General features: G+C 73.3%; 48 protein-coding genes. 20 read left to right on the top strand and 28 right to left on the bottom strand.

Going from position 1 to position 55,960, the window contains the following annotated elements:
- Positions 1-40 precede the first annotated feature (40 nt).
- From lptG to ABD067_RS10920, 4 genes are all read right to left on the bottom strand, one after another.
- Positions 41-1,174: an LPS export ABC transporter permease LptG gene (gene lptG / locus ABD067_RS10935; RefSeq protein ID WP_343895321.1), complete on the bottom strand. Its 1,134-nt coding sequence runs from the start codon at positions 1,172-1,174 to the stop codon at positions 41-43.
- The gene (gene lptF / locus ABD067_RS10930) at positions 1,171-2,325 is read right to left on the bottom strand and encodes an LPS export ABC transporter permease LptF (protein ID WP_343895320.1); all 1,155 of its coding nucleotides are present in this window, start codon (positions 2,323-2,325) and stop codon (positions 1,171-1,173) included. Before lptF ends, lptG begins: the two co-directional genes overlap by 4 nt.
- 95 nt (positions 2,326-2,420) lie before the next feature.
- Complete coding sequence (locus tag ABD067_RS10925) at positions 2,421-2,894, bottom strand: Uma2 family endonuclease (RefSeq protein ID WP_343895319.1); 474 nt, start codon at positions 2,892-2,894, stop codon at positions 2,421-2,423.
- A gap of 91 nt (positions 2,895-2,985) precedes the next feature.
- Positions 2,986-4,419, bottom strand: coding sequence for an FAD-binding oxidoreductase (locus ABD067_RS10920; RefSeq protein WP_343895318.1), 1,434 nt, complete (start codon positions 4,417-4,419; stop codon positions 2,986-2,988).
- Positions 4,420-4,532: 113 nt separating this feature from the next.
- Between ABD067_RS10920 and ABD067_RS10915 the strand changes: the two genes are divergently transcribed.
- From ABD067_RS10915 to ABD067_RS10905, 3 genes are all read left to right on the top strand, one after another.
- The gene (locus ABD067_RS10915; protein ID WP_343895317.1) at positions 4,533-5,603 is read left to right on the top strand and encodes an aldose epimerase family protein; all 1,071 of its coding nucleotides are present in this window, start codon (positions 4,533-4,535) and stop codon (positions 5,601-5,603) included.
- 39 nt (positions 5,604-5,642) lie between these two features.
- The gene (locus ABD067_RS10910; protein ID WP_343895316.1) at positions 5,643-7,232 is read left to right on the top strand and encodes a Na+/H+ antiporter; all 1,590 of its coding nucleotides are present in this window, start codon (positions 5,643-5,645) and stop codon (positions 7,230-7,232) included.
- A gap of 1,894 nt (positions 7,233-9,126) precedes the next feature.
- On the top strand, positions 9,127-10,461 hold the full coding sequence (locus ABD067_RS10905; protein WP_343895315.1) for an OmpA family protein: 1,335 nt from the start codon (positions 9,127-9,129) through the stop codon (positions 10,459-10,461).
- Positions 10,462-10,468: 7 nt separating this feature from the next.
- On the opposite strand, the gene ABD067_RS10900 is transcribed toward ABD067_RS10905, so the two are convergent.
- Positions 10,469-12,226, bottom strand: coding sequence for a hypothetical protein (locus ABD067_RS10900; RefSeq protein ID WP_343895314.1), 1,758 nt, complete (start codon positions 12,224-12,226; stop codon positions 10,469-10,471).
- A gap of 689 nt (positions 12,227-12,915) precedes the next feature.
- On the opposite strand from ABD067_RS10900, the gene ABD067_RS10895 reads away from it, so the two are divergent.
- The 4 genes from ABD067_RS10895 to ssuD are packed head-to-tail and all read left to right on the top strand — an operon-like array spanning position 12,916 to position 16,592.
- Positions 12,916-13,662 carry an ABC transporter permease subunit gene (locus ABD067_RS10895; protein ID WP_343895313.1) on the top strand — a complete coding sequence of 249 codons (747 nt, stop codon included), beginning with the start codon at positions 12,916-12,918 and terminating at the stop codon, positions 13,660-13,662.
- Position 13,663: 1 nt separating this feature from the next.
- A complete protein-coding gene (locus ABD067_RS10890) occupies positions 13,664-14,461 on the top strand; it encodes an ATP-binding cassette domain-containing protein (RefSeq protein WP_343895312.1) in 798 nt (265 codons plus the stop codon).
- Positions 14,458-15,411 carry a sulfonate ABC transporter substrate-binding protein gene (locus tag ABD067_RS10885; RefSeq protein WP_343895311.1) on the top strand — a complete coding sequence of 318 codons (954 nt, stop codon included), beginning with the start codon at positions 14,458-14,460 and terminating at the stop codon, positions 15,409-15,411. Before ABD067_RS10890 ends, ABD067_RS10885 begins: the two co-directional genes overlap by 4 nt.
- The gene (ssuD, locus tag ABD067_RS10880; RefSeq protein WP_343895310.1) at positions 15,408-16,592 is read left to right on the top strand and encodes an FMNH2-dependent alkanesulfonate monooxygenase; all 1,185 of its coding nucleotides are present in this window, start codon (positions 15,408-15,410) and stop codon (positions 16,590-16,592) included. The genes ABD067_RS10885 and ssuD overlap by 4 nt, the downstream gene beginning before the upstream one ends.
- A gap of 17 nt (positions 16,593-16,609) precedes the next feature.
- Here ssuD and ABD067_RS10875 read toward each other — a convergent pair whose 3' ends face one another.
- Genes ABD067_RS10875 through ABD067_RS10850 form a run of 6 tightly spaced genes read right to left on the bottom strand, consistent with a single transcriptional unit; the run spans position 16,610 to position 22,193 of the window.
- Positions 16,610-17,182: an NUDIX hydrolase gene (locus ABD067_RS10875; RefSeq protein ID WP_343895309.1), complete on the bottom strand. Its 573-nt coding sequence runs from the start codon at positions 17,180-17,182 to the stop codon at positions 16,610-16,612.
- Between the two features lie 31 nt (positions 17,183-17,213).
- Positions 17,214-18,251 carry a UDP-glucuronic acid decarboxylase family protein gene (locus ABD067_RS10870; RefSeq protein WP_343895308.1) on the bottom strand — a complete coding sequence of 346 codons (1,038 nt, stop codon included), beginning with the start codon at positions 18,249-18,251 and terminating at the stop codon, positions 17,214-17,216.
- Complete coding sequence (locus tag ABD067_RS10865) at positions 18,248-19,399, bottom strand: CgeB family protein (protein WP_343895307.1); 1,152 nt, start codon at positions 19,397-19,399, stop codon at positions 18,248-18,250. The genes ABD067_RS10870 and ABD067_RS10865 overlap by 4 nt, the downstream gene beginning before the upstream one ends.
- A complete protein-coding gene (locus ABD067_RS10860) occupies positions 19,396-20,505 on the bottom strand; it encodes a CgeB family protein (RefSeq protein WP_343895306.1) in 1,110 nt (369 codons plus the stop codon). Before ABD067_RS10860 ends, ABD067_RS10865 begins: the two co-directional genes overlap by 4 nt.
- On the bottom strand, positions 20,502-21,101 hold the full coding sequence (locus ABD067_RS10855; protein ID WP_343895305.1) for a histidine phosphatase family protein: 600 nt from the start codon (positions 21,099-21,101) through the stop codon (positions 20,502-20,504). Before ABD067_RS10855 ends, ABD067_RS10860 begins: the two co-directional genes overlap by 4 nt.
- A gap of 9 nt (positions 21,102-21,110) precedes the next feature.
- Positions 21,111-22,193, bottom strand: coding sequence for an inositol-3-phosphate synthase (locus ABD067_RS10850; RefSeq protein ID WP_343895304.1), 1,083 nt, complete (start codon positions 22,191-22,193; stop codon positions 21,111-21,113).
- A 342-nt stretch (positions 22,194-22,535) separates the two neighbouring features.
- On the opposite strand from ABD067_RS10850, the gene ABD067_RS10845 reads away from it, so the two are divergent.
- Genes ABD067_RS10845 through ABD067_RS10815 form a run of 7 tightly spaced genes read left to right on the top strand, consistent with a single transcriptional unit; the run spans position 22,536 to position 29,942 of the window.
- A complete protein-coding gene (locus ABD067_RS10845; RefSeq protein ID WP_343895303.1) occupies positions 22,536-23,651 on the top strand; it encodes an NAD-dependent epimerase/dehydratase family protein in 1,116 nt (371 codons plus the stop codon).
- Positions 23,648-24,730, top strand: a complete 1,083-nt coding sequence (locus ABD067_RS10840; protein WP_343895302.1) for an SDR family NAD(P)-dependent oxidoreductase — start codon at positions 23,648-23,650, stop codon at positions 24,728-24,730. Before ABD067_RS10845 ends, ABD067_RS10840 begins: the two co-directional genes overlap by 4 nt.
- Entirely contained in the window at positions 24,727-26,019 is a 1,293-nt protein-coding gene (locus tag ABD067_RS10835; RefSeq protein ID WP_343895301.1) for a TIGR04295 family B12-binding domain-containing radical SAM protein, read from the top strand. The genes ABD067_RS10840 and ABD067_RS10835 overlap by 4 nt, the downstream gene beginning before the upstream one ends.
- The gene (locus ABD067_RS10830; protein ID WP_343895300.1) at positions 26,007-27,143 is read left to right on the top strand and encodes a glycosyltransferase; all 1,137 of its coding nucleotides are present in this window, start codon (positions 26,007-26,009) and stop codon (positions 27,141-27,143) included. The genes ABD067_RS10835 and ABD067_RS10830 overlap by 13 nt, the downstream gene beginning before the upstream one ends.
- On the top strand, positions 27,140-28,252 hold the full coding sequence (locus tag ABD067_RS10825) for a CgeB family protein (protein WP_343895299.1): 1,113 nt from the start codon (positions 27,140-27,142) through the stop codon (positions 28,250-28,252). The genes ABD067_RS10830 and ABD067_RS10825 overlap by 4 nt, the downstream gene beginning before the upstream one ends.
- On the top strand, positions 28,249-29,025 hold the full coding sequence (locus tag ABD067_RS10820) for a TIGR04290 family methyltransferase (RefSeq protein ID WP_343895298.1): 777 nt from the start codon (positions 28,249-28,251) through the stop codon (positions 29,023-29,025). The genes ABD067_RS10825 and ABD067_RS10820 overlap by 4 nt, the downstream gene beginning before the upstream one ends.
- Positions 29,022-29,942: a glycoside hydrolase 5 family protein gene (locus ABD067_RS10815; protein WP_343895297.1), complete on the top strand. Its 921-nt coding sequence runs from the start codon at positions 29,022-29,024 to the stop codon at positions 29,940-29,942. Before ABD067_RS10820 ends, ABD067_RS10815 begins: the two co-directional genes overlap by 4 nt.
- A 16-nt stretch (positions 29,943-29,958) precedes the next feature.
- Here ABD067_RS10815 and glgX read toward each other — a convergent pair whose 3' ends face one another.
- The 3 genes from glgX to ABD067_RS10800 form a co-directional block, all read right to left on the bottom strand.
- Complete coding sequence (gene glgX / locus ABD067_RS10810) at positions 29,959-32,280, bottom strand: glycogen debranching protein GlgX (protein WP_343895296.1); 2,322 nt, start codon at positions 32,278-32,280, stop codon at positions 29,959-29,961.
- Positions 32,281-32,392: 112 nt separating this feature from the next.
- A complete protein-coding gene (locus tag ABD067_RS10805) occupies positions 32,393-33,310 on the bottom strand; it encodes an NAD(P)H-hydrate dehydratase (RefSeq protein ID WP_343895295.1) in 918 nt (305 codons plus the stop codon).
- Entirely contained in the window at positions 33,307-34,071 is a 765-nt protein-coding gene (locus ABD067_RS10800; protein ID WP_343895294.1) for a histidine phosphatase family protein, read from the bottom strand. The genes ABD067_RS10805 and ABD067_RS10800 overlap by 4 nt, the downstream gene beginning before the upstream one ends.
- 161 nt (positions 34,072-34,232) lie before the next feature.
- On the opposite strand from ABD067_RS10800, the gene ABD067_RS10795 reads away from it, so the two are divergent.
- Complete coding sequence (locus ABD067_RS10795) at positions 34,233-35,984, top strand: DUF6311 domain-containing protein (RefSeq protein WP_343895293.1); 1,752 nt, start codon at positions 34,233-34,235, stop codon at positions 35,982-35,984.
- 24 nt (positions 35,985-36,008) lie between these two features.
- On the opposite strand, the gene ABD067_RS10790 is transcribed toward ABD067_RS10795, so the two are convergent.
- Positions 36,009-36,467, bottom strand: coding sequence for a cache domain-containing protein (locus tag ABD067_RS10790; protein ID WP_343895292.1), 459 nt, complete (start codon positions 36,465-36,467; stop codon positions 36,009-36,011).
- 112 nt (positions 36,468-36,579) lie between these two features.
- On the bottom strand, positions 36,580-37,572 hold the full coding sequence (locus ABD067_RS10785; protein ID WP_343895291.1) for an NAD(P)/FAD-dependent oxidoreductase: 993 nt from the start codon (positions 37,570-37,572) through the stop codon (positions 36,580-36,582).
- A 107-nt stretch (positions 37,573-37,679) separates the two neighbouring features.
- On the opposite strand from ABD067_RS10785, the gene ABD067_RS10780 reads away from it, so the two are divergent.
- From ABD067_RS10780 to ABD067_RS10770, 3 genes are read left to right on the top strand one after another with little or no spacing between them, the layout of a single operon-like run.
- The gene (locus ABD067_RS10780) at positions 37,680-39,116 is read left to right on the top strand and encodes a protein adenylyltransferase SelO (RefSeq protein WP_343895290.1); all 1,437 of its coding nucleotides are present in this window, start codon (positions 37,680-37,682) and stop codon (positions 39,114-39,116) included.
- 35 nt (positions 39,117-39,151) lie between these two features.
- Entirely contained in the window at positions 39,152-39,895 is a 744-nt protein-coding gene (locus ABD067_RS10775) for a metallophosphoesterase family protein (RefSeq protein WP_343895289.1), read from the top strand.
- Positions 39,896-39,902: 7 nt separating this feature from the next.
- Positions 39,903-41,321 carry a serine/threonine protein kinase gene (locus ABD067_RS10770; protein WP_343895288.1) on the top strand — a complete coding sequence of 473 codons (1,419 nt, stop codon included), beginning with the start codon at positions 39,903-39,905 and terminating at the stop codon, positions 41,319-41,321.
- A 13-nt stretch (positions 41,322-41,334) separates the two neighbouring features.
- On the opposite strand, the gene ABD067_RS10765 is transcribed toward ABD067_RS10770, so the two are convergent.
- The 6 genes from ABD067_RS10765 to ABD067_RS10740 form a co-directional block, all read right to left on the bottom strand.
- Complete coding sequence (locus tag ABD067_RS10765; RefSeq protein WP_343895287.1) at positions 41,335-42,690, bottom strand: NAD(P)/FAD-dependent oxidoreductase; 1,356 nt, start codon at positions 42,688-42,690, stop codon at positions 41,335-41,337.
- A 23-nt stretch (positions 42,691-42,713) separates the two neighbouring features.
- Positions 42,714-43,094 carry an SPW repeat domain-containing protein gene (locus tag ABD067_RS10760; protein WP_343895286.1) on the bottom strand — a complete coding sequence of 127 codons (381 nt, stop codon included), beginning with the start codon at positions 43,092-43,094 and terminating at the stop codon, positions 42,714-42,716.
- Between the two features lie 167 nt (positions 43,095-43,261).
- Positions 43,262-43,408: a hypothetical protein gene (locus tag ABD067_RS10755; RefSeq protein ID WP_343895285.1), complete on the bottom strand. Its 147-nt coding sequence runs from the start codon at positions 43,406-43,408 to the stop codon at positions 43,262-43,264.
- Positions 43,409-43,576: 168 nt separating this feature from the next.
- Positions 43,577-44,743, bottom strand: a complete 1,167-nt coding sequence (locus ABD067_RS10750) for an acyl-CoA dehydrogenase family protein (protein WP_343895284.1) — start codon at positions 44,741-44,743, stop codon at positions 43,577-43,579.
- 11 nt (positions 44,744-44,754) lie between these two features.
- Positions 44,755-45,561 (bottom strand): crotonase/enoyl-CoA hydratase family protein, encoded by an 807-nt coding sequence (locus ABD067_RS10745; protein ID WP_343895283.1) that lies wholly within the window; start codon positions 45,559-45,561, stop codon positions 44,755-44,757.
- A 16-nt stretch (positions 45,562-45,577) separates the two neighbouring features.
- Positions 45,578-46,597, bottom strand: a complete 1,020-nt coding sequence (locus ABD067_RS10740) for an NADPH:quinone reductase (RefSeq protein WP_343895282.1) — start codon at positions 46,595-46,597, stop codon at positions 45,578-45,580.
- A gap of 347 nt (positions 46,598-46,944) precedes the next feature.
- Between ABD067_RS10740 and ABD067_RS10735 the strand changes: the two genes are divergently transcribed.
- Complete coding sequence (locus tag ABD067_RS10735; protein WP_343895281.1) at positions 46,945-47,760, top strand: TerC family protein; 816 nt, start codon at positions 46,945-46,947, stop codon at positions 47,758-47,760.
- A 162-nt stretch (positions 47,761-47,922) separates the two neighbouring features.
- Here ABD067_RS10735 and ABD067_RS10730 read toward each other — a convergent pair whose 3' ends face one another.
- From ABD067_RS10730 to ABD067_RS10705, 6 genes are all read right to left on the bottom strand, one after another.
- Positions 47,923-48,909 (bottom strand): Bug family tripartite tricarboxylate transporter substrate binding protein, encoded by a 987-nt coding sequence (locus tag ABD067_RS10730; RefSeq protein WP_343895280.1) that lies wholly within the window; start codon positions 48,907-48,909, stop codon positions 47,923-47,925.
- An 80-nt stretch (positions 48,910-48,989) separates the two neighbouring features.
- On the bottom strand, positions 48,990-50,081 hold the full coding sequence (locus ABD067_RS10725; RefSeq protein WP_343895279.1) for an ABC transporter ATP-binding protein: 1,092 nt from the start codon (positions 50,079-50,081) through the stop codon (positions 48,990-48,992).
- 9 nt (positions 50,082-50,090) lie between these two features.
- Entirely contained in the window at positions 50,091-51,044 is a 954-nt protein-coding gene (gene ugpE, locus ABD067_RS10720) for a sn-glycerol-3-phosphate ABC transporter permease UgpE (protein ID WP_343895278.1), read from the bottom strand.
- On the bottom strand, positions 51,044-51,925 hold the full coding sequence (ugpA, locus tag ABD067_RS10715; protein WP_343895277.1) for a sn-glycerol-3-phosphate ABC transporter permease UgpA: 882 nt from the start codon (positions 51,923-51,925) through the stop codon (positions 51,044-51,046). Before ugpA ends, ugpE begins: the two co-directional genes overlap by 1 nt.
- 22 nt (positions 51,926-51,947) lie before the next feature.
- Positions 51,948-53,303 (bottom strand): sn-glycerol-3-phosphate ABC transporter substrate-binding protein UgpB, encoded by a 1,356-nt coding sequence (ugpB, locus tag ABD067_RS10710; RefSeq protein ID WP_343895276.1) that lies wholly within the window; start codon positions 53,301-53,303, stop codon positions 51,948-51,950.
- 110 nt (positions 53,304-53,413) lie between these two features.
- A complete protein-coding gene (locus ABD067_RS10705; protein WP_343895275.1) occupies positions 53,414-54,589 on the bottom strand; it encodes a diaminopropionate ammonia-lyase in 1,176 nt (391 codons plus the stop codon).
- 80 nt (positions 54,590-54,669) lie between these two features.
- On the opposite strand from ABD067_RS10705, the gene denD reads away from it, so the two are divergent.
- Positions 54,670-55,659 carry a D-erythronate dehydrogenase gene (gene denD, locus ABD067_RS10700; protein WP_343895274.1) on the top strand — a complete coding sequence of 330 codons (990 nt, stop codon included), beginning with the start codon at positions 54,670-54,672 and terminating at the stop codon, positions 55,657-55,659.
- Positions 55,660-55,960 lie beyond the last annotated feature (301 nt).

Raw genomic sequence — 55,960 nt, 5'->3', positions numbered from 1 at the left:
CCGGCGGCCCGCCGCCAGGAGCGCGAAAGCCCGTCCTTCCTCATCCGTCCTCCAGGTGCAGCAGCAGGGCGAGCGCGAGCAGCAGCCCGGCGACCGTCGGCGCCCAGGCGGCGAGCGCGACCGGCAAGGTGCCGGCCTCGCCGAACTCGCCGGTGATCCGGTCGAGCACGAACAAGGCGAAGCCGGCCGCGACGCCCGCGGACAGCATCCGCGCCACCCCTCCGCGGCGCGAGGACCGCATGGAAAAGCCGGCCGACAGCAGCGCCATGGCGGAGGCGAGCACGGGCAGCGACAGCAGGCTCTGGAAGTGCAGCCGGTGGCGCACCGCCGAGAAGCCGGCCGCTTCCAGCACCTCGACGAAACCGGGCAGCGCCCAGAAGCTCAGCGTGTCGGGCGAGGCGAAGCTGTTCTCGATGCGGTCGGGCGTCAGCTCGGTCGGAAAAATCACGGCTTGCCGCGGGCCGGCGCTGCGGTCGGCGTTGAAGGAGACCGCGTCCTCCAGCACCCACTGCCCCGGCAGCAGCCGCGCGCGGGGGGCTTCGACGCGGGCGAGCGGCCGATCGTTGGCCGACAGCCGCCAAAGGCTCACGTCCGTCATGGCGAAGCCGGCCGCCGGCGTCGCCGCCGCCCCTCGCCTTCCGGACACCGGGCGGCCGGACAGGATGGCTTGCCCGCCCGGCTCCAGGCCGCGGTCCGCTTGCCGCAGCCACAGGCGGCCGCCCGCCAGCGCGGTGAGGCCCGACGTGTTGCGCAGGTAGGCGTGGTCCAGCCGCTCCGCCCGCGCCAGCATGGTGGAGGACAACGGCGATATCCCGAACGTGCCCAGCAGCCCGACGGCGAGCGCCACCGCCACCGGGCCGGACAGGAAGCCCCAGGCGGACACGCCGGCGGCGCGCGCCACCACCAGCTCCGACGAGCGGGACAGGCGCCAGAAGGCCAGCAGCCCGCCCAGCAGGATCGCGAAAGGCAGGATTTGCATGGCCACGAAGGGCAGGCGCAACCCGGCGATCTGGGCCACGAGCGCGAAACCGGCGTCGGGGCGGGTCGCGGCGCGCCGCAGCAGCTCGATGAAGTCGAACAGCGCGACCAGCAGGGTCAGCCCCGCCAGCATGGCGAGGCAGGCGCCCGCGAACCTCCGGGCGACGTAGAGGGTCAAGGTGGCCGCGACGGTCACGGCGCGGCGGCCCGCCGGGAGGCGTGCGGCAGCCCCGGCATCCCGCTCAGCACCCAGGCGGCGACCAAGCCGGGCAGGACGGCGTTCAACCAGACCAGCGGGATCAAGGCGTTCTGCCGCGCCGCGAGATTGCCCACCATCAGCCCCGCCGCCAGCAGCCCGACCACCACGGCGATGCCCGCGGCCAAGCGGAGCCCGCCGCCGTGGCGGCGGAACTGCCCGGTCAGCGCCGTGGCCATGGCGACCAGCGCAAAGCCGAGCGCGTTGAGCGGGCTCGCCAAGCGGTTGTGCGCCTCGGCCCGGAAGCGCCGGAGGTCCCGCTCCGGGATGCGCTCTTCCGGGTCGGGGTTCAACAATTCGTCGAGGCTGCGCTCCTGGGCGTTGCGGTAACGGTTCTCCTCGCCGCGGGAGGCGCGGGCGAGGTCCAGGGTGTTTTCGCTGAAGCTCAGCACAGACAGCCGGGTCGCGGGCGCCGTGCCCGGCGGCGAGCCCGCAGGCGGCGGGACGCGCTCGACCTGCTGCCGCTGCCCGTTCTCCAGCGTGACGCGCGGCCCGGTGGGTGTGGGCGTGATCCGCCCCGTCTCGGCGAGGATCGTGACCGGCGCGCCCCTTTCGCGGGCGTCGTGGACCAGGATGCCGCGGAGCGAGCCGTCGCGGTCGCGCAGCCGCGCGTAAACGGTGAGGTCGTCGCCCACCGAGCTGAACACGCCTTCCTGCACCAGGATGGCGGCGAGCTGGTTGCGGATCTCGAACTGCCAGGCGCGAAAGGCCGCCTGGGTTTCCGGAACCACGAAGAGGTTCAGCGCGTAGCACGCCGCCGTGGAGAGCAGGGCCAGCGCGATCGCCGGCCGCGCCAGCCGCCACTGCGAAAGGCCCGCGGCGCGCATCACCACCAGCTCCCGGTCCGACGCCAGCCGCACGTACACGAAGAGCGCGACGAGGAAGGTGGTGATCGGCAGGATGATGGCGAAGAAGCCCGGCAGCAGCAGCCCTGTCAGCTCGATGAACACCAGGAAGGACAGCCCGCGGTCGAGCACCAGCTCGATGAAGCGAAGCGATTGCGTCAGCCACACGAGCACCGCCAAGCCGACGGTGACGGAGAGCAGCGCGAACGCCAACTGGCGGAAGATGTAGCGGTCGAGCCGGGTCATGGAGCGCGGACCCTACCCGCTGGGGCGGGGCCGCGGAAGCGCGGGCGCGGCCGGGGCTGCGTTCGGTTCGAGGGTGTTGCCCGGCCGGCGGCGGCTTACCCTTCGGCGTCCAGGAAAAGTTCGGCCACATCGAGCGCGATCCCCGGCGGATCGAGCCGCACGGCGCCGTCGCGGGCGATGCGTGTTGCGATGGAGCCGTCGTCCGCCCGCCCGTGGTGGATCACGGTCCGGGTCTTCGTGTCCGCGAGGAGGTAGTGGCGGACCGAAGGCATCCGGAAGTAGTCCGCGAGTTTCGCGCCCGCGTCGTGCGCGCGCGTCGAGGACGCCAGCGCGTCCGGCTCGTACACCGTGTCGGCCGAAACTTGGCCCGCCACCCCGTCCGGGACGGCTTCGCAAGGCAGGCCCTCGCGCTTGATCGCGTCGGCGAGGGAGCGGTGGGCTTGCGCCTTCGCGCGCGCATGCGCGAGGCGCTCGGGCGCCATGCCGACGATCTCGCCGCCGACCAGTTCGCACCGCACGCCGCCGTCGAGGCTTTCGATGGCCCAGGCCATGAACTCGTCGGCTGTCATGCGCGTGGGCCGGGGTTGGCCGAGCGCATTCTTGGTTTAGTTCCTCGATCGCCACGGAAGCACCGCCGCCCGGCCAGGACACGCCGCCGCGTCACGGCGGGAACAGCTTGCCGGGGTTCATGAGGCCCGCCGGGTCGATCGCCGCCTTGATCCGGTGCATCAGGTCCAGCTCCGGGCCGCCGCGCCATTCTTCCAGGATACCGGCCTTGAGGCGGCCGATGCCGTGCTCGGCCGAGGGGCTGCCGCCCAGGTCGCGCACCACGGCGTTCACCGCGTCCATGATCTCGTGGCTCCGGGCCAGGAACGCGGCCGGGTCCGTGTCCTCCGGCTGGAGCAGGTTCATGTGGATGTTGCCGTCCCCGAGATGCCCGAACGGCACGGGCACGCTGCCCGGGACCAACGCCCGCAGCGCTTCGGAGCAGCGGCGCATCAGCTCCGGCGTCTTGCTCACCGGCACCGAAACGTCGTTCTTCACCGAAGCGCCGGCCAAGCGCTGCGCTTCCGGGTGCTCCTCGCGGATGCGCCACAAGGCCGCCCGCTGCGCCTCGCTGCCGCCGATCGCGGCGTCCAGCACCTCTTCCGCCTCCAACGCCTCCTCCAGCACCGCCTCCATCATGCCGCGCAGCCCGGCATCGGGCCGGGAAGAAGCGAGGTCCACCAGCGCGTAGTGGCCCGCGCGCGTCTCCACCGGCAGCGCCGCGCCCGCGACATGGCGGGCCACGAGGTCCACGCCGGCGCCCGACATGTACTCGAAGGCGCGCACCGCGGTTTCGTCGCGGTCTCGGAAACGCCGGAACAGGGACAGCGCCGCCTCCTCGCTCGCCACGGCGCAAAAGGCCACCTCCGACTCCCGCGCGCGCGGGAACAGGCGCAGCACGGCGGCGGTGATGAAGCCGAGCGTGCCCTCCGCGCCCACGAAGAGGTGGCGGAGCGCGTAGCCGGTGTTGTCCTTGCGCAGCCGCCGCAGACCGTTCCACACCCGCCCGTCCGGCAGGACCACCTCCAAGCCCAGCACCAGTTCCCGCGCGTTGCCGTATCGCACGGTGGTGTTGCCGCCGGCGTTGGTGGAGAGCACGCCGCCCACCGTCGCCGAGCCCTCGCCGCCGAAGGAAAGCGGGAACAGGCAGCCCGCCGCCGCCGCCGCGTCCTGCGCCGCCTTCACCACCACGCCGGCCTCGACTGTCATGGTCATGTCCACCGGGTCCACGTCGCGCATGCGGTTGAGGCGCGCGAGCGACACCGGGACCTGCAAGCCGCTCTCGTCCGGCACGGCGCCGCCCACCATGGAGGTGTTGCCGCCTTGTGGCACCAGCGCGGCCCCGGCTCCGGCGCAGAGCCGCACCGCCTCCGAGAGTTCCGTCGCGTTCGCCGGGCGCAAAAGGAAGGGAGCGCGGCCCCGGTACAGGCCGCGCCAGTCGGTGAGGTGCGGCGCCAAGTCCTCCGGCGCGGACAGCAGGCCGGAAGGACCGAGCAGCGCCTGGAGGCGGTCGAGCAGGCCGGTCGGCCGGGGCTGGTCGTCGGGCATGGGCGCAGAATCGAACGGAAACGGCGAGCGGTCAAACGCCGCGGGGCACGCGGAAGCATCCGGAACCGCGGCCGGGGCGTTCCTCCCGCGGACGGACGGGACGGGGGGCGAGCATGGCGGGCACCATCGCGCGGATCGGTTCGGCCCGTTTGCCGGACGGCGCGGAGGCCGAGGAGTTCGTCCTGGACGACGGCCGCGGCATGGCGGCCCGTATCGGCAGCTACGGCGCCCGGCTCCTTTCTTTGCGCGTCCCCGATCGCCACGGGGCGCCGGTGGAGGTGGCGCTCGGCCACGACCGCTTGGAGGACTGGGCCAGCGACGGCGCGTTCATGGGAGCCACGATCGGCCGTTGCGCGAACCGGATCGCCGGCGGCCGGTTCGAGCTGGACGGGCAGACCCACCAAGTGCCGACCAACAAGCCGCCGAACGCCCTCCACGGCGGACCGGGAGGCTTCGACAAGGCGGTCTGGCGCATGGAGCCGCCGGAGGGCGGGGCGGCGCTCGCCTTCGCGCACGTCAGCCCCGATGGCGACCAGGGCTTCCCCGGCGCCCTCCGCGCGCGCGTCCGGTACGCCCTCACCGGCGACGGCGTCCTTTCGCTCCGCTACGAGGCGGAAGCCGACCGGCCCACCGTCGTGAACCTGACCAACCACACGTACTTCAACCTCGCCGGCGCGGGCAGCGACGTGCTCGACCACGTCGTGACGATCGCGGCCGATCGCTTCACGCCCGTCGACGCCGCGCTAATCCCGACCGGCGAGTTGCGGCCCGTGGCGGGCACGCCATTCGACTTCCGCGCCCCGGCGCGCATCGGCGCCCGCGTGGACGAGCCGGGGGACGAACAGCTCCGCTTCGCCGGCGGCTACGACCACAACTTCGTCCTGCGGCCGCCGCCGCCCGGCGGCCAAGCGCTGCGGCTCGCGGCGCGGGTGGAGGAGCCCGCGCGCGGCCTTTCCATGGAGGTCTGGACCACCGAACCCGCCCTCCAGTTCTACACCGGCAACTCCCTTGACGGTTCGCGCCCGGGCCGCGGCGGCGTGGTGCTTGGACGCCGCAGCGGCCTGTGCCTCGAAACGCAACACTTCCCGGACTCGCCGAACCGGCCGGAATTCCCATCGGTCGTGCTGCGCCCAGGGGAAACTTTCCGATCCTCGACGCTCTACCGCTTCGCTGCCGGCCCCTGACGGCGGGGTCCGCGGAAGGCGAAGCCCAGACACGGCACCATGGAAATCTTCGAAGTCCTGCTCGGCTTGCTGGCCGTCTCCGTCGCGCTCGCCCTGGTAGCCCGCCGGCTGCACGTCCCGCTCGCCGTCGTGCTCGTGCTGGGCGGCATGGCGCTGGCCCTGGTGCCGGGCCTGCCCACGGTTGAGTTCGACCCGCAACTGGTGCTGGCCCTGTTCCTGCCGCCGCTCCTGCAAGCGAGCGCCTACCGCACGGACTGGCCGGCCTTCCGCTTCAACCTGCGCCCCATCCTGCTGCTCGCTCTCGGCGCCGTGCTGTTCACCGCGGCCGTCGTGGCCGCGACCGCCAAGCTGCTGGTGCCCGACCTGCCCTGGGCCGCCGCCGTCGCGCTCGGCGCCATTGTGGCCCCGCCGGACGCGGTGGCGGCGACCTCCGTGCTGAAGGACTTCCGCATCCCCAAGCGCATCGTCACCGTGCTGGAAGGCGAGAGCCTCCTCAACGACGCGTCCTCGCTCGTGCTCTACCGCTTCGCCGTAGCCGCCACGATGGCGGGCACGGTTTCGTTCGGCGAGGCGACGCTTTCCTTCGTGCTGGCCGCGGCCGGCGGGGCGGTCGTGGGCTGGCTCGTCGGGCGGGCCGCGATGTGGATCTTCACCCACCTGGATGACACGCTCCTCGACATCCTCGTCACCTTCCTCGCCGGCTTCGCCGCCTACATCGCGGCCGAACACCTCCACGTCTCCGGCGTGCTCGCCGCCGTGGCCTGCGGCCTCGTGCTAGGCCGGCAGCAGCACGCCGCCTTCACGGCGCAGACGCGCCTCGAGTCCGGGGCGGTCTGGGGCTTCGTCGAATTCGTGCTCACCGCCCTGGTGTTCATCCTCATCGGCCTGGAGTTGCGCGACCTGCTCGCCCGCCTCGAGGACGAAGCCTACGGCCATTGGCAACTCGCCGGCCTCGGCGCCGCCGTTTCGGCGGCGTTGATAGCGAGCCGGTTCGTTTGGCTGTTCCCGGCGGTTTGGCTGCCACGGGCGCTGTCGCCGGGTCTGCGGGAACGCGACCCCATGCCGCCCTGGAGCCACGTCACCGTGATGTCGTGGGCCGGTATGCGGGGCGTGGTGAGCCTCGCGGCGGCGCTGGCGCTGCCGGCGGAATTCCCGGGGCGCGACCTCATCCTGTTCCTGGCCTTCTGCGCCATCCTGGCGACGCTGGTGCTCCAGGGCACCACGCTGGGGCCGCTGATCCGGCGCCTCGGCGTGAGCGAGCCCGAGGGCGAGCCGGCGAACCCGGCGGTGACCCCGGAGGCCATCGAGGCGCGGAGCACGGCCGCGGCAGCAGCGATGGACGCCGTGGCCGAGAAGCTCGACGACCCCGAACAGGCGGCGGCGGCCGAAGACCTCCTGCGCGACCTCCGGGTCCGTGCCAAGCGGGCCGAACAGGCGCGCCGCGACGCGGAAACTGGGTCTCAACGCGAGACGGCCCGGCTCGGCCTGAGGTTGGCGGCGATCGAAGCCGCCCGCGCCAAGCTCCTGGCGGAGCACAAGGATGACCTGGACAGCGAAGCCATGGCGGCCCTCGTCGCGGAATTCGATCTGGAAGAGCAGCAGATCAGGGTAGCGATGGGTGAACGATGACGGCGCCCCTCGCTGCGTCGTGACCCCGGCTGCGACGTTTTCGGCCATAGTTGGTCGTGCTTTCGCTACCTCGAACCGGACACGAGGAGGCTCGCAATGGAGTGGTCGGGGAGTGTCCGCCGCCGGACCACCGCCGGGACGACCCTGCGTGGCCCGGTCGCGGCTCGGCCCGCTTGCGCTCGACGCCTCGCGGGCATTCCACCAGGCGAGTTTACGAAATGCGGAGGTCGTGCCGCATCCGACCGCGGCCGTCCCGCGTATGGGAGGCGCCAGGAGCCTTCCGCGGCGCGGCCCGTCCGGCTTCACCGCGACAATGCGCCGCCGCGCCCCGTTCGGGACCACGACCAAACGACACGGCGGAACAAAGCCGCTCTCACGCCCGATTAGGCCAAGCAGCCGATGAGCGAACGAAACAGCCCAGCGTCGCAGAGCAACTCCCACTGGTTGATGGGCGAGGCGGACCTGCTTCGGTTCGACCGACATCGCGCGGAAGCCAGGTCGGCGCACGCCCCGCCGCCCGCCCAGCATCCCACCGGAACCGGCGCGAGGATGCCGTCCTCGCCCGGCAGCGGGTACGAACAGATTCTCGCCGCGCGCGGCGAATTGCGGACGCGCGCGGACCGTGCCGTTTCCAACGAACGGCGCGCGTCCGCCGAACCGGCGGCGGCGGCTAGGCCAGCCGCTCCCGCCGCGCATCGGAGCCTGGAACGGCCACCCGAGCGCCCGGGCGGCCTCGACCGCCGCGACCGCCCGGCCCTGCTGGTTTGGGGGTTGCTGACAGCACCCGCCGCGTGCGTCTTGTTCGCTTTCACCTGGGTGGGCTCCCCGCGTTCGCCGGTCCCATCCGCCGCGGCACCCGTGGCCAGCCGGACTTCGCTGCCGATCATCGTCGGTGCGGGGAGCGTCGCGCCGACGCCGCTGTTGGCGAGCGAAGGGGAATTGGTCATCGCCGCCCGGGATGCGCCGCAGGTGCATCCCTGGCCGGACGACGCCGAGCCCGTGCCGCCACTCGGGAACCCGTGGCTCCGCCCCATGCCGAACGGCTTGCAATTGGAGTCGGTCTTCGACGCCCTGGCCGGCGGCTCAGAATCGGCGCAGGAGAGCGCCCCTTCCGGTGAGTTGCCAAGCAGCCCTGACATGCTCCCGGAGGAGGTCCGGGCGGCGTTTGCGACCTGGGACCGGCACACCTCGCCGCGGGTGTCGGATGACGGGCCCGGAACGGGCCCCGCGGAGGGGGGGCCTGTGTCCGCGGCGCGTGGCCGGGACGCCCCCGCGGCCGAGGCTGGCCCGGGCTCCGGGATGCCGGCGGACGATTGGGCGCCGCTCACCGTCGTCGGCGCGGCACCGGACGCTGAGCCGACCCGTGACGACCCGGCAGAAGCCGAGGCCGCCGCGGAGGCGGCGTCCGATCCTGCGCCGCCCTCCGTTGCGACGATCTTGGGCGCGGTGGAACCCGCCTCACACCAAGAGAAAACGCTTGACGTGCCGGCCTCCGCCGGATCGCGCGACCGCGACGCGGCGGAGGCCACCGAGCCGTCGCCCCCGGTCAAAGAAAGGCAGCAGGCGTTCGCGGCCCTCCATGACCCTGCCGGGCAGCCTCCCGAAGCCGCCCTTTCTTCCGCCGGGACGGACGCGGCCGCGGACGCGGAAGCGTCCGGCGGATCTCCCGCGGCACCAACGCCGCGGATGGCGGCGCTGGCGCCGCCGCCGCCGCCCGCCGCGCGTCCGCCCAGGGACGGCGCGCCGTCACCCGCGAAGCCGCGGTTGGGCGGCGGGGCCTCGCCTTCGTCCGTTCCCCGTCCGGCCCCCCAGGGCGACTCGCCCGCCCCGCCCGCGCCCGACCCGCGCTGCCGGACCATCATCGTCAAAGCTCAGTTGGGAGAAGAAACGAGCCATGCCGAACGCCTCTTGTTGCGCAACGGGTGCGGTGCGCGGCGCTGACGGGCGCCGCAGCGGCGGCGCGCCCCGTTTCGCGCTCCTCGCTTTGTGCCTGGGGGCCGCGCTCCTCGCGGGCTGCGCCGGCACGAGGGGGCAAGGGGCGGCGACGCCCACGGCGGAAGCCGCGCCGATCCCGCCCAAGGACGCGCTGCCGCTGGACCAAGCGGCGGTGGCGCTCGCCGACGCCACGCTGCTGCGCGCGCAACTGCCACCCCCGGGGCCGTCCGGCCGCTACCGGCTGGTGGTCGACCCGTTGATCGACCGCGCGACCGGCACCGAAACCCAAGCGACGCGGGCCATGGAGCGCCGGATCATTTCCCTGGTGCGCGAGCGCCACCCGCGCTTCGACCTGCGGCCCTTCACCGTGGCGAGTTTGGACGAGAAGCCGCTGGTCCTGCTCGGGTCCATCGCCCCCGTCGCCGAGGCGGGCAGCCGCGCCAACATGCCCGGCCCGGGTCGCCCCGCGGCGTACCGCATCTGGGCCGTGCTGGCAGACCTCGGCACCGGGCGCGTGGTCGCGCACGAGGAGGCGTGGGTGCGGACGGACGAGGTCGACGCGACGCCGGTCGCGTTTTTCCGCCAAAGCCCGGTTTGGACGCCGGACGGCGCCGCCGCGGCGTATCTCCGCACCTGCGCGCTGTTCCCTGGCGACGCGATCGACCCCGCCTACCTGCGGGCGATCCGCGTCCAGGCGCTGGTCGCCGACGGCATCCGAGCCTACGAGGAGGGGCGGCACCGCCAAGCGCTCGCCTTCTACGAGGAAGCGCGCGGGCTCGCGCCGCAGGACCAGCAGCTCCGCATCCGCAACGGGCTGTACCTGGCGAACCAAGCCCTCGGGCGCAGGCGGGAAGCCGAGGACGCGTTCGGCTCCGTGGTGGAATACGGGCTGGAGCGCGGGCGCTTGGCGGTGAAGTTCGTGTTCCGGCCCGGCTCCACCGCGTTCTGGCCGGACCCCGCCATCAGCGGCCCTTACCCGATGTGGCTGCGGCAGATCGCGGCGCGGACGGACGCGCGGGCGGCGTGCCTGGAGGTCGAGGGGCACAGCAGCCCGACCGGCTCGGCGGCGGTGAACGACCGCCTGTCGCTCGCGCGGGCGGAGCGCGTGCGCGGCCGGCTCGTGGCCCAGCGCCCGGAGCTGCGGGAGCGGTTGGAGGCCGAAGGCGTGGGCTCGCGCGAGCCCGTGGTCGGCACCGGCGCCGACGACGCCTCCGATGTGCTGGACCGCCGCGTGGAGTTCGAGCCGCGCGCCTGCCCGGCGCAGGTGGCGGGCGTGGGTGGGGCGGCGGGCTGAACGGCGGTCAGCCCGGCACTTCGCCGTCGCCGAGCGCGCGACGCAGCAGCGCGGCGTAGCGCTCGGTATCCGCACGGAGCCGCGCGGCTTCCTCCGGCGCGGCGACCTGCGCCGCCATGACGCAGGCGCCGAGTTGGAAGGCGAGGTAACAGGGCGTGAGCGCGCGGACGAGGCCGGGCTCCACCGCGCGCCCCGCTTCGCGCGCGACCGCCGCGAGCAGCGCGCCGCGATCCTCTTCGAGCCCGAGTTCGCACACGGCGCCCGCGACGTCCCAGGCGACGTCCTGGCAGCCGACGAGGTCGTGCGCCGCGTGGTGGTCGAGGGCGTCCGCCTTCAGGAGCCGGCCGTCCGGCAGCGGCAGCCACTCCCAGGCGTGGAGCCGGTTGTCCGTCTCGATCCGCCGCAGCCGCGGCTCGAAGCTTTCGAGGCCCGCCGTCCGCTCTTCCAGGCGGCGAGCCCATTCCTCGCCCATGCCCTCGCCGACGTTGTGCCGCGCCATGCGGCGCAGCGCCGCCAGCGTCGCCCCCTGCCCCGCCCCGGCCGGGAAACACCGCGCCCGGAAGCCGAGGTAGCGCCCGACGCGCTCCGCCAACCGCGCCGCGTCGTGGGCGCCGCGATGGAAAGGCCGCGCGTCGCCCACCCACTCTTCCACCAAGAAGCCGTGGCGGAAGCCGGCGACGGCCGGCGAAAGGCCGGCGCTGTGCAAGGCGCGCGCCCGCTCCAGCTTGCGCTCGCCTTCGCGGCCCAGTCCGGCGAACTTCAGCAGCCACGTCCCGCCGCCGCAGGCCCGTAGCAAGAACTTGCGGCGCTCCGCCTGCGCGTTGACCGGCGGCCAACCTGCTTCGCGCGGGTAGCGGAGCCGGCGCCACGCGCCGCCTGACAGTTCCTCCAAAGGACCCACAGGCGCGCCCACCAGGTCCTCCACCCAGGACGGAAGCCGGTGCCCTGCCAGCGCGTCGAACCCCACGACGTGGCGGTGCGCGCCCGCCCAGCGCGCGCGGTGGCGAGGGGCCGCTCGCGGCCCGGGTTCGCCGCCGTGGCTCGGGAAGAAGTGGATGCGGCCGGGCGGCACGCCGCGGTCCTCCAGGAAGTCGGCCACCGCGCCGAAGGAGCTGCCGGACAGGCCCGGCCCTTCGTCCGCCACCGCGAAGGCCGTGGGCGGGTCGGCCAGCAATTCCGCTTCCAGCCCCTGCGACAGCGACAGCTCCCGCCGGAAGGGGTGCCCGACGGGGCGCAGCGTCACGGGCGGCGGCGCTTCCGAGGCGGCGGCGACCAGCGCGCCGAGCGCGACGCCGATGCTGCGGATGCCGACCACCCTGACCCGTGAGCCAAGCGGGAACCCAGCCGCCTGCGCCGCCTCCAGGTACGCTTCCGGGTACAGCGCGTAGAAGGCGAAGCCCTCCGCGCGCTTGGTGCGCAGCGTCTCGGGCAGCGGCGGCGCCGCGTCGAACGCCGCCTCGACCCGCACGGGGTCGAAGCGGGCGAAAGCGCTGCCCCAGGAAAGCCGGACGGCGGCGGCGAGGCGCGTCAGCAACGCCGTGGCGGCGTCGCCGGCGGGCGAGCGCGCGTCCCGCCCGCCGTTGGCGTCGAAGGCCGCGTCGGCGACGCCTTGGGCCAGTTCGCCGGCTTCGATGAACGCCGCCACCAGGGCGCCGTGGCGCGCGATCCCCGCCGGCATCGCTTCGGCGTCCCGCAACCCGCGCGCGATGCCGGCGAGCTTCGCGCGGGCGTCCTCCATCCGCACTTGATCGCCGTAGAACAGCATCGAGGCGCCGCTAGGACCCTGGCGCGACTGCGGGGCGGACGGAGCGGTGCCGCTTCGCTTCCTCGCTGTCCCGCCGCCTTGCCACCTTGCCGCCTTGCCTTTCCGGAGCCGCGGCGCCGACTTGGCACGATCCACGCTTCGACGGTTGGAGTGTGCCCTTTCCATTCCAAAAACGCGAGGACGCCGGTTCGGGTATGGCACTCCCGTTCGGGGCCGCCCGACGGAACGTCGCGGGTTCTGGCGCGGCCAGCGGAGCCGGAAGCAGGCATTTAACCGTGTCCAGACGTGAATAATACCCGTGCTGCAGCAGACCGCGATCAGAATTAACGAAATCACATCGTATTAACAGGTTGATCCACGAAAACGGACGTGCAAACTACCCGCACCGAGGTCGCGCTTGGCCTCGCCAACGAGGATGGAGCCCAGGGTGCCCAAATCGTCCGAACCGGCCCCGGCCCGCGAGCGCGCGGATCGCGATGGCGGCCGCTGAGACAACCGTCGCACCGGCCTCCGCCGACGAGGCTCGGAATCTCCGCCCCGTCGTGAGCCGGCCCATGTCCCTTTCGGCGCAGGGTCGCGGCTTGCCCGCCCCGCCGCCCCGCCCTCACGCGGGGCGCGCGTCGACGGGACGCGCCGCGGCGCCGGCCGTTTGGCGGCGCCTCCTCCGTTCCGGCGGCGCGGGCTGGATCGTGCCGGCGCTCCTCCTGCTCGGCTGGCAACTCCTCGCGCAGCACGGCGCCATTCCCCCCAACGTGCTGCCGGCGCCTTCCGACGTGGCGGCGGCGGGCTGGCGCATGGCCCTCAGCGGCGAGTTGCTGGACAACATCGCCGTCAGCTCCCGGCGGGCGGCGGCCGGGTTCCTCATCGGCGGCGGCCTCGCTTTCGCCTTCGGGCTGCTCAACGGCCTTTCCCGGGTCGGGGAAAGGCTGACCGACACCACCATCCAGATGGTCCGCAACGTCCCCAACCTGGCGCTGATCCCGCTGGTGATCCTGTGGTTCGGCATAGAGGACGACGCGCGGATCTTCCTCGTCGCGCTCGGGGTCTTCTTCCCGGTCTACGTCAACACCTTCCACGGCATCCGCACCGTGGACGCGCAACTGGTGGAGATGGGCCGGTCCTACGGCATGTCGCGCCCGGCGCTGTTCGGCCGGGTGGTGCTGCCGGGCGCGCTGCCCTCCATCTTCGTCGGCCTGCGCTACGGGCTCGGCATCATGTGGCTGACGCTGATCGTGGCGGAAACGATCGCCGCGAATTCCGGCATCGGCTACATGGCCATGAACGCCCGCGAATTCATGATGATCGACGTCGTGGTGCTGGCGATCCTGCTCTACGCGCTGCTGGGCAAGCTGGCGGACAGCGCCACACGCCTGCTGGAACGGCTGTTCCTGCCCTGGCATCCGGCCTTCCAGACCGTGCGGAAGGGGGACGCCTGAAGTGGACGGCTCGCACTTCCCACAGGCCGTCGCCGCCAACGACCACGGCGCCGGGATCGCCATCCGCGGCGTGCACAAGGGCTTCGGCGAGAAGCGCGTGCTGCGCGGCATCGACCTGGACGTCGCGCCGGGCGGGTTCCTGGCGATCGTCGGCCGCAGCGGCTGCGGCAAATCGACCCTGCTGCGCATCCTCGCCGGCCTCGAAACCCAGGACGCGGGCGACGTCGCCATCGACGGCAGCGCGGTGCGTCCGGCCGAAGCGGCCCGGCTGATGTTCCAGGAGCCTCGGCTGCTGCCCTGGTCCAGCGTCCTCGGCAACGTGGAGGTGGGCCTCGGCCGCGCCCGCAAGGCGCCGGGCGGGCGGGCGCAGGCGCTGGAGCGCCTCGCCGAGGTCGGGCTGCGGGACCGCGCGCGGGATTGGCCGGCCGTGCTCTCCGGCGGGCAGAAGCAGCGTGTCGCGCTGGCCCGGGCCCTGGTCAGCCGCCCTCGGCTGCTGGCGCTGGACGAGCCGCTCGGCGCGCTCGACGCCCTCACCCGCATAGAGATGCAGAGCCTGCTGGAGCGCGTCTGGCTGGAGCAGCGCTTCACGGCCGTCCTCGTCACCCACGACGTGGCGGAAGCGGTCGCGCTGGCCGACCGCGTGGTGCTGGTAGAGGGGGGCGCCGTCCGCCTCGACCTGCCCGTGCCCCTGCCCCGCCCGCGCCGCCGCGGCACGCCGGACGCGGCGGCGCTCGAAGCGCGCATCCTCGCGCGCCTCCTGCGCGACGGCGCCGGCACCGGCGAAAGGAGCGCCGCATGACCGCCGCCATCACCACGGGCCGCCGCGCCCTCCTGCTCGGCGCCGCGGCGGCCGGCCTCGCCGCGCCCGCCCTCGCGCAGGGGGAGCGGAGCTTGCGCATCGGCTACCAGAAGTACGGCACGTTGGTGCTGCTGAAGGGCCGCGGCGCTCTGGAGCAGAAGCTACGCGGCGGGGGCGTGCGCGTGAGCTGGACGGAGTTCCCGGCCGGCCCCGCGCTGCTGGAGGCGATGAACGCCGGCGCCATCGACTTCGGCACCGTCGGCGAAGCGCCGCCGATCTTCGCCCAGGCCGCCGGCGCGCCCCTCGTCTACGTCGCGCACGAGCCGCCGGCGCCGCAGGGCGAGGCGATCCTCGTGGCGCGCGACAGCCCGATCCGGGACGTCGCCGAGCTGCACGGCAAGAAGGTCGCCTTCAACAAGGGCTCCAACGTCCATTACCTGCTGGTCCGCGCCCTCGAGGCGGCGGGGCTGCGCTACGCCGACATCGAGCCGGCGACGTTGCCGCCCGCCGACGCTCGCGTGGCCTTCGAGCGGAAGCAGGTGGACGCTTGGGTGATCTGGGACCCGTTCCTCGCCGCGGCGGAGGCGACGACGGGCGCGCGGCGCCTAGCCGACGGCACGGGCCTGGTCTCCAACCACCAGTTCTACCTCGCCCACGAGCGCTTCGCCGCCGCGAACGGCCCGCTGGTGGACGCGGTAGTCGCGGCCCTGGCCGAGACCGCCGCCTGGGTCGGCCAGGACATCCCGACAGCGGCACGGACCCTGAGCCCCGGCGTCGGCATCCCCGCCCCCTTCCTTGAGGTGGCGATGCGCCGCCAAGCCTACGGCGTGCGCCCGCTCGACGCTGCGGTCGCCGCCGAGCAGCAGCGCATCGCCGACACTTTCCACGGCCTCGGGCTGATCCCCCGGGCCATCCGCGTGTCGGACGCGGTGCGGCAGACGGGAGCATGAACGTGACGACCACCACCGGCGAAGGGGCGAAGGTCCTCTGGTTCCTGCCGACGCACGGCGACGGCCGCTACCTCGGCACCCCCAAGGGCGGGCGCGCCGTGGACCTGCCCTACCTGCGGCAGATCGCGCAGGCGGCCGACGGCCTCGGCTACTACGGCGTGCTGCTGCCGACCGGGCGGTCCTGCGAGGACAGTTGGGTCGTGGCCTCCGCGCTCGCGCCGTTGACGGAGCGGCTGCGCTTCCTGGTCGCGGTGCGGCCGGGCCTACTTTCGCCGACGCTCGCGGCGCGCATGACGGCGACGCTCGATCGCCTCTCCTCCGGCCGCCTGCTCATCAACGTGGTGACGGGCGGCGACCCGGTGGAAAACAAGGGCGACGGCATCTTCCTGCCGCACGCCGAGCGCTACGAGGTGACGCGCGAGTTCCTGCACGTCTACAAGCGCTTGCTGGCGGACGAGGCGGTGTCCTACGAGGGCCGGCACATCCGCGTGGAGAACGGGCGCCTCGCCTTCCCGCCGCACCAGGCGGGCGGGCCGCCGCTCTACTTCGGCGGCTCCTCGGCCGACGGCATCGACGTCGCCGCCGAGACGGTGGACAAGTACCTGACCTGGGGCGAGCCGCCGGCGCAGGTGGCGGAGAAGGTCGCGGCCGTGCGCGCCATCGCCGCGCGCAAGGGCCGGCGCCTATCCTTCGGCATCCGCCTGCACGCCATAGTGCGGGAAACCAGCGCGGAAGCTTGGGCCGCGGCCGACGACCTGATCCGGCACCTGGACGACGAGACGGTCGCGGCGGCGCAGAAGATCTTCGCCCGCATGGACAGCGAGGGGCAGCGGCGCATGTCGGCGCTGCACGCCGGCCGGCGCGACAAGCTGGAGGTCAGCCCGAACCTCTGGGCCGGCGTCGGCTTGGTCCGGGGGGGCGCCGGCACCGCCCTCGTGGGCGACGGGGAAACGGTGGCCGCGCGCATGCGCGAGTACCGGCAGGCGGGCGTCGACACCTTCATCATGTCGGGCTACCCGCACCTGGAAGAAGCGTACCGCTTCGCCGAGTTGGTCTTCCCGCACCTGGAACTGGCGCACCCGGCGCACGCCCAAGCGGGCGCCGTGAACACCGGGCCCTTCGGCGAGATCATCGCCAACGACCGCGCGCCCGAACGGCGGCGCGCGGCGGCGGCAGAGTAGGACGGCACGGCCGCTGTTCAGGGCGGCGCGAACAGCTCCGGCCGCCGCAGCCGGAGCGTCTGCAACAGCGCGAAGAGCTTCAGCTCCGTCAGCGCGCCCGCGTCCGCCATGGCGGCGAGTTCGGCGAGCGGCATCTCGGCGACGGAGATGCCCTCCTGTTCCGAGGACAGCCCGCCGCCGGCCCCGACGCGGTCCGCGGCGCGGTAGGGCGCGAGGAACAGGTGCGCCCGCTCCGTGGAGAGCGCCGGCATGGTCCAGGCGAAGACCACGGGCTCCAAGGCGCCCAATCGCAGCCCGACCTCCTCCATCGCTTCGCGCCGCGCGCAGGCTTCGGGGTCGTCCTCGTCCAACCGCCCGGCCGGCGCTTCCAGCATCTGCGCTTCGCCGGCCGCGTGGAAGGGCGGCGCGCGGAACTGGCGGACCAGCAGTGCCGCCCGCCGCTCCGGGTCGTAGGGCAGCACCGCCACCGCCTGCCCGTGGTCCTCGACGTCGCGGAGAGCGGTGCCGCCGTCCGGCAGGCGGACGGTGGCGACGAACATCCTCGCCCAGCGCTCGTGCCGCAGGTCGAGCGCGGCGATCTCCGGCGTCACGGCCGCGGCCCGCCGGCGCCCGGCACCGGCCTCAACCGAAGTCCATGCCGACCGGGCGGGGCTCCCTCTGCCGCGGCTGGGGCAGCGGCGCCGCCCGCTCCGGGCGCCGCTCCTCGGCGAACCAGGCGATGGTGGCGCGGAGGCCGGTTTCGAGCGGGGTGCGCGGCGCCCAGCCGAGCAGGGCGGCGGCGCGGGAGATGTCCGGCCGCCGCCGCCGCGGGTCGTCTTCCGGCAAGGGCCGGTTCACCACGGCGGAGCGGGTGCCGGTGAGGGCCACGACGCGCTCCACCAACTCCGCCACCGACAGTTCGACGGGGTTGCCGAGGTTCACCGGGCCGGGCGGCGGGCCTCCCCGCGCCCGCTCGTGCGCCATCAGGCGCATCAGCCCCTCGACCATGTCCGAGGCGTAGCAGAAGGAGCGCGTTTGGCAGCCGTCGCCGTAGACGGTGATGTCCTCGCCGGCGAGCGCCTGCGTCACCACGTTGGACACCACGCGGCCGTCGTCCGCGCGCATCCGCGGTCCGTAGGTGTTGAAGATGCGCGCCACGCGCACCTCGGCGCGGCCGGCGCGGGCGAAGTCGAAGCACAGCGCCTCGGCCGCGCGCTTGCCCTCGTCGTAGCAGGCGCGCGGCCCGGTCGGGTTGACGTTGCCCCAATAGCCCTCGGCCTGCGGGTGGCTTTCCGGGTCGCCATAGACCTCGCTGGTGGAGGCCTGCAGGAAGCGCGCGCCGCACGCCTCGGCCAGCCGCAGCAGGTTGCGGGTGCCCACCACGTTGGTGAGCATCGTGTGTTCGGGGTCCGCCTGGTAGAGCGGCGGCGAGGCGGCGCAGGCGAGATTGAACACGGCGTCGGCGCGGAGGCGCGTCGGCAAGGGGCCGATGACGTCCGCTTCCACCAGGTCGAAGCGCGGTTCCCGCGCGAGGTGGCGCAGGTTCTCGCGCCGGCCCGTGCCGAAGTTGTCCAGGCACACCACGTGCGCCCCTTCCGCGAGCAGCGCGTCGCAAAGGTGGGAGCCGAGGAAACCGGCGCCGCCGGCGACGAGGACGTGGCGCGTCTCGCCGTTTTTCAAAAGCTCACCTGTGCGTCTGCGGGGCGGGCGGCAACGGCGCGGCGGCGCCCCCCGCCTTGCCGGCGTCGCGCGATGGCCGCGCGGAGATGCGTTTCCAGTTCGCCGGCACGGTGCGCCGCGGTGTGCCCGGCGAGGACGCGGCCACGCGCCGCGTGGGCAAGGGCTCGGCGGCGCTCTTCCGGCCAGTCGAGGGCGGCCAGCACGTCCTCCGGCGCCCCGGCCAAGGCGATTTCCGCGCCGGGGGCGAGGATGGCGTCCAGCCCCTCCCACGTGTCCGACAGGATGGGCGTGCCACAGGCGGCGGCCTCGAACAGCCGGACGCTCGGGCTGTGCCCCGCGCGCACCATGTCGGCGCGGGTGACGTTCAGCGTGAAGCGGCTCGCGGCGTAGAAGGCCGGGTGATCCGCGGGCGGCACGTGCTCCAGGCGCTCGACGTTGCCGGGCCATTCGATCCCAGTGGGGTACTGCGGCCCGGCCACCGCGAAGCGCCGCCCCGGCGCTCGGCGGGCGGGTTCGAGGAGCAGGCGCTCCAGCGCCGGCTGGCGGTCGGGGCTGTAGGTGCCGAGGTAGCTGAGGTCCCAGCGGACCGGCGCCCCGGGCAGCGGCCGGTAGGCCGCCGGGTCCACCGAACAGAAGAGCGGCCGCGCCGCCCGCGCGCCGTAGCGCCGCTCCAAGGCGTCGAGCGTCGGCCCGCCAGTGAAGGACAGGTACAGGTCGAAGCCCGGGATGAGCGCGGCGGACAGGTATTCCTCGTCGGCACGGGCGAGCTTGGCGAGCGTCACCGGCGTGTCGATGTCGTAGAAGGCGGTGGCGCCGCGCGCCCACTCCTGCGCGAGCCGCCCGACCGCGACGCCCTCCGGCACGTAGGAACCGACGACGACGGCGTCGGCCTCCGCGATCGCGCACCGGTGCGATTCGAGGCCCGGGAGGTCAGAGTAGAGCGCCAAGCGGCAGAAGCCGGGATCGGGCGTGTCGCGGTGCGCCGCGTACCAGGGCACGTCGCGCTCCAGGAACAGCACGTCGTGGCCGAGCGCGGCGAAGGCCCTCAGCAGCGCGCGGTAGGTGGTGGCGTGGCCGTTCCCCCAGGAGGATGACAGGCTGAGGCCGAGCACGACGACGCGCAGCGATTCCCGCGGCGGCCCGCTCACGCCGCGCCCCTCGCCGAATGCGACGCTCGCTTGCGGGCCGCCTCCTCCCGGAGCAGCGAGTCCACCTGCGCCCCGCGGCGGGCGTAGGTGTGCTCCGCCAGGACTCGCGCCCGCCCGGCCTCGCCGACGGCCTTCGCCCGGCCGGGCGTCAGCGCGGCCAGGTGCGCCGCCACGTCCGCCCCGTCGCGGGCCACGAGCACCTCCTCGCCGTTCTTCAAGAAGAGCTCCAACCCGACCCAGGCGTCGGTGACGAGGCAGGCGCCCGCGCCCGCCGCCTCGAACACGCGGGTGGCCGGCGAGAAGCCGACGGCCGCCATGCTGTCGCGGGCGATGTTGAGCACGGCGAGGGAGGACGCGTTGAAAGCGTTGTGGTCTCGCGTGCCCACGTGGCCGAGGTGCCGCACGTTGGCGGGCATCGCCTTGTCGCCCCAGCCGTTGCCGCCGATGAGGAACCGCCGGTCCGGCAGCAGCGCCGCCGGACGGAGGAAGAACTCCTCCACACGCGCTTCGCGGTCCGGCAACCGGTTGCCGAGGAAGGACAGGTCGGCGGCGAAGCGCGGATCGGCCGCCTCCGGGTGGTGAGTGTCCGGGTCGAGGGCGTTGTAGACCGGCACGCAGCGCCGCGCGCCGAAGCCTTCGTAGGCCTCCACCACAGGCGGCCCGCCGCCGTAGGTCAGCACCAGGTCGAGCGAGGGAAGCGCGCGGCGCAGCGGGTGGCCCGGCCCGTCGGCGCGCAGTTCCGCCAGGGTCGCCGGCGCGTCCACGTCCCAGAAGACCCGCACCGCTTCCGGGCGCGAGGCCGCGACCACGCCTTCCAGCAGCTCCCCGTCGAAGACGCCGACGCCGCTGGCCTTCACCACCACGTCCGCGGCGGCGGCCTCCGCCAGCACCGAGCGCAGCCCCGCCTCCGTCGCCGGGTACACGCGCACGGCGGCCCAGGACGGCGGCTCGATGTCGCGGTGTTGCTGCCGGTCGAAGGCGTTGGGCTCGTAGAAGGTGATCGAATAACCGCGTGGGGCGAGATCGCGGAGCAGGCCGCGGTAGTAGGTGGCGGCGCCATTCCAGTAGGAGGACAGCAGGCTCGATCCGTAGAACGCGATCCTCATGCCGCGACGGTCTCGTTCATGCGCAGCACCTTCCCTCCCCCTTCCCAGACGGCCAGAGCGCTCACCGAAGCCGGCGCGATGTCGAAACGCGCGTGGGCGTCGAGCGGCAGCCCGAGCACCCCAGCCACCATGGCTTTGATGACGTCGCCGTGGCTCACGAGCACCACGCCCCCTTCCGGGTGCTCCTCGCGGGCGCGCTCCAGTTCACCTATCGCCCGCGCCTGCGCTTCGGCCATGGACTCCCCGCCAGGCGGCCGCTCGCTGCCGCGCGCCTCGTTCCAACGGTGCCAGAGCGGATCGTCGCGCAGGACGGCGAAGTCCCGGCCGGTCCAGGCGCCGAAGTCGATCTCGCACAGCGCGTCGCTGTCCCAGGCGATGAGGCCGAGCTCGGCGGCGATGGGCTCCGCCGTTTCGCGGGCGCGCTGGACCGGGCTGGTCCAGACGGCGTCCACCGCCTTCCGGCCAAAGTGGCGCGCCAGGGCTTCGGCCTGCCAGCGCCCGTCCTCGCCCAGGCCCACGCCGAGCATCCGGCCGCACAGGACGCTGTCCACGCGGTCGTGGGCGGCGTGCCGCACCAAGTAGACGGTGGTGGCCACGGCTCCGGCTCAGCAATCTTCGCCTGCGACGAAGCGCAGCGTGCGTTCGCGCGCCTCCTCGTCGTCGAATTGCTGGGGCGGCGACTTCATGAACCAACTCGACGGGCCGACCAGGGCGCCACCCGTGCCCCGGTCGAGCGCGAGCTTGGCGCAGCGCACGGCGTCGATGACGACGCCGGCGGAATTCGGCGAATCCCACACTTCCAACTTGAGCTCCAGGTTAAGCGGCATCCCACCGAAGCCGGTGCCCTCCAACCTGATGTGGGCGAACTTCCGGTCGCCGAGCCAGGGCACGTGGTCGCTAGGTCCAACGTGGACGTCGTTCGCGGCGAGCGGCACGCCGAACTGGCTGGTCACGGCTTGGGTCTTGGAGACCTTTTTCGATTCGAGCCGTTCCCTCTCCAGCATGTTCCGGAAGTCGGCGTTGCCGCCGAAGTTGAGCTGGTAGGTGCGGTCCAGCCGCACGCCCCGCTCCCGGAACAGGTTGGCCAGCACCCGGTGAACGATGGTGGCGCCGACTTGGCTCTTAATGTCGTCGCCCACCAGCGGAAGCCCGCGCTCCTCGAAGCGCTTCCGCCACGCCGGATCGGAGGCGATGAACACCGGGATGCAGTTGACGAATCCGCAACCGGCGTTGAGCGCCTGCTCTGCGTACCATTCCGTCGCCCGCTGGGAGCCTACCGGCAGGTAGGACACCACCACGTCTGTGCGGGACCGTTCCAACACCGCGGCGACGTCCGCCGCCGGCGCGTCCGCTTCCTCCACTTCCTCGCGGAGGTAGCGGCCGAGGCCGTCCAGCGTCGGGCCGCGCTCCACCCGCACGCCGGTCGGCGGCACGGACGCGGCGAAGCGCGCGGTGTTGTTGGGCGGCGCGAACACCGCTTCCGAAACGTCACGTCCGACCTTGGCGGCGCTGACGTCGAAGGCGGCCGAAATCTCGATGTCCCCCACCCCGTAACCGCCGATTTCGACGTGGGTGAGGCCCGGTACGGGCTCGTTCGCCGGCGTGTCGCGGTAATAAGACAGGCCCTGCACGAACGAGGACGCGCAGTTTCCCAACCCCACGACACCGACGCGGAGCTTCCGGCTCACGGCGCCGGCCTTGTGGCGGAAGGGATGTGCGACAGCGCAGGTGCGAAAAGACGCGACGTGGCTCGGAGCAATCCGTGTACCTCTCCGGCGTGTGCAACAAACAGACGGGATGAACTCTGGTTCGGGGCGTTGGGTCGTGAGGGTGGCTTCAACTTACCCGAACGTGAAGGCCCCCCCGGTGCGATGCGCAGGAGTGCTCGCGGCAGTGTGAAGCAATTCCTGCCTTGCCCGGCCGCTCACATAAAGGCGAGAAGCGGGCGAGGTACTCGGGATTCAGGGTCGGCCGGCCACGAGGCCGCGGCGCCCGCGTTGAGCACGACAGAGCAGGCCGGAGGGTGGCGTTTGGCGGACACGATACTGATCACCGGGGGGGCGGGCTTCATCGGGCGCCACTTGGCGCGGGCGCTGCTCGCCGAAGGGCACCGGGTCCGCGTGCTCGACAGCTTGATAGAACAGGTTCACGGCGGGCGCGGTAGGCCCGACGAACTCGATCCGGACACGGAACTGGTGGTGGGCGACGTGCGCGACGATGGCGTGGTGCGGCGCTCGCTGGCGGGCGTGGACAAGGTCGTCCACCTCGCGGCGGAGGTTGGCGTCGGGCAGAGCATGTACGCCGTCGACCGATACGTTTCCGTCAACGACCACGGCACCGCCATCCTGTTCCAGCAGCTCATCGAACGGCCGGTGAAGCGCGTGGTGGTCGCCTCCTCCATGAGCATATACGGCGAAGGACTCTACCGCACCGCTGACGGGGGTTTGGTGGAGGACGCCGTGCGGCGGCCGCGCACCGGGGCAGGCGCGCCTTGGGACCCGGTGGACGACCGGGGCCGCCCGCTCGTCCCGGTGCCGACGCCGGAGTGGAAACGGCCCGCCCTCGCCTCCGTCTACGCCATCACCAAGCACGTGCAGGAGCGGCTGACGCTGACGCTCGCCCCGGCCTACGGCATGGAGGGCGTGGCGCTGCGCCTGTGGAACGTCTACGGGCCGGGCCAAGCGCTCTCCAACCCCTATACCGGCGTGCTGGCGATCTTCGCCTCGCGAATCCACAACGGCCAAGCGCCGATGGTCTTCGAGGACGGGAAGCAACGGCGCGATTTCGTCCATGTGGAGGACATAGCCCGCGCCTTCCTGCTGGCCCTGGACCACCCCAGAGCGCCGGGCGAGGTGTACAACATCGCTTCCGGCGAGGACCGTTCCGTGGAGGAGGTCGCCGCCCTGCTCGCCGAAGCGATGGGCCGCTCCGGCCTCCGGCCCGAGATCGCCGGCAAGGCGCGCGCCGGCGACATCCGCCACTGCATCGCCGATCTGACCAAGGCGCGGACGGAACTGGGCCTGGGCGCGCCCCGCGATTTCGGGCGCGGCTTGGCCGAACTGGCCGAGTGGGTGGCGCGGCAGCAGGCCGAAGACCGCGTGGCGCAGGCGCGGCGCGAGCTGGAAGCGCGGGGCTTGGTGGCGTGAGCGGCGCGATCCTGGGCGGCCGGCCTGTCCTGGTGACGGGTGGGGCGGGCTTCATCGGGTCCAACCTCGCCGACCGCCTCGCCCGCGACGGGCACGAAGTCCTGGTCTACGACGCGTTGGCGCGTCCGGGCGTGGAGGCCAACCTCGCTTGGCTGAAGGCGCGGCACCCGCGCCGCGTGTCCGCCGTCGTGGCCGACATCCGCAACGAGGCGGAGTTGAACCGCGCGGCGGCGGAGGCCGGCGCGGTGTTCCACTTGGCGGCCCAGGTGGCGGTGACCACCAGCATGGCGGACCCGCGCACGGATTTCGCGGTGAACCTCCAAGGCACCTTCGCCGTGCTGGAAGCGCTGCGCCGGCGCGCCGGCGGGCCGGCGCCGCTGGTCTTCGCCAGCACCAACAAGGTCTACGGCGACTTGGCCGACGTGGAGCTCGCCGTCGAAGGCGACGACGCCTACGCGCCGCGCGACCCCGCTTTGCGCGCCCACGGCATCGGCGAGGGCCGGCCGCTCGACTTCCACACGCCCTACGGCTGCTCCAAGGGCGCGGCGGACCAGTACGTGCTGGACTACGCCCGTTCCTTCGGCCTGCCGGCCGCGGTCATGCGGATGAGCTGCGTCTACGGCCCGCGGCAGATGGGCACGGAGGACCAGGGCTGGATCGCCCACTTCCTCATCCGCGCGTTGCGCGGCGAGCCGATCAGCGTCTACGGGGACGGCCGCCAGGTGCGCGACGTGCTGGACGTGGGCGACGCCGTCGAAGCCTACCTTTCCGCTTGGGCGCGCATCGATGCCGTGGCGGGGTGCGCCTTCAACCTCGGCGGCGGCCCGGCCAACGCGGTGAGCTTGCGGCGGGTGATCGCCTTCATCGGGGAGCTCACCGGGCGCCCCGTGGAAGCGCGGTACGCGGATTGGCGCGGGGGCGACCAGCGCTACTACGTGTCGGACACGCGCCGCGCGGCGCGGGAACTGGGCCTCGGCCCCGCACGCCCCTGGCGGGAAGGCGTCGCGTCGCTCGCGCGCTGGCTGCGGGAGGAGCACGCCGCCGTGGCGAGGGCCCGTGCGGTGGAGGCGGCGCAATGAGGGTCGCCCTCGTCAACCCGCCCTGGACCTTCGGGAACAGCATCTATTTCGGCTGCCGCGCGCCGCACCTGCCCTTGGAGTTGGGCTACGGCAAGGCCCTTTTGGAAGCCGCCGGGCACCAGGCGCTGATGCTCGACGCGCACCTGTGCGGCACGCCGACGGGGGCGCTGGCGGACGCGGTGGCGGACTTCCGGCCGGACATGACCGTGGTTTCCACCGCGCCCACCTACCTGTTCTGGCGCTGCGCCCAGCCGGAGCTGCGCGTGCCGCGCGAGTTCCTGGCGGCGCTGGGCGGACGCGGCGGGCGCACGGTGGCCGTCGGCCCGCACGGCTCGGCGACGCCCCGGGCGGCGCTGAACAAGCTCGGCGCCGACGTGGTGGTGCGCGGCGAGTGCGAGGAGATCGTGGCACGCCTGGCCACGGCCGGGTGCGGCTTCCGAGCCGTGCCCTCCATCGCTTACAGGGATGGCGGGGAGGTCTGCGTCAACGGCGGCCCGGCCGCCGCGCAATTCACCGCCCTGCCCGCGTTGCGCTGGCCCGACGAGTGGATCGCCCGGCACCGGCACCACCACCACCGCTTCGACGCCGAGCCCGACGGCCCGGGCGCCGAGGTGGAGGCCTCGCGCGGCTGCCCCTACACCTGCACCTTCTGCGCCAAGATCGACTTCCGCGACGCCTACCGGCGGCGCCGTCTCGACCTCGTGCTGGAGGAGATCGACAGGCTGGTCGCCCAGGGCGTCACCTACGTCTACTTCGTGGACGAGATATTCCTGCCGCAGCGCCCGCTTCTCGAAGCGCTGGTTCCGCGCCCGGTGCGCTTCGGCGTGCAGACGCGCATCGACCTGTGGAAGCCGGACATGCTCGACCTGCTCGGCGCCGCCGGCTGCGTTTCCATCGAGGCCGGCGTGGAGAGCCTGACGGAGGAAGGCCGCGCCGCGCTCGACAAGCGCTGCCGCTCCACCACGGACGATCTGGCGGAGCGGCTCATCCACGCCCGCCGCTCCGTGCCCTTCGTGCAGGCCAACCTCATCAAGACGGAAGGCGACGACCCGGAGATGGTGGCGGACTGGCGCGACCGGCTGCGCCGCCACGGCGTCTGGGCCAACGACCCGGTGCCGCTCTACCCCTACCCGTCCTCGCCCGACTACCGCCGCCTTTGGGGCGAGCCGGACGACCACGCCTGGGAGCGGGCGCACGCCCACTACCTCGCGCAGTTCCGGAGCTTCAGCGACATCCAGGAGGAGCGGCCGGCGGCGTTGGCGGAGCTGGAGGCCGCGTGCTGCCGCTGACGTCCGGCGCCGCGCGCGTGCTGATGACGGCGGACGCGGTCGGCGGCGTGTGGACCTACGCCCTCGACCTCGCCGGCGGCCTGGCCGCGCTCGGGTTCGACACCACGCTCGCCGTGCTCGGCCCGGCGCCGGAAGCGGACCAAGCGGAGGCGGCGCGCACCGTGCCCGGCCTGCGGCTGCTCCCCACGGGCCTGCCGCTCGATTGGCTGGCGGACGCGCCGGAGCAGATCGAGTCGGCCGGCGCGGCGCTCGCGGCGCTCGCCTCGGAAGTCGGCGCCGACGTCGTCCACCTGCACGGCCCCGCCCTCGCCGCGGGTACGCGCTTCCCGGCGCCCGTCGTCGCGTCCTGCCACTCCTGCGTCGGCACGTGGTGGGAGGCCGTACGCGGCGGCCAGCCCCTGCCACCGGACTTCGTTTGGCGAACGCGGATGGTCGAACGGGGCTGCGCGCGGACCGACGCGCTCCTCGCGCCGAGCGCCGCCTTCGCCGCGGCGACGGCGCGCCTTTACGGGCTGCGGACGCCACCGGCCGTGGTCCACAACGGCCGGCGCCATCCGCCGCCGTCCACCGCGCGCGACGCCGCGCCCGTCGCCTTCACCGCCGGCCGGCTGTGGGACGAGGGCAAGAATCTCCGCGCGCTCGACCGCGCCGCGGCGCGGCTCGCCGGCGCCGTGCCGGTGCTCGCCGCCGGCCCGACCGAGGGGCCGGGCGGGGCGCGCGTCGCCTTCGACCACGTCCAAGCCCTCGGCCGCTTGGGCGGCGGCGACGTGGCGCGCCGGCTCGCTGGGCGGCCGGTCTTCGTCTCCACCGCCCTCTACGAACCTTTCGGCCTGTCCGTGCTGGAAGCCGCGCAGGCGGGCTGCGCCCTGGTGCTGTCCGACATCCCGAGCTTCCGCGAACTCTGGGACGGCGCGGCCGAGTTCGTGCCCGCTGAGGACGACGCGGCGGTCGCCGCCGCGATCGAACGCGCCGCGCGCGCGCCCGACCGCCGCGCACGCCTCGGTGCCGCGGCCCGCGCACGCGCGGAGCGCTACACTGCGGAAGCCATGGCCGCGGGCACCGCCGCGGTGTACCGCTCGTTGCTGCGGCGGGCCGGGGCGCCGGGGGAGACCGCCGCCGCTTGAAGCTCGTCTACTTCGCACATTCCCTCGCCTCTTGCTGGAACCACGGCAACGCGCACTTCCTCCGCGGCGTGCTGCGCGAGCTGAAGCACGCCGGGCACGAGGTGCTGGCCTTGGAGCCGGCGGGGGCCTGGAGCTTGGAAAACCTACTACGGGACCACGGCGAAGCGGGGCTGGACGCCTATCGCGCGGCCTATCCGGACCTCGGCTCCCGCGTCTTCCGCGACTCCGCCGAGGCGGAAGCCGCGCTGGACGGCGCCGACGCGGTGCTCGTCCACGAATGGAACGAGCCGGGGCTGGTGGCCGCGCTCGGCCGCGCACGCCGGCGCGGCGGGGCGCGCTTCAAGCTGCTGTTCCACGACACGCACCACCGCGCCGTCAGCGACCCCGAAGCGATCCGCCGATTCGACCTGGAAGGCTACGACGGCGTGCTCGCCTTCGGCGAAGCGCTGGCCCAAGTGTATCGCCGCCGGGGCTGGGGCAGCCGCGTCTGGGTGTGGCACGAGGCGGCCGATACCCGCCTGTTCCGCCCGCCCGAGCGCGAAGGCCAGCGCGCGGGCTTGGTCTGGATCGGCAACTGGGGTGACGACGAGCGGGGCGCGGAGCTGGAAGGCTTCCTCCTCCGCCCCGCGCGCCAGGCCGGACTGCCGCTCGACGTCCACGGCGTGCGCTACCCCGGGCACGCGCTGCGCGCGTTGGAGGCGCACGGCGCGCGGCATTGCGGCTGGCTGCCGAACGCGCGCGCGCCGGAGGCGTTCGCGCGCCACCTCGCCACCGTCCACGTGCCGCGCCGCTTCTACGTGGACCTGCTGCCGGGCATCCCGACCATCCGCCTGTTCGAAGCGCTGGCTTGCGGCATCCCGCTGCTCTCGGCGCCGTGGCGCGACGCCGAAGGGCTGTTCCGGCCGGGCGAGGACTACCTGGTGGCCCGGGACGGGGCCGAGATGGCGCGGCACATGGCAGCCGTGCGGGACGACGCCGGGCTCCGGCAGGCCCTGGTCGCAAACGGGCTGGCGGCGATCCGCGCCCGCCACAGTTGCGCCCACCGCGCCGAGGAGCTGCTCGGCGTCCTGCGCGGCCTCGGTGCGGACAAGGAGAAGATCGCAGGGTGAGCAGCAGCACGGTCAGGCTCCCGCCGGACGAAATCCGCCGCCGCGCGGCGGCGCTCGGCGACTGGTTCCACAACATAGACCTGGGCGGCGGCGTGCGGACGGCGCCCGACCACTTCCTCGGCGATTACCCGGCCGTGAAGTGGCGCTCCTTCGCGGACGCCGTACCGGCCGACCTGACGGGCAAGACCGTGCTCGACATCGGCTGCAACGGCGGCTTCTACTCCATGGAGATGAAGAAGCGCGGCGCGGCGCGGGTGCTCGGCGTGGACTGGGACGAGGACTACTTGGCGCAGGCCCGCTTCGCCGCCGAGGTGACGGGCCTCGACATCGAGTTCCGCAAGCTCTCCGTCTACGACGTCGGCGGCCTCGGCGAGCGCTTCGACGTGGTGCTGTTCATGGGCGTGCTCTACCACCTGCGCCACCCGCTGCTGGCGCTGGACCTGATCCACGAGCACGCGGCGCGCGACCTGCTAGTGTTCCAGTCCATGCACCGCGGCGCCGAGGAGGTTGAGCCGGCGCGGGAAGACTACGACTTCTGGGACATGGAGCAGTTCGACCGCCCGGGCTGGCCCAAGCTCCACTTCATCGAGCGGCGCTACTCCAACGACGCGACGAACTGGTGGGTGCCGAACCGCGCCTGCGCCGAGGCCATGCTGCGGAGCGCCGGCTTTGAGATCCTGGGCCGCCCGGAGGCCGAGGTGTACGTCTGCCGGCGCACGGCGCCGCCCCACGGCCCCGGCGCCGTCTACCCCGCGAAAGGACCGCGCGCGTGACCGTCGAAGCCGCGATGATCTGGAACGAGCCCAACAACAAGTCGCACTGGGACCCTGGGATCGACCCCGACTGGAGCAGGTTCGGCGAAATGGCGAAGCTCGCCGGGCAGGCCATCCGCGCGGAACACCCCGGCCTGCCGCGCGTGCTCGGCGGCATGTCGCCCATAGACCCGCTCTTCGTCAAGCGCTTGGCAGGCTACGGCGTGCTGGAGCACATGGACGCGGTGGCCGTCCACGGCTTCCCGCTGGACTGGAACCTGTGGCAGATCGGCGAATGGCCGGCGAAGATCGACGAGATCCGCGCCGTCACCGACAAGCCGGTCTGGGTGTCGGAGGTCGGCGTCTCCACCTTCGGCGCCGATGAGGTGCAGGTCTGGGGGCTGGAGCGCACCGCCGCGCTGCTGAAGGGCCGCGCGCCGCGCGTCCACTGGTACAGCCTCTACGACCTGCCCAAGACCTGGGAGGCGACAACGCGCCACCGCGAGGCCGAAGGCTCCTCCTACTACCGGCATTTCGCCATGGGCCTGTTGCGCGAGGACGGCGCGCCGAAGCCCGCGCTGGAGGAATTCGCCCGCCACACGCCCGACCTCGGCCTGTGCCAGTGGTTCCACTACGAGGACCACCGGCTGGACGACGCGGTCGCCTGGATGAAGCGGCTCGGCGTCACCTACCTCCGCACCGGCCTGTCCTGGGCCGACAGCTTCCGCCCGGACGCGCTCCGCTGGTTCGACCGGCAGATGGAGGCGCTGCGGGACTTCGACGTGACCGTCACCTTCTGCTTCACGCCCGAGCACCGCGGCTTGGCGCCGCACCACACCAGCGCGCCGCAGGCGCCGGAAGAGTTCGCCGAGTTCTGCGCCGCAATGGTCAGGCGCTACGGCGGCGGTGGCGGCCGGGGCAGCGCCGCCCCGGCCTGACCGCCGCCGCTCGGCGCTACCGGTCGGCCGACCGTCCCGCCGACTGCGGGAGGGCCGTCGTCGGCGCGGCCTCCGCGGGCGCGGCCGGCACCGGCGGCGGGGCCTCGTTCAAGCGCCGCAGCGCCCGCGCCGCTTGCCGGAGCGCGATGGGCAGGCCGTCCTCCGTTTCCAGCGCGAACAGCAGCAACGACCGGCCCGTGACCACGTACTCAGCGCCGATGTCGAAGGTTTCGGAATCCGTCATGTAGGGGACGTTGGTGTCCACCAGGCAGCGCCACGCCGCGCCCCCCGTCACGGGCGGCAAGCGGAAGTGGACCACGTCGTGGTGCGCGTTGACCACCAGCAACGCGGTCACGTCCATCGCCGGCCGGTTGATGCCGGTCGCCCGCGCCCGCCCGTCCAGCATCATGCCGAGGCAGCGCGCGCTCGGGTCGTCCCATTGCTCGTCCTGCATGGGCTCGCCGGAGGGCGACACCCAAGTCACGTCGCGGACGTCGAGCTCCTCGTTGTGCCGCCCGGTGAGGAACCGCTGCCGGCGCAGGATCGGCAGCGTTTGGCGCAGCGCGATCAGCCGGCGCGTGAACTCGATCAGCGACTGGCCGTCCTCGCCGATCCTGGTCCAATCGATCCAGTTCAGCTCGTTGTCCTGGCAGTAGGTGTTGTTGTTGCCGTCCTGGGTGCGGCCGAGCTCGTCGCCCGCTAGCAGCATCGGCGTCCCTTGCGAGAGCAGCAGCGTGCCCAGCAGGTTGCGCTTCTGCCGCTCGCGCAGGGCCCGGATCTCCGGGTCGTCCGTCGGCCCCTCGGCGCCGTGGTTCCAGGAGTGGTTGTTGGAGTGGCCGTCGCGGTTGTCCTCGCCGTTCGCCTCGTTGTGCTTTTCGTTGTAGGAGACGAGGTCGTTCAGCGTGAAGCCGTCGTGCGCGGTGATGAAGTTCACCGAGGACCACGGGCGCCGCCCGCGCTTGTTGAAGCAGTCGCCCGACGCCGTCAGGCGCGTGGCGAGGTCCGGCAGCTTGCCCGCGTCGCCCTTCCAGTACTCGCGGACGGTGTCGCGGAACTTGTCGTTCCACTCCGCCCAGCCCGGCGGGAAGCCGCCCACCTGGTAGCCGCCCGGCCCGATGTCCCAGGGCTCGGCGATGAGCTTGACGGAGGACAGCACCGGATCCTGCCGGCAGGAGTCGAGGAAGCCGCCGCCTTCGTCGAAGCCGTAGGGCTCGCGGCCCAGGATGGTGGCGAGGTCGAAGCGGAACCCGTCCACGTGCATCTCCTGCACCCAGTAGCGCAGGCTGTCCGTCACCATCTGGAGCACGCGCGGGTGGCTGAGGTTGAGCGTGTTCCCGGTGCCGGTCTCGTTGATGTAGTAGCGCCTCTGGTCGGGGATGAGCCTGTAGTAGCTGGCATTGTCGATGCCCTTGAAGGACAGGGTCGGCCCCAGCTCGTTGCCCTCGGCGGTGTGGTTGTAGACCACGTCGAGGATCACTTCGAGCCCGGCGTCGTGCAGGTGCGCCACCATCTCCTTGAACTCGGAGAAGGCGAAGTCCGGCACGCTGGCGTAGCTGCGCTCGGGCGAGAAGAAGCAGAGGCTGTTGTAGCCCCAGTAATTGACCAGGCCCTTGTCCAGCAGGTGCTGGTCCTGGACGAAGCCGTGGATCGGCAGCAGCTCTACGGAGGTGACGCCGAGGCTCTTGATGTAGTCCACCACCGCCTGCGTGCTCAGCCCGGCGTAGGTGCCGCGGAGCCGCTCGGGCACCGCCGGGTGCAGCTTGGTGAAGCCCTTCACGTGGGTTTCGTAGAAGATGGTCCTGTCCCACGGCACCGCCGGCTTGCGGTCGTGCCCCCAGGTGAAGGCCGGGTCGATCACGCGGCACTTGGGCATGAAGGGCGCGCTGTCGCGCTCGTCGAAGGTGAGGTCCTTGTCGGGCGAATCCTGGTCGTAGGCGAAGTGCGCCTTGTCCCACTGGATCTTGCCGACCACCGCCTTGGCGTAGGGGTCGAGCAGCAGCTTGTTCGGGTTGAAGCGGTGCCCTTCCTCGGGCGCGAACGGGCCGTGCACGCGGTAGGCGTAGACCGTGCCCGGCCGGGCTTCCGGCAGGTAGCAGTGCCAGACCTCGTCCGTGTACTCGGGCAGCTCGATGCGCTCGATCTCCCGTTCCCCGCGGTCGTCGAACAGGCAAAGCTCGACCTTGGTGGCGTTGGCGGAGAACAGCGCGAAATTCACCCCCAGCCCGTCCCAGGTCGCGCCGAGCGGGAAGGGCCGCCCTTCCTGCACGCGCGACCGGGCGCCGGTGCCCGCCAGGTTCAGCGCGGCGGCAGGGCCGGTCGCTTGGTTGCTATCGGGCATGGAGAAAGGCCTTTTCGGGATCGAAGCGGAAGGGTGGGCGGACGAAGCCGCGCGCGCGGCAGAACGGCGCGCGGCTATGTTCGTTCCCCGCGCCTTTCGCGGTGCGGCACGCCTACCCCGGCTCTGCTGGCCCCAACCCGGCCATGATGGACGGGACCTCCGCCAACAGTTCGCGCGCCAGGAAGCCGACCGGTCCCCGCGTGCGGGCCAGCCTGTTGCCGGCTTCGGCGTGGAGGAACACGCCCCAGACGGTCGCCTCCACCGGGGAAGCGCCCCGCGCCGCCAGCCCGGCGACGAGGCCGGCCAGGGTGTCGCCGGAGCCGGAGGTGGCGAGGCCGACCTGCCCCAGGTCGCAGCTCCACGCCGCCCCTCCCGGGTCCACAACGAAGGTGCATCCGCCCTTCATGGCCACCACCGCGCCCAGGGCGCCCGCCGCGCGGCGGCCGGCGCCGAGCGGGTCGGCCTCCACCTCCTCCTTCGGCACGCCCAGCAGCTTGGCCATCTCGCCGGCGTGCGGCGTGAGGACGACGCGGCCGGAGTGCCGGCGCAGGGCCGCCGGGCCGTCCTCCAGGTCCGGCAGCGCGGCGGCGTCGAGGACGACGACCGGCCCGGGGTCCATCCGCTCCAGCACCCGCTTCGTGAGCGCCGCGGCCTCGCCGTCGCCGTCCGCCATGCCGGGCCCCAGCAGCAGCGCGTCGCACCGGCCGGCGCGCTTGGCCAGCTTGTCGGCCTCCTCGGCCGAGATCCCGCCGCCCGGCGTCTCGTCCAGCCCGGCCACCAGCGCCTCCGGCGCGGCCATGCCGAGGTGCGGCGCGACGCTGCGGCACGTCGCCATCTGCAATTTGCCGGCGCCGGCCCGGAGCGCGCCGATGCCGCAAAGCAGCGCCGCGCCGGGCACCTCCACGCTGCCCGCCACCACCAGCACCCGGCCGCGCCCGTCCTTGTCGTCGCCCTGCCGGTGCCGCGGCAAGGGCGTGGCGCGCAGCAGCTCCGGCGTGACCGGGGTGGGGTCGCCGATAACGCCGCTCATCGAACGCCCACGGAAACGTCGGGCTCCGCCGTCACCGGCGCGCCTTCCCGCTCGAGTGGGGCGGTGAAGTTGTAGCGCCGCAAGGCCAAGCCGCCGCCCACCCCGAGGCCCGGATCAAAGGCGTACTCGGTCACGCCGCAGTTCACGACGTCCCCTTCCGCGTCCACGGCGAGTATCTGGTCTTCTGTCATCCGCTCCACGAGGTAGCGCATGCAGAGCACCACCACCTGGTGCGCGACGATGAGCACCCGCGCCCCGCTGTAGTGGAGCGCCACCGTGTCCATGGCGCTGCGCAGGCGGAGGATGACGTCGCACCAGCTCTCCCCGCCCGGCGGGCGGTGGTAGAACTTGCCGAGGGTGCGGCGGAACTCCGCCTGGTCCGGGTGGTGGTGCTCGATGCCCTGCCGCGTCAGCCGGTCGAGCACGCCGAATTCCCGCTCGCGCAGCCTTTCGTCCACCACGAAGTCGTCCGGCGCCATGGCGGTGCCGCCGACGGCGTGGACCAGCGCCGCGGTTTGCCGCGCGCGGCGGTAGGGCGAGACCAGCACCACTCCGGGCCGCTCGTCCTCCGGCATGGCGGCGAACCACCGGCCGAGCGCCTCCGACTGCCGCTCCCCCAGCGGGCTCAGGGGCACGTCCGCGTCGCGGCCGCCGGTTTCGATCCGCAACAGGTTGGCCTCGTGCGCGGCGTCGCGCGCCACGTTGCCGCTGCTTTCCCCGTGGCGGACCACCCAAAGGCGGTCTGGCCAGCGCTGGTCCATGCCGGAGCCCTCGTGCTTGTGACTCGAATCGAGCGATGCGTTACACGTCCGGTGCGGCGCGCGGTTCCGGCCGGGCAGCAACCGGCCCACGCGAAAACGCCCGGGCCGTGGATCGCCGACCCAGCACACGCCGGCCCCGTTGCGCGGAGAGAAGTTCCCCGATGACCGTCGAAGCGCCGACCGGCCGCCTCTCCGCGGGGGAGGAGCGCGTTTCCACGCCGAAGGCCGGCGGCGCGGGAGCGGGGGCCCGGTCCGGCGGATGGCTCGGCGCCGCCGCCGCCCTGCTGGGCATGGCCGTGGTCTGGTACGTGTTCGGCGGCCACATCCTGCCGCCGCCGCGCACCGGATGGATGCTCACCGGCACCATCGGGCCGGACCCGGTCCAATACTGGCTCGGCTTCACGTTCTTCAAGCGCAGCCCCTGGATGTGGCCCCCGGGCCTCAACCCCGCGTACGGGCTGGAGCTGGGCTCCTCCATCTTCTACGCTGACGCCATCCCGCTGCTCGCCTTCTTCTTCAAGGCGCTGCACCCGCTGGTGGAGGTGTCCCAGTACTGGGGCCTTTGGCTCTTCGCCTGCGGCGCCCTGCAAGGCATGCTGGCTTGGAAGCTGCTCGGCCTGGCGACGGACGACCCGCTGGCGCGGCTCGCCGGATCGGTGCTGTTCGTGATGCAACCGACCCTGCTGAACCGCTTGGGCGGGCACTTCGCCCTGTCCGCCCACTTCCTGATCCTGGCCGGACTCTGGCTCTGCCTGGCGCCCGGCGCGTGGCCGCGGCGGGCGCTGCTCTGGGCGGGCCTCGTCCTGGCCACCTCCCTCATCCACTCCTACATCCTGCCGATGGTGCTCGGGCTGTGGGCGGCGGACTGGCTGGCCCGCGCCGTCATGGCGCGGCAGCGGCCGGCGCTGCTCGCCACCGAGGCGCTGGCCGTGCCCCTGTCCGGCGCGGCCGGGCTCTGGGCCGCGGGCTTCTTCGTGCTCAGCGCCGGGCACGGCGGCCAAGGCGCACGCTACGGCGAGATGCAACTCGACCTGCTGGCGCCCTTCGACCCGTCCTTCTGGGGCGCCTTCCTGCCCGATCTGCCCAACCCCGACCACCTCGAAGTGGGCAGCTCCTACGCCGGCCTCGGCGTCCTGCTCCTGCTGGTCGCCGCGGGCTTCGCCTGGCTCCGTCGCCCGTGGCGCGGCCTGTCCGCGCGCTGGCCGCTGGTGTTGTCGCTGCTCGCCATGCTGGCCGTGGCCATCACCCACCGCCCCTCGATCGGCGGCTGGCAGTTCACGCTGTTCGAGTTGCCCCCCGCCCTGGTGGAGCCCGCCGCCGCCCTCCGCGCCTCGGAGCGCTTCTTGTGGCCCCTCGCCTACGCGCTGCTGCTCGCGGCCGTCGCGGCCCTGGCGCACGGGCTCGGCGGGCGCCGCGCCGGGCAGGTCCTCGCCGTCCTGGTCGTGGTGCAGTTCGCCGACCTGCAACCGGGCTTCGCGCGGCTCCGCCACTTCTTCCCCGCCGGCCCCGCGGAAGCGCCGCTGCGCCTGTCCGACCCGTTCTGGGCCGAGGCGGCGCGCCACTACCGGCGCGTCCGCGTGGTGCCCAACGGCAACCAGGCGCCCAACTGGGAGGAGGTCGCCGTCTACGCCGCCACGATGGGCCTGGAAACGGACGGCGTGTATCTCGCGCGCATCGACCCCGCGCGCGTGGCCGCCCTCAACGCCGAGACGGCAGCGCGGCTGGCCGAGGGCCGGTACGAGCCCGCCACCCTCTACGCGCTGGGCGACGAAGCGGCCCTGGTGCGGGCGCGCCAGGGCATGGACCCGTCGCGCGATTTCCTGATGCAATTCGACCGCGTCACCGTGCTGGCGCCGGATTGGTGGCGGCGCACCGGGCGCGCCCCGCCGCCGGCGCCGCCTGCCGGGCGCTGAACGCACCGGCGGGCAAACGACGCGCTACTTATAGTAGCCCACCGCGCAGACCTGGTCGCCGACCTTGGTGACGTAGCTCACCTTCGGCGCCGGCGCCGTGGTGCCGGGGCGCGGGAAGGAGTAGGACACCTCGTTCACCTGCCCCTCGGCGGAGCCGGCGCGCAGGATCTGCTCGCCGAAAGCGTTGCCGGCGGCGTCCTTCAGGTCGCGGATTTGGGTGCCGCGCAGGGCCGGATGCGCGGTGAACACCCCGTCCGAAGCGTTGGCGCAGAATGGGTAAAGGTCGCGGTCCTTGAACCCGTCGGACCCGGAGTTGAAGGCCGCGAGCGCCTTGGCCTTGTCGGCCTTCACGGCAGCGACAGCCCGGTCGAACATGGCGCGCGCCTCGGCGGCGGTGCCGAACTGGCCCTGTTGGGCTTGGACCGGAACAACGGCGCCCAGCGCGGCCGTGGCGACGGCCGCGAACATCGTCCTGCGGAACATGGACTGTTTCCCCTCGTGCGTTAGACCGCCGCGCGCCCCGACGCCGTGCGGCCACGCCGGGTTCATACCGCGGGCGGGCGGAAGCCGCTAGGCCGGATGCTGGACGCATGCGTCAGCCGGTCCGGCTCTGCCGCGCTTCGTCCGGCTCGTCTTCCGTCGGCAGCTCGCAGCGGTTGTGGATGTGGGTGGCCGCCACCGCGGCGTGGCCCATCGCCACGACGATTTGGTCCAGGCCGCGGGCCACGTCGCCCGCCGCGTAAAGGCCCTTCACCGTGGTCTGGTTGTGCGCGTCCACCGCGAGCGCGCCTTGCGCGTCGTGCTCCGCCCCCAGGGCCAAGGCGAGGCCTGTGCGGTATTCGAGGCCGAGCGCCGAGTAGAGCACCTCGAACCGCAGCTCCTGCCCACCGCCGGTGCGCAGCGCCGCGATCTGGCCGTCCCGCACGTCGAGCGCCGCGATCGGCTGCTCCACGATCTTCACGCCCTGCCCTTCCAGCCGCTCGCGCTCCTCGAGCTCCAGGTCGTCCATCGGCCGGCCGAGGGTGAGCAGCGTGACCTCGCCCCCGTAGGTGCGGGCGATGAAGCCGGCCTCGCCGGCGCCCCGCTTGCCGTGGCCGATCACCGCGATCCGCCGGCCCCGCGCCTCGTAGCCGTCGCAGATCGGGCAGTACCGCACCAGCCCGCGCCGCACCGCGTCGGGCAGGTCCGGCAGGTCGGGCTCCACGTCCACCGAGCCCGTGGCGAGGAGCACGCGCTTCGCCTCGACCGTCCGCCGCGCGCCGCCCCGCTCCTCGACGGCCGCCACGAACCCGACGAGCCCACCGCCGCACTCCGCCTTCCGCAGCTCCGTCACGGTGCCGGGGAGGACGCGGGTGCCGTACCGCCCGGCGTGCTCGCGCTGGCGCTCCAGGATGCGCGGCCCCGGGATGCCCTCGCCGAAGAACGGGATGTTGTGGCTGACCGGAATCCAGGCCGCGCGCGGCTCCCCCGCATCCACCACCAGGAAGCGCCGCCCGAAGCGCCCCAGGTAGATGGCGGCCGTCAGCCCCGCCGGCCCGCCGCCGATCACCAAGCAGTCGAGAACGCCGTCGTCCGCCGCCCGGTCCATGGCCCCGTCCCCGCACCGCCCTTGGCGGACGCAACGCCCCGTCCCACCGGCCGTTCACCGCGGAGCCCGTCACCGCGCCCAGCTGACCGAAAGGCGACCCCCCGTCGATGCCCCTTTCCCCCGCCTACCGCCCCTCGACCCGCCACGCCGACTTGGGCGAAGGCTTCTTCGACGTGGTCGAGCCCGCGCCCTTCCCCGCCCACGTCATCCGCCACCGCGACGGGCGCTGGGCCGCCCGCATCGGCCTCGACGCGCTCACCGATGAGGAGTGGATCGCGCATTTCGGCCGCTTCGAGCCGCTGCCCGGCTCCTTGGAGGAGCCGCTCGCGCTGCGCTACCACGGCCACCAATTCCGCGTGTACAACCCCGACCTCGGCGACGGCCGCGGCTTCCTCTTCGCCCAGCTCCACGACCTCCGCGACGGCCGCTTGCTCGACCTCGGCACCAAGGGCAGCGGCAAGACCCCCTGGTCGCGCGGCGCCGATGGCCGCCTGACGCTCAAGGGCGGCGTGCGCGAGGTGCTGGCGACCGCCGTGCTGGAGGCGCTCGGCGTCGAAACCTCCAAATCATTCAGCCTGATCGAAACGGGCGAGGCGCTGGTGCGCGGCGACGAGCCCTCGCCCACGCGCTCCTCCGTGCTGGTGCGCCTCAGCCACTCGCACATCCGCATCGGCTCCTTCCAGCGCTTCGCTTACCTGAAGGACGAGGCGCGCCTGCGGCGCCTGCTCGACCACACCATCCGAACCTACCTGCCCGAAGCCTGGCGCGAGGACGAGGCGGACCGCGCGCCCGCCTTCCTGGAAGAGGTGTGCCGGCGCGTCGCGCGCATGGGCGCGCAGTGGACCGCCGCCGGCTTCGTCCATGGCGTGCTGAACACCGACAACATCAACGTCACCGGCGAGAGCTTCGACTACGGCCCGTGGCGCTTCTTGCCGACCTACGACCCAGACTTCACCGCCGCCTACTTCGACCACGGCGGCCTCTACGCCTTCGGCCGGCAACCGGAAGCGCTGGTGTGGAACCTGGCCCGCCTCGGCGGCTGCTTGCTGCCCCTGGCCGGGCAGCCGGCGCTGGAATCCGCGATGGACGCCTTCGAGCCCGCCCTGCACCAGGAGTTCGGCGCCGCCGTGCTGCGCCGGCTGGGCTTGGCGCCGTTCGATGAGGAACGGAACGCGGCGCTGGTCCGCGCCTTCTTCTCCTTCCTGCGCGAGTCCCAGGCGCCCTTCGAGCAGGCGTTCTTCGACTGGCGCGGCGGTTCGGCGAGCGAGTCGCGGGCGGCTCGAAGTCCGGCGGCCGGGCACTACGCCTCGCCCCTCTTCGCGCCCGTGCGCGAGGCTCTAGGAAGCTTCGCGCCCACGCCGGACGCCCGGCTGGACCATCCCTACTTCGCCCGGTCCGCGCCGTGCACCATGCTGGTCGACGAGGTGGAGGCGATCTGGGCGCCGATCGCCGGGGCCGACGATTGGTCCGCGTTCCGAAACAAGCTGGCGGCGATCGCCGAGATGGCCGAAGCTTACGGCACGACGCCCGCGCCGCCCCCCTGAACGCGGCGGGGCGTCCCGGGAGGGACGGACGCTCCATGCTGATCGCGTTGATGGCCGACCTCCACGCCAACCGCGAGGCCTTCGCCGCCTGCCTCGACCACGCCGAGCGGCAAGGCGCTGGGCGCTTCGTCTTCCTCGGCGACGCGGTGGGCTACGGCGCCGACCCGGAATGGGTGACCGAGACGGTGATGGCCCGCGTCGCGCGCGGCGCCCTGGCCGTGCTCGGCAACCACGACGAAGCGGCGGTGGGACGCGGCCGCGGTGGCATGAACGCCACCGCGGAAGCGGCGATCGCCTGGACGCGCAGCCGCCTGTCCTCCGAAGCGGCCGGCTTCCTCGCCTCCCTGCCGCTCGAGGCCGAGGAGGAAGACCGTCTTTACGTCCACGCCGACGCCTCCGACCCCGGCCGCTGGCATTACGTGGCCGAGCCGGACGACGCGCGCCGCAGCCTGGAAGCAACCGAAGCGCAAGCCACCTTCTGCGGCCATACGCACGTGCCGGCCCTGTTCGGCATCACTGCCGCCGCCAAGCTCGCCAGCTTCCGCCCGGTGCCAAGCGTGCCCGTGCCGCTGGTCCGCCCGCGCCAGTGGATCGCCGTGCTCGGCGCCGTCGGCCAGCCGCGCGACGGCGACCCGGCCGCCTGCTACGGCATGCTGGACACGGGGCGCGGCGAGCTGACCTGGGTGCGCGTGCCCTACGACGTGGAAACCGCGGCGGGGAAGATCCGCGCGGCCGGGCTGCCGGAATCGCTGGCGCTCCGCCTCCACCGCGGGCGCTGACCGCCGCATGTCCCGCCCGCGCCTCGCCAAGGGCGACACGATCGACGGCTTCATGGTCGGCGACCTCGTCCACAAGGGCGGCATGGCGCTGCTGTACGAAACGGCCCACCCGGACCGCCCCGGCGAGCCCATGCTGATGAAGGTGCCGCGCCTGTTCGAGGGCGAGGACCCGGCCGCGATCGTCTCCTTCGAGATGGAGCAGATGATCCTGCCGCGCCTGTCCGGCCCGCACGTGCCGCGCTTCGTCGCCGCCGCCGGCTTCGAGCGGCAGCCCTACCTCGTGATGGAGCGCGTCCCCGGCCCGTCGCTGCTGCCGCGCCTCCAGGAGCTGCCGCTGCCGGCGGCGGAGGTGGCCGCGACCGGCGCCCGGATCGCCGCGGCCCTCGACGCGCTGCACCGCCAGCACGTGGTCCACCTGGACGTGAAGCCCTCCAACATCCTGCACCGCCCGACGGGCGAAGCGGTGCTGGTGGACTTCGGCCTGTCGCACCACGCGCAGTTGCCCGACCTGATGGAAGAGGAGTTCCGCCTTCCCTACGGCACCGCGCCCTACATGGCGCCGGAGCAGGTGATGGGCGTGCGGACGGAGCCGCGCAGCGACCTCTTCGCGCTGGGCGCGCTGCTCTACTTCTTCACCACCGGCACCCGCCCTTTCGGCGATCCGCAGCGCATGTCCGGCCTCAAGCGGCGCCTGTGGCGCGACCCGCAGCCGCCGCGGCGCCTGCGGCCGGACTGCCCGCCCTGGCTGCAAGAGGTGATCCTGCGCTGCCTGGAGGTGGACCCGGAACGGCGCCACCCCACCGCGGCGCAGCTCGCCTTCGACCTGCGCCACCCGGACGCCGTGGCGCTCACCCCCCGCGCCGCGAAGGAGCGCCGGGACGGCTTCGGCGAGGTGCTGCGGCGCCGCTTCAACCCGGAGGCTCAGCCCCGCTTCCGCCGCCGCGACCCCGCCGCCCAGGTGGACGCCGCGCCCATCGTCGCGGTCGCGGTGGACCTGACGGAGCAGCCCCCGGCGCTGGCCGAGGCGATGCGCGCCACGGTCCGCCGCCTCCTCCCCACCCTGCCCGGCGCCCGCGTCGCCTGCCTCAACGTGCTGCGCACCAACCGCGTGATGCTCGACACCACGCTCGACGCCGAAGGCCGCAACAAGCACGCGCAGCGGCTGGCGGAGCTGCGCCACTGGGCGGAGCCCATGCGCCTGCCGGAAGGCCGCGCCACCTTCCACGTGCTGGAAGCCGTGAGCCCCGCGGCGGCGCTGCTGGAATACGCGACGGTCAACCCGGTGGACCACATGGTCCTCGGCGCGCGGTGCCGGTCCGTCCGGCGCAAGCTGCTCGGCAGCGTGTCCGGCGAGGTGGCGGCGCAGGCGCCCTGCACGGTGACGGTGGTGCGCCCGCGGCAGGTGGAGGAAGACGCCGCGGCCTGACCGCAGGCGCCGCTCAGCCCGCGCGCAGGGCGGCCGGGGCGGGCTGTTGGTGCTTGTGCTGCGCCCCTTCGCCGAGTGCCCGGCCTTGGTCCGGCACCCGAACCTGCCCGGGCACCGGCACGGCGTTGCCGCCGCGCGGCTCCCGCCCGGTGATCAGGCGCGCGCCGCGCTGGAAGGTCAGGTAGCTCCACAGCCACTCGAAGGACACGACGACGCGGCTGCGGAACCCGACCAGGTAGTAGATGTGGGCGATGCCCCAAAACCACCAACCGATCAGGCCCGTGAGGCGGATGCTGCCCAACTCCACCACCGCCGATCGGCGCCCGATGGTGGCGAGGTCGCCGTGGTGGCGGTACGCGAAGGGCGGCGGCGCCGGCCTGCCCTTCGCGCGCGCCGCCAGCAGCCGGCCCACGTAGCGGCCCATCTGCTTCGCCGCCGGCGCGTTGCCCGGCACCGGGCGGCCATGCCCGTCCGTCGCCGCCACGAGGTCGCCCACCGCGAACACGCCGGGACGGCCCGGCACGGAAAGGTCCGCCCCCACCGTGATGCGCCCTTGCCGGTCGCGTTCGGCATCGATCCAGGCGCCGGCCGGCGAAGCCACCACGCCCGCCGCCCAGACGATGGTGCTGGCCCCGATCCGTTCGTCGCCGCACTCCACCCCGTCGGGGCCGCAATGCGTCACCCGCGTCCCGGTCCGCACCTGCACGCCCATGCGCTCCAGCGAGCGGAGCGCGACGGCGGACAGGTCCTCCGGAAAGGTCGGCAGCACCCGCGGCCCGGCCTCGACCAGCACGATCCGCGCCATGGCGGGGTCGATGCGGCGGAACTCGCGCGGCATGGCGTGGCGCGCCAGCTCCACCATGGCGCCCGCGAGTTCCACGCCCGTTGGCCCGCCGCCCACCACGACGAAGGTGAGCAGGCGCCGCCGCTCCGCCTCGTCGTTTGTGACCTCGGCGCGCTCGAAGGCGAGCAAGAGGCGGCGGCGGATGTCGGTCGCGTCCTCGATGGTCTTCAGGCCCGGCGCGACCGGCGCCCACTCGTCGCGGCCGAAATAGGAGTGGGTGGCGCCGGTGGCGAGCAGCAGGGCGTCGTAGGGGAAGGACAGGGTGTCGCCCGCGCGCACCACGCGCGCGGCGGTGTCGATCCCCGTCGCCTCGGCCATCACCACCGTCACGTTGCGCTGCCGGCGGAAGACGGTGCGCACCGGCCAGGCGATGTCGCCCGGCGAAAGGGCGGCGGTCGCCACTTGGTAGAGCAGCGGTTGGAACAGGTGGTGGTTCTGCCGGTCGATCAGCGTGACCTCGACCGGCGCCCGGGCGAGCGCCCGCGCGGCCTCCAGGCCGCCGAAGCCGCCACCCAGGATCACCACGCGCAAGGGCTTCGCCCGGCCTGTCAGAGCGCCCGTCCGCCCGGCGCGGCCACCCTGTCCCCGGGCACGGTGCGGGTCGTCAACCCGGCGCCGATCTCCATGACGCCGACGAGCAGGTGCGGCCAGAACACCCGGTCGGAGAAGCCGAACAGCCAGGGCGACAGCGCCAGCAGCACGCCCGATGCGATGTCTATGCCCAGGTGGACCGGCATCGGGATCGCCCGCATGACGCCGAGTTCGTAGTCCGTCAGCATCGCGCCGCCAATCGCCACCAAGCCCAGGAACTGCGGTACCCATTGCGCCGCCGTGCCGTCCGCGAAGCCCAGGACGTAGGGCACGACGATCAAGAGCGCGCCCACGACGTAGTCCAGCACGCCGTGCGTGCGCGTCGGGATGAACCGCATGAACCCACCTCCTCCGACGCCGGAACGCCGTGCCTCAGGCGGGCGAACGCCGGGCGAACCGGCGCGGTTCGTCGTGCAAGGGCAATGGCCGGCGCAAGAAACGCCACGCCGACAAGGCGTGCCCCCTTGAACGAAGAAGGGCGGGGAAAACCCCGCCCTCGCCTCGTTCAGTTGCCCTCTTGGGCGGCCCCGGCCGGCATGGCGCCGACCCCGGCGGCGAAGCCGCTGCGCGCCATCGCGCGGCGGACCACCAAGCCCGAGATCACCAGCGCCGTACCGGCACCCGCGAAGAGCAGGCCAACGGCGGTAAGCATCGCATTCTCCCGACGGGCCGCGTGGACCGGCGCCCCATGCGCCCGTACCGGACCCGTCTTTCCGATGGCGTGAACATGGTTCCGCCAAGCCGGAATCTCAACCGAAAAGGGACAAGCCTGGGGCGATCCCAACGCCGTTCTGGTATGCACGGAACGCAGGGCAAACGATCAGAGCTCCTTCAGCACCCGCCGGGCGATCGCCATCCGGTGCACCTCGCTCGGCCCCTCGTAGACCCGCATCACCCGCACCTGCTGCCCCATCAGCTGGAGCGGCAGCTCCTTGGTCATGCCCATGGCGCCGTGACACTGCATGGCGTTGTCCACCACCTCCTGCGCCATCTCGGTGGCGAAGACCTTCAGCATCCCCGCCTCGTGCCGCACGTCCCGGCCCGCGTCGAGCGTGGCGGCGGCCGAAGCCACCATCAGCCGGCAGGCGTGGATGCGCGTGGCCGCGTCCGCGATCCACCACTGTACGGCCTGCCGGTCGGCCAACGGGACTCCAAAGGTCACGCGCTGCTTGGCGTAGGAGCACAGCATCTCCAGCGCCCGCCGCGCAATGCCGACGCAGCGCGCCCCCATCTGCAACCGGCGCACGTTGAGGCGGAGCTGCATGGGCGCGTAGCCCTTGCCCACCTCGCCGAGCACCTGTTCGCCGGGAACGCGGCAGTCCTCGAACACCAGCTCGTAGGTGCGCCGCCCGCCGATCATGGCGATCTCGCGCTCGATGGTGAATCCCAGCGTCCCGCGCTCCACGATGAAGGCCGTCACGCCCTCCGCGCGCTTGCCCTCGCCTGTGCGCGCCATGACAATCAGGAAGTCCGCCGCCGGCACGCCGCTGACCCAGATCTTGCGCCCGTTGATCCGCCAGCCGCCGTCGCCGTCCGGCGCCGCGCGGGTGATCATCCCGGCCGGGTCGCCGCCCGCGCCGGGCTCCGAGATCGCCATGGCGGACCGCGACTCGCCCTCCGCGTAGGGCCTGAGGTAGCGCTCCCGCTGCGCCGGGCTCGCCACCGCCAGCATCATGTGCAGGTTCGGGCTATCCGGCGGGAAGATGAAAGGCGTCAGCGTGCGCCCCAGCTCCTCCTCCACCGCCATCAGCGGCAGCACCGGCAGGTCCGCCCCGCCGAACTCCTCCGGCACGTCGAGGCCCCAAAGGCCCAGCTCCTTCGCCTTGGCCTGTAGCGGCCCTTCCTCCTCCGGCGTCAGCGCGATCTTCCCGCCGCCGGCCTCGCGCGCCAGCACGGCGGGCTCCAGCGGCATCAGCTCGCGCTCCACGAACCGCGCCACGAGGTCGCGGAGCATCCGGTGCTCCTCGCTCAGCTCCTCCCAGGCCATGCCCCTACCCCCTAAGCGCCGGTGAACCGCGGCTTGCGCTTCTCGCGCAGCGCCGCCATCGCCTCCTTGTGGTCCGCCGTGGTGTGCGCCACCGCCTGCATGGCGGCCGACATTTCCAGCACCGCGTCCAGCCGATTGTTCCACGCCTCGCGCAGCAACCGCCGCGCCATCCGCACGGCGTGCGGCGGGTTGGCCGCGATCCGCCCCGCTAGCTCCCGCGCCGCCGGCAGCAGCTCCGCGTCCGGCACCACGCGCGACACCAAGCCGCAGGCCAACGCCTCCGCCGCCGAAAGGGCGTCGCCGGTCAGCGCCATCTCCGCCGCCTTGGCGAAGCCCACCACGCGCGGCAGCAGCCAAGCGCCGCCGTCGCCGGGGATGATGCCGAGCTTGACGAAGCTCTCCGCGAAGCGCGCGCCCTCGGCGGCGATCCGCAGATCGCACATGCAGGCCAGGTCGCAGCCTGCGCCCATCGCCGGCCCGTTCACCGCCGCGATCACCGGCAGCTCGATCCGCTCGAAGGCCACGGGTATCCGCTGGATGTTGCGCTTGTAGTAGAGCCGCGCCTCCGCCGGCGTCCGCTCCGCCGGGCCGGAACTCGCCGCGCCCATCCGCCGCACGTTCCCGCCCGCCGAGAAGGCGCTGCCCCCGCCGGTGAGGATCGCCACGCGCACGCCCGGATCGGCGTCCAGCCGCAGCACCGCCGCCACCAGCGCCTCCTGCACCTCCGGGTCGAGGGCGTTGCGCGACTCCGGCCGGTTCAGCGTGACCAGCGCCACGCCGTCCTCCCCGACCTCCACCAGCACGCAATCCCCGGCCATCGCCCCCACCTCGCCGTCACCCCGTTGGCAGCACGACCACCGTGCCGCGCTTGCCGCCCGCCTCCACCGCCGCGTGCGCCGTCGCCGTTTGGGCCAAGGGGAAGGTCCCCGCGATCCGGTGCAGCCGGGGCGGGCCCTCGCGCAGCCACGCCACGATGTCCGCCTGGGCCTGCCGCCGCGCCGCGAGGGGCGCGTTGTTCAGCATAACCGTGCGGACGGTGACGTTCCGGCGCATCAGCGACGGGAACGGGATGGCGGGCGCCGGGTCGCCGCCCGAAGCGTATGCCGCCACCACGCCGTTGTTCGCCAGCACGGCCGACCAGACCGCTGCGTTGCCGCCGAAGTCCACCTCCACCACCCGGTCCACGCCGCGGCCGCCGCTCGCCTCCATCACCCGCGCGGCCACGTCTTCCCCGCGGTCGATGACGGCGTGCGCGCCCGCGGCCTGCGCGTCCTCCGCCTGCCAGCCCGCGCGGGCGGTGGCGAGCACCAGCGCCGCGCCGCCCCAGCGCGCGAGTTGCACGGCGTAGTTCCCCACGGCGCCGCCGCCGCCCGTCACCAGCACGGAAAGCCCGGAAAGCGGCCCGTCCGCGAACAGGCAGCGGTGCGCCGTCATCGCCGGGATGCCGAGGCAGGCGCCCGCCTCGAACGGCACGCCCTCCGGCAGCGGCGCCAAGCAATCCGCCGGGACGCAGGTGAACTCCGCCGCCGTGCCGAAGGGGCGCCCGCGCTGCGCGTTGTAGAGCCACACCCGGCTGCCCGGCGGCGGCGTCCCCTCCGCGCCCGGCCCGAGCGCGTCCACCAACCCGGCGCCGTCGCTGTTCGGGATGACGCGCGGGAATTCCATCCCGTAGCCCTGCCCGGCGCGCCGCTTACAATCCGCCGGGTTTACGCCGGAAGCGACCAGCCGGACGCGCGCCTCGCCCGGCCCCGGCTCCGGGCGCGGCGCCTCGCCGAACCGGAGCACCTCCGCCGCCGCCCCCTGCCGGTCGTAGAACACGGCGCGCACCTCAAGCGGCCCCGTGGGAACCGGCACCGTCCGCGCCCGCCCGACCGCCGGCTCGCGGCGGGGAGGAAACGGCCGCGCGGCCGGTGGCCGGGTCGTCCACCCGGCGCGGCATCCCGCGCCCGTGCAGCTCGTCCACCCCTCGGCCCACCGTTCTTGTTCCGCCCCAGGGGTATGCCGAAACCGGCCGGTGGGCAACGCGGCGGCACCCGACGCCAGCGGCGCGAACGTTCCGGGAAGGCTTGCGCGCGGTGCGCGGCGCGGGCAAACGCCCATCGGGAACGCCGCCGTCCCGGAGGCGGAGGCGCCCCGCCACACCCGCGCCGAGCCGGCCGGCGTCCCGCCCGCCCGCCCGCCCGAAGGAGACGCCGAGGCGAATGGACTACCTTCTCGCGCTGGCCACGGACCCCGCCGCCTGGGCCGCCCTCGTCACGCTGACCGCGATGGAGGTGGTGCTCGGGATCGACAACCTCATCTTCATCTCGATCCTGACCAACAAGCTGCCCGAGCACCAGCGGGTCCGCGCGCGCCGCATCGGCATCGGCGCGGCGCTGATCCTGCGCCTGGCGCTGCTGAGCACCATCGCCATCATCGTGCGCCTGACCGACCCGGTCTTCAGCGTCTTCGGCCAAGCCTTCTCCTGGCGCGACCTGATCTTGATCGCGGGCGGCCTGTTCCTGGTGTGGAAGGCCACCAAGGAGATCCACCACAGCATGGACCCCGAGCCGGGCCCCGACGTGTTCGAGCCCCAGGCGCCAGTGACCCTCGGCTTCGCGCCCGCCATCGGCCAGATCCTGCTGCTGGACCTCGTCTTCTCCATCGACAGCATCATCACCGCCGTCGGCATGACCGAGCACATCCCGATCATGGTGGTCGCCGTCGTCATCACCGTGACCGTGATGCTCGTGGCGGCGACGCCGCTGGCCAACTTCATCGCCAACAACCCGACGCTGGTGATGCTGGCGCTGGGCTTCCTGCTGCTGATCGGCACCACGCTGATCGCGGAGGGCTTCGGCGCGAAGATCCCGAAGGGCTACATCTACAGCGCGATGGCCTTCTCGGCGATGGTGGAGGGCCTCAACATGTTCCAGCGGCGGCGCCGCGCGAGGCTGCGCGCCGAAGCGGCCGGGAAAGGGGCGGCGGCGGCGGACGGCAGGCACGCGGCCGCGCCGGCGGTGTCCGGGCGGGAATAGCCTCGCGGCCGGCCGCTCCCCGGCTGGCCGGGCCATCGCTTTCAGCCACGACGCGCCGCGGGTCGGCTGGCCGGCGGCGCCCCGTCCCCGGCTCGCCCTGCCCACGCGCACGCCGCCCCGGCCCGCGAAGGCGGTGATCCGGCTCGCCGGGCAGAACCGGCCCTAGCCGATCTTGATCCCCGCCCCGCGGATCACCTCGTCCCACTTCGCCATCTCGTCCTGCATCCACTTGGTCGCAGTCTGCGGCGTAGTGTCGCTGCGCACCGTCATGGTGAGGTCGGTGAGGCGGTTCCGGACGTGCTCCATGGCGGCCACGCGGTTGAAGGCGGCGTTGATCGCCTGCACGGCCGGCGCCGGCGTGCCTGACGGCGCCAAGACCATGTGCCAGGTGTAGGATTCGGCGTCCTTCACGCCGCTCTCGGCGAAGGTCGGCACATCGGGCGCCTGGGGCAGCCGCTTGGTGTCCGACACGCCGAGCGCGCGGGCGTCGCCGCGCTGGTGGTAGGAAAGCCCGCCCGCCGCCACGTCGATGAACATGGCGAGCCGCCCGCTGAGCAGGTCCGGCATCCCGGCGGACGAGCCGCGGTAGGGCACGTGCCCGACCTTGAGGTCGCCGGCGCGCTTCAGGAACAGCTCGGTGGCGAGGTGGACGGCGCCGCCGTTGCCGCTGCTGCCGTAGTCGTACTTGCCCGGGTTGTCGCGGAACAGCTTCACCAGCCCCGGCAGGTCCTTGGCCGGCAGGTCCTTGTTCACCAGCAGCAGCATCGGGATCACCCCGAGCAGCGCCACCGGCTGGAAGTCGTCGACCGGGTCGAAGGGCAGGCGCGGGAAGAGCGGCCGCAGCACCGAATGCGCGATGGTGCTGTAGAGCAGCGTGTGGCCGTCCTTCGGCGCCTTGGCCACGACCTCGGTGCCGACCACCACGCCCGCGCCGGTGCGGTTCTCCACGATGACGCGCTGCGGCAGCGCCTTGGACAGCTCCTCGGCGAACAGGCGCGCCGGAATGTCCGTCGGCCCGCCGGCGGCGAAGGGCACGACGAGCCGCACCGGCTCGCTCGGCCAAGCGCCCTGGGCCACGGCGGGACGGGCCAAGGCGCCGCCGGTCGTGGCGGCGGCGGCGGTGAGGGCGAAGAGGCTGCGGCGGCGCATGTGGAGTCTCCCGGCGGCTGGGCGGGCGGCGGCGCCCGCGGTGGCGATCGAACGCGTCCGGGACCGGATTGTTGCGCGAATCAGCCGTCCGGGTCCAGACGCCGGCCGCTTTCGGCGTCGAAGACGTGCGCCTCCGCGGGCGAGATCGCCAAGCGCAGCCCGCCCGCCGCCTGGGGCACCGCGCCCGCGATCCGCGCCGTCACCGCTTCGCCCCCCGTCGCCGCGCGCCCGTGCAGCACACTTTCCGAGCCCAACGGCTCCACGAGGTCCAGCGACACGTCCAGCGCCTCCGCCTCGCCCGCCCCGGCGGGCCGGAGGTGTTCGGGCCTGACGCCGAGCAGCAGGCGCCGCCCGTCCGGCCCCGGCCTCGGCCCGTCGGCGAAGCGGACCAGCGGCCCGGCGCGGAGGCGGGCCGCCCTGCCCTCCTCCGCCAAGGCCGCTTCGAACAGGTTCATGGACGGGCTACCGATGAAGCCGGCGACGTAGGTGTCGGCGGGCCTCGCCCAGATCTCCATCGGCGTCGCCACCTGCGCCGCGTGCCCGGCGTGCATGACGACGAGCCGGTCGCCGAGCGTCATCGCCTCCGTTTGGTCGTGCGTGACGAACAGGCTGGTGACGCCGAGCCGCCGTTGCAGCCGCCGGATCTCGGCGCGCATCTGCACCCGCAGCCGCGCGTCGAGGTTGGACAGCGGCTCGTCGAACAGGAACAGCGCCGGCTCGCGCACGATGGCGCGACCCATCGCCACCCGCTGCCGCTGCCCGCCCGAGAGCTGGCGCGGCCGCCGCTCCAGCAGCGCGCCGATGCCGAGCAGATCGGCGGCCTCCCGCACCCGCCGCGCGATCTCCGGCTTCGGCAGCCCGCGGATGCGCAGCCCGTAGGCCATGTTCCGCTCCACCGTCATGTGCGGGTAGAGCGCGTAGTTCTGGAACACCATGGCCACGTCGCGGTCGGAGGGCTCCAGCGCGGTGACGTCCCGTCCGCCGATCCGCACGCGCCCGGCGGTCGGCTCCTCCAGCCCGGCCACTATGCGGAGCAGGGTGGACTTGCCGCAGCCGGACGCGCCCACCACCACGATCATCTCGCCCTCGGCGACGCGGAGGTCGATGCCGTGCAGCACGCGCGTCGCGCCGAAGGCCTTCTCGACGCCGGCCAACTCCAGTGTCTGCGCCATGGGGCGGTTCTACTTCTCCGTCTCGGTCAGGCCGCGCACGAACCAGCGCTGCATCAGGACCACCACGGCCACCGGCGGCAGCAGCGCCAGCACGGCGGTCGCCATGATGACGTTCCACTCGTTCTGCGCGTCGCCGGTGCCGATCATCCGCGTGAGTCCGACCACCACCGTCGCCAGGGACGGCTCGCTCACCACCAGCAGCGGCCAGAGGTACTGGTTCCAGCCGTAGATGAAGAGGATCACGAACAGCGCCGCGATGTTGGTGGTGGACAGCGGCAGGAGGATGTCGCGGAAGAACCGCAGCGGCCCGGCGCCGTCGATCTTGGCCGCCTCCACCACCTCGTCCGGCACCGTCAGGAAGAATTGGCGGAACAGGAGGGTGGCGGTCGCGCTCGCCATCAAGGGCACGGTAAGCCCGGCCATGGTGTTGAACAGGTTCAGGTCCACGATGACCTGGTAGGTCGGGATGATCCGCACCTCCACCGGCAGCATCAGCGTCAGGAAGATGGTCCAGAAGGCCAGCATCCGGCCGGGGAAGGAGAAGAAGGCGATGGCGTAGGCCGAAAGCAGCGAGATGGCGATCTTGCCGCAGGCGATCAGCACCGCCATCAGCGCGCTGTTCCACAGCATCAGCGCCGCCGGGCTGGAACCGAAGCGCCCGCCGCCGCTGCCGGTCAGCGCCGCCGCGTAGTTCTCCACCGCCTCCGTCCCCGGCAGCAAGGGCACGTCGCCCCGGCCGATGGTGGAGGCGTCGTGGGTGGAGCCGACCAGGGCGATCCAGATCGGGAACACCACCGCGAACACGCCGAGCAGCAGGATGGCGTGGGTGAGCGCGCCGCCCCGCCGCCGCCGGCGCGCGGCCTCCACCGCGAGGCGCTCGTCGCGCTCCGCGGCGGCGGCCGCGGCCGCNGCGGCGGCCGCGGCCGCCGGGATCGCGGCCGCCGTCGTCGCCGTGCCCTCCATCAATAGTGCACCCTGCGTTCGATGAAGCGGAACTGGACCATGGTGAGCGCCACCACCAGCAGCATCAGGATGACGGACTGCGCGGCCGCCGAGCCGAGGTTGGTGTTCTGCACCCCCTCCACGTAGGCCCGGTAGATCAGCGTTTCCGTCGCGTTGCCCGGCCCGCCCCCCGTCAGCGCGTGGATGGTGCCGAAGGTGTCGAAGAAGGCGTAGACGAGGTTCACCACCAGCAGGAAGAAGGTGGTCGGCGACAGCAAGGGGAACACCACCGTCCAGAACCGCCGCACCGGCCGCGCGCCGTCGATCGCCGCCGCCTCCAGCACGCTCTTGGGGATGGCCTGGAGCCCGGCGAGGAAGAAGATGAAGTTGTAGCTCACCTGCTTCCACGCCGCCGCCAGGATCACCAGCGCCATCGCCTGGTCGCCGTCGAGCCGCGTGTCCCAAGGGATGCCGGCCGAGTTCAGCGCCCGGCCGACCAGCCCGATGGAGGGATGGAAAATGAACAGCCACAGCACCGCCGCCACCGCCGGCGCCACCGCGTAGGGCCAGATCAGGAGCGTGCGGTACGCGCGGGCGCCGCGGATGGACTTGTCCGCCTGCACGGCCAGGGCCAGCGCGGTCCCCATGGCCAGCGCCGCCACCGCCGTCGAGAACACCGCCGTGTTCCACGCCGCGTCGCGCCAGCCCGGGTCGGCCAGCACATCGGCGAAGTTCCGGAGGCCCACGAACTCCGTCCGCAGCCCCCAGGCGTCCTGTTGCAGCACAGACTGGTACACGGCGACGCCCGCCGGCCACAGGAAGAACACCGCCGTCACCGCGAGCTGCGGCAGGAGCAGCGCGAGCGGCAGCGCCGTGCCGCGGAAGATGACCTTGCGCCGCACGACGCCCGCCGCCCCCTCGCGCCTAGCGCTGCTGCCGCTCGAAGTTGCGGAGCACCTGGTTGCCGCGGGCCGTGATGGCCGCCATCGCCTGCTGGCCGGTCCCCTGCCCCTGGAAGGCCTTCTCCATTTCCTCCTGGATGATGTTGCGGATCTCCACGTAGCCGCCGAGGCGGATGCCGCGGGTGTTCTCCGTCATCTCGCCGCCGCGCAGGAGTTGCTCGATCGGCACGTCGGCGCCCGGGTTCTCCTTGTAGTAGCCGGCGGCCTTCGCCTTCTCGTAGGCCGCACGCGTCAGCGGCACGTAGCCCGTGTCCATGTGCCACTTGGTCGCCACGTCGGTCTGGGACACGAAGCGGAAGAACTCGGCGAGGCCGCGCCACTCCTCGGCGCTCCGCCCGCCCTGCGGCCCCTTGTTCAGCGACCACAGGCTGGCGCCGCCGATGATGGAGTTGCGCGGCGCACCGGGCACGTCGTCGTAATAGGGCAGCATCGCGGTGCCCCACGGGAACTTCGCCTCGCGGGTGACGCGGCTGCGCGCGCCGGCCGAGAGCATGGCGATGGCGCACTCGCCGTTCGGGAACAACGCGTCGGCGGCGGCGTCGCGCCCGCCGTACCGGTACAGCCCTTCCTTCTGCCACGCGATGAGGTTGTCCATGTGCCGGACCATGAACGGGTTGTTCACCCGCAGCTCCGCGTTGAAGCCGCCGAAGCCGTTGCCGAGCGAGGCGATGGGCTGGTCGTGGATGGCGCTCATCTGCTCCACCTGGATCCAGCCCGGCCAGGAGTTGGTGAAGGCGCAGGCCGCGCCGCCCGCCTTCAGCTTGCGCGCCGTCTCCTCCAGCTCCTTCCAGGTCGCCGGCGGCTTCTCCGGGTCGAGCCCGGCGCGGCGGAAGGCGTCCTTGTTCCAGTACATCACCGCGGTCGAGCTGTTGAACGGCATGGACATCTGCCGCCCGTCGTTGGTCTGGAAGTAGCCGCGCACCGCCGGCAGGTAGTCGCCGAAGTCCACGTTCACGCCCGCCTCGGACAGCAGCTCGTGCGTCGGCTTCACCGCCCGCCCGGCCGCCATCATGGTGCCGGTGCCGACCTCGAACATCTGCACGAGGTGCGGCGCGGAGTTGGCGCGGAAGGCGGCGATCGCGGCCACCATCGTCTCGGAATAGGAACCGCGGTAGGTCGGCACGATGCGGTAGCGGTTCTGCGACTCGTTGAAGGCGGCGACCACGCCCTCGAGCTGCCCGCCGAGCGGCTGCGCCAGCCCGTGCCAGAATTGCAGCTCGACGGGCTGGCCGCCCTGGGCCCTGGCGGTTCCGTTCCAGAAAGGCATGAGGCCGGCGACGGCCGCGAAGGCGCAGGCGGCCAGGTTTCGGCGCAGCATGGGCGTCTTTCCCTCCTCCGGGATCGTTGGCGCCCCGGAAGCTGGCCGAGGCGCGTTGCGGGAGGGTTACAGTCGCGCGGCGATTCCGTGAAGGCCCGCCCCGCCGCCGCTCAAGCGGCCGTGCCCTCCCCGACCAGCTTCGCGTGCAACTCCGGGTCGGTCGCGCCCTCGGTGCCGAGCAGCAGCACGCGGCTCTCTTCCCCGATCTCCAGCGCCGTCCGGCCAAACGAGTCCCGCCCCGCGAGCAGCAGCGCCGCCAGCCCCGCCACCGCGCTCTCCCCGGCGACGATCCGCGGCTGCCGCTTGTGCAGCGCCTTCATGCAGGCCACCGCCGCCTCGTCCGGGACGGACACGTAGCCGAAGGCCGCCCGCTCCAGCTCCTGCCAGGCGAGCAGGCTCGGCTCGCCGCAGGCGAGCCCCGCCATCAGTGTGTCCAGCGGCCCGTCGAATCGGGTGAGCTGCCCCGCCTCGCAACTGGCCATCAGGCAGGCGGCGCGGTCCGGCTCGGCCACCACGAGCCGCGGCGCCTCCTTGCCGTAGCGGGCGCGCATCTGCACCGAGACCGCGGCGGCCAGCCCGCCCACGCCGCCGGGGACGAAGACGTGGGTGGGCGGCTTCTCCAACTGGTCCGCCGCCTCGTCCGCCAGGAGGCGGTAGCCCTGCATCACGTCGCGCGGCGGCTCCGTGTAGCCGGGGTAGGAGGTGTCGGAGACCACGAACCAGCCGTGCTTTTCGGCCTCCTTCTTCGCCGTCCGGACCGAGTCGTCGTAGGTGCCCGGCGCCTCCCGCACCTCCGCGCCGTAGGCGGCGATGGCGTCGCGCCGCCCTTTGCTCACGCCCGGATGGACGAAGATCACGCAACGGCAGCCGAAGCGCTGCGCCCCCCAGGCGACGCTGCGGCCGTGATTGCCGTCGGTGGCGCAGGTCACCGTGATCGCGCGCGTCGCCTCCTTGTGCTTGCCCTCCGCCAGCTCGGCGGAGGTCGCGGAGGGCGCCACGTCGCGCCGCGCCAGCTCCGCCGCCAGCAGCCGCATCACCGCGTAGGCGCCGCCCAGCGCCTTGAAGGAGCCGAGCCCGAACCGCCCGGACTCGTCCTTCCAATGCACGGACCCCACGCGCGCCGCCTCCGCCGCGTCCGGCAGCTTGAGCAACGGCGTCGGCGCGTAGCCGGGCCAGGAGGCGATCTCCTCCTTGGCGCGGCGGAAGCCGTTGTCGGGCAGCACCACCACGCCGGGCGTGCCGTGGTGGCGGTTGAGCAGGATCTGGAACTTGTGGCGGCCGATCATGGCGGGAATCTTGGCCCCGCGCCCGCGGGGCGGCAACCTGCCCGCCGCGCCGGTCCGCGCGTCGAGGGAGAAGATTCGCCATGAGCATCACCATCCTGGGCGGCGGCGGCTTTCTCGGGCTGAAGCTGGCGCGGCGCCTCGCGCGCGACGGCCAAGTCGGCGGCCGGCCCGTCGAGGCCCTCACCCTGTTCGACCTCCGCCCGCCGCCAGCGCCTGAAGGCGCGCCCTTCCCCGTGCGCTCCCTCGGCGGCGACGTGTCCGACCCGGCGGCGGTCGCCGAAGCCGTGCAGCCCGGCACGCGCGTCGTGGTCCACCTCGCCGCCGTGGTCAGCGCCCAGGCGGAGGCCGATTTCGACCTCGGCCTCAAGGTGAACCTGCACGGCACCCTCGCCGTCCTCTCGGCCTGCCGCGCCCTGCCCTCGCCGCCGCGGGTGGTCTTCACCTCCTCCGTCGCCTCTTTCGGCGGCGGCCAAGGGGCGGTGCTGCCCGACGACGCCCGGCAGGTGCCGGAAAACAGCTACGGCGCGCAAAAGGCCATGGGAGAGCTGTTGCTGGCCGACGCCAGCCGGCGCGGCATGGTGGACGCGGTGAGCATCCGCCTGCCCACCGTCACGGTCCGCCCCGGCCGCCCCAACAAGGCGGCGTCCTCCTTCGTGTCCGCGATCCTGCGGGAACCGCTGCTCGGCCTGCCGGCGGAGCTCCCGGTGGGCGAGGACTTCGCCGTCTGGATCTGCTCGCCCCGCCGCGCGGTGGAGTGGCTGCTGCACGCGATGGGCATGGACACAGCGGGCATGGGCGCCGACCGCGGCGTGAACCCGCCAGGCATGAGCGCCAAGGTCGGCGACATGCTGGCGGCGCTGGAACGGGTGGCCGGGCCCGCGGCGCGCGCGCTGGTGCGGCGGGCGCCCGACCCCGCGGTGGCGGCCATCGTCGGCGGCTGGCCCGCCGCCTTCACGGCGGAGCGCGCCCGCGCGCGCCTCGGCTTCTCCGAACAAGAGCCGTTGGACGAGCTGGTCCGCGCCTTCGTCGAGGACGACCTGGAAGAAACGCGGCGGGACCGCGGGCTGTGACCCTTCTCGTCGGACTCCCGCGTTTCCACGGCCGCGCCGCGGGGCACGCGGCAACTAAACCGGCGGGGGGACGTTCCGGTTTACGCGGTTAAGCGCGCCCCCTCACCGACCGGACGCGCCCGGCCGCGAAAGAACCTGGGAGGGCGGAAATGACCCGTAAATTCATCGGCGCGGCAGCGATCGTGTTGGCCGTCGCCGCTTGCGGCACAGGCGCGTCGGAGCGCACGGCCGGCGGCGCCGCGGTCGGCGCCGCGACGGGCGCGGGCGTCGGCGCGCTGGGCGGCCCGGTCGGCGCGCTGGC

The organism is Craurococcus roseus, assembly GCF_039523795.1.
Lineage (GTDB): Bacteria > Pseudomonadota > Alphaproteobacteria > Acetobacterales > Acetobacteraceae > Craurococcus > Craurococcus roseus.
Note: the sequence above shows the minus strand (reverse complement) of the source record. Positions and strands in the feature narration are given on the sequence as shown.

Coding starts and splice junctions, on each gene's coding strand:
- lptF (WP_343895320.1), bottom strand. CDS start 2,325: ATGACCCGGCTCGACCGCTACATCTTCCGCCAGTTGGCGTTCGCGCTG.
- ABD067_RS10925 (WP_343895319.1), bottom strand. CDS start 2,894: ATGACAGCCGACGAGTTCATGGCCTGGGCCATCGAAAGCCTCGACGGC.
- ABD067_RS10920 (WP_343895318.1), bottom strand. CDS start 4,419: ATGCCCGACGACCAGCCCCGGCCGACCGGCCTGCTCGACCGCCTCCAG.
- ABD067_RS10915 (WP_343895317.1), top strand. CDS start 4,533: ATGGCGGGCACCATCGCGCGGATCGGTTCGGCCCGTTTGCCGGACGGC.
- ABD067_RS10910 (WP_343895316.1), top strand. CDS start 5,643: ATGGAAATCTTCGAAGTCCTGCTCGGCTTGCTGGCCGTCTCCGTCGCG.
- ABD067_RS10905 (WP_343895315.1), top strand. CDS start 9,127: ATGCCGAACGCCTCTTGTTGCGCAACGGGTGCGGTGCGCGGCGCTGAC.
- ABD067_RS10900 (WP_343895314.1), bottom strand. CDS start 12,226: ATGCTGTTCTACGGCGATCAAGTGCGGATGGAGGACGCCCGCGCGAAG.
- ABD067_RS10885 (WP_343895311.1), top strand. CDS start 14,458: ATGACCGCCGCCATCACCACGGGCCGCCGCGCCCTCCTGCTCGGCGCC.
- ssuD (WP_343895310.1), top strand. CDS start 15,408: ATGAACGTGACGACCACCACCGGCGAAGGGGCGAAGGTCCTCTGGTTC.
- ABD067_RS10860 (WP_343895306.1), bottom strand. CDS start 20,505: ATGAGGATCGCGTTCTACGGATCGAGCCTGCTGTCCTCCTACTGGAAT.
- ABD067_RS10835 (WP_343895301.1), top strand. CDS start 24,727: ATGAGGGTCGCCCTCGTCAACCCGCCCTGGACCTTCGGGAACAGCATC.
- glgX (WP_343895296.1), bottom strand. CDS start 32,280: ATGCCCGATAGCAACCAAGCGACCGGCCCTGCCGCCGCGCTGAACCTG.
- ABD067_RS10805 (WP_343895295.1), bottom strand. CDS start 33,310: ATGAGCGGCGTTATCGGCGACCCCACCCCGGTCACGCCGGAGCTGCTG.
- ABD067_RS10800 (WP_343895294.1), bottom strand. CDS start 34,071: ATGGACCAGCGCTGGCCAGACCGCCTTTGGGTGGTCCGCCACGGGGAA.
- ABD067_RS10795 (WP_343895293.1), top strand. CDS start 34,233: ATGACCGTCGAAGCGCCGACCGGCCGCCTCTCCGCGGGGGAGGAGCGC.
- ABD067_RS10790 (WP_343895292.1), bottom strand. CDS start 36,467: ATGTTCCGCAGGACGATGTTCGCGGCCGTCGCCACGGCCGCGCTGGGC.
- ABD067_RS10785 (WP_343895291.1), bottom strand. CDS start 37,572: ATGGACCGGGCGGCGGACGACGGCGTTCTCGACTGCTTGGTGATCGGC.
- ABD067_RS10780 (WP_343895290.1), top strand. CDS start 37,680: ATGCCCCTTTCCCCCGCCTACCGCCCCTCGACCCGCCACGCCGACTTG.
- ABD067_RS10775 (WP_343895289.1), top strand. CDS start 39,152: ATGCTGATCGCGTTGATGGCCGACCTCCACGCCAACCGCGAGGCCTTC.
- ABD067_RS10770 (WP_343895288.1), top strand. CDS start 39,903: ATGTCCCGCCCGCGCCTCGCCAAGGGCGACACGATCGACGGCTTCATG.
- ABD067_RS10760 (WP_343895286.1), bottom strand. CDS start 43,094: ATGCGGTTCATCCCGACGCGCACGCACGGCGTGCTGGACTACGTCGTG.
- ABD067_RS10755 (WP_343895285.1), bottom strand. CDS start 43,408: ATGCTTACCGCCGTTGGCCTGCTCTTCGCGGGTGCCGGTACGGCGCTG.
- ABD067_RS10750 (WP_343895284.1), bottom strand. CDS start 44,743: ATGGCCTGGGAGGAGCTGAGCGAGGAGCACCGGATGCTCCGCGACCTC.
- ABD067_RS10745 (WP_343895283.1), bottom strand. CDS start 45,561: ATGGCCGGGGATTGCGTGCTGGTGGAGGTCGGGGAGGACGGCGTGGCG.
- ABD067_RS10735 (WP_343895281.1), top strand. CDS start 46,945: ATGGACTACCTTCTCGCGCTGGCCACGGACCCCGCCGCCTGGGCCGCC.
- ABD067_RS10730 (WP_343895280.1), bottom strand. CDS start 48,909: ATGCGCCGCCGCAGCCTCTTCGCCCTCACCGCCGCCGCCGCCACGACC.
- ABD067_RS10725 (WP_343895279.1), bottom strand. CDS start 50,081: ATGGCGCAGACACTGGAGTTGGCCGGCGTCGAGAAGGCCTTCGGCGCG.
- ugpB (WP_343895276.1), bottom strand. CDS start 53,303: ATGCTGCGCCGAAACCTGGCCGCCTGCGCCTTCGCGGCCGTCGCCGGC.
- ABD067_RS10705 (WP_343895275.1), bottom strand. CDS start 54,589: ATGATCGGCCGCCACAAGTTCCAGATCCTGCTCAACCGCCACCACGGC.
- denD (WP_343895274.1), top strand. CDS start 54,670: ATGAGCATCACCATCCTGGGCGGCGGCGGCTTTCTCGGGCTGAAGCTG.